The sequence below is a fragment of the Amycolatopsis sp. NPDC058278 genome, assembly GCF_042881395.1.
Classification (GTDB): domain Bacteria; phylum Actinomycetota; class Actinomycetes; order Mycobacteriales; family Pseudonocardiaceae; genus Amycolatopsis.
Genome location: NZ_JBHVXZ010000034.1, coordinates 1 through 57,271, shown reverse-complemented (window position 1 = coordinate 57,271; position 57,271 = coordinate 1). Strand labels below are relative to the sequence as shown.

Below are 57,271 nucleotides of genomic sequence, written 5' to 3'. Positions count from 1 at the left end.
GCTGATGCGGGCGGCGGTCGAGCTCGTGTCCGAACGCGACTCCACGGCCGTCGCGGTCTCCGAGATCGCCGAGACGGCCGACGTCAGCCGCCAGGTGCTCTACCAGCAGTTCGGCGACCGCGACACGCTGCTGCTGGAGGCCGCCCTCGACCTCGTCCGGCGCGAACTGCTGGACAACCTGCCCGACGACCGGACGCCGGACGGTGAGCGGGCGTCGATGCTCGCCTTGGGTCGGCACTTCGCCGCCCACCGGCGGTTCTACCGCGCCCTGCTGACCAGCTCGTCCGCGTTCGCCCTCAACAAGGCACTGACCGGCCTGTTCCTGCCGATCAACCGGCAGCACACCGCCCGGCTGCTCGGCAGGCGGCTCGACGAGCGCGGGGTCGAAGACCTGGCCGCCTTCCTGACCGGCGGCGCCGCCGCGGTCGTCAACACGTGGGTCATCGAGGGGCCGGAGCCGCTCGACCCGGAAGAGTTCACCGGCCGGCTGATGCGGATCCGCGGAGTCGTGACGGCGATGATCACGAAGGAGCCCCGGTGAACCCGATCAGCCAGCTGCTCGAGCGGCTGCTGAAGCTGCCCGCCCCCGGCACGCGGAACCTCGTCGTCCAGCGGGACCTCCGCGTCCCGATGGCCGACGGCGTCGAGCTGCTCGCCGACCGGTGGGCACCCCGCACCGGCGATGCTGGACTGCCGACCGCGTTGGTGCGCAGTCCCTACGGCCGGCAGGGCGCCTTCGGCGCGATCCTGGCGCGTCCCCTGGCCGAGCGCGGTTTCCAGGTGCTGATGCAGAGCACCCGCGGCGGCTTCGGCTCCGGCGGCGTCTTCGACCCGCTGCGGCAGGAACGCGAAGACGGCCTCGCGACGCTCGACTGGGTCGTGAAGCAACCGTGGTTCGGCGACGCGATCGTGCTCACCGGCGCCAGCTACCTGGGCTACGTGCAGTGGGCCGTGGCCGACCGGCTGCCGCCGCAGGTCAAGGCGATGATCCCGCACATCACCGAGTCGCGGCTGACGCTGGAGTTCCTGCGGGAAGACGGCCTTTCGCTGGAGACACCGTTCGGCTGGGGCGTCCAGGTCGCGACCCAGGAGCGCCGCTTCGCGCTGCTCCGGCGGCGCAGCCAGGCGAAAAAGGTGCAGCAGGCGCTGAACACGCTGCCCCTCGCCCAGTCCGACGTCGTCGCCATCGGCCACCGCTCGGACTACATCCAGGACGTCCTCGCCCACCCGGAAACCAGCCCGCGCTGGGCGGCGGTCGACCACCGGGACCGCGTCGCCGACGTCACCGTGCCGGTCAGCTCGATCGGCGGCTGGTACGACATCTTCCTGCCCGGCCAGCTCCGCGACTTCCGGACGCTGCAGGACGCCGGACGGCGGCCGCGGCTCACGGTCGGGCCGTGGACCCACGCCGGCGAACTGCTCGTCGGCGCGAGCGTCTCCCTCCGGGAAACCCTCGACTTCGGGCTCGCGCACGCCCGCGGCGAGGAACCCCCGGAGCGGGCGCCGGTCCGGCTGTTCGTCATGGGCGAGGAAGCCTGGCGCGACTTCGCTTCGTGGCCGCCCGAAGGCTATGCGCCGCAACGGTTCCACCTGCAGGCGGGCGGCACGTTGGCGCCGGGCGCCCCCAGCGAGTCCGCGCCGGACCGCTATCGCTACGACCCGGCCGACCCGACTCCCGCGGCCGGCGGCGTGCGCATGGCGCCCGACGCGGGCCGGGTGGACAACGCGGCGCTCGAAGCCCGCGCCGACGTCCTCACCTACACCACCGACGCGCTCGGCGAAGACGTCGAAGTGATCGGGGACGTCAGCGCGGAGATCTGGTTCCGGTCGAGCCTGCGGTTCGCCGACGTCTTCGTCCGGCTCTGCGACGTCGGCCCGGACGGCCGCTCGGTCAACGTCTGCGACGGCCTCACCAGCCTGCGTGACGCGACCGAACTGGCCGCCGTCACGGTCCGGCTGTGGCCGACGGCGCACCGGTTCCGGCGCGGGCACCGCATCCGGGTCCAGGTCTCCAGCGGCGCTTTCCCGCGCTACGCCCGGAATCCCGGCACCGGTGAACCCCACGCCACCGCGGTGACGCTGCGCCCCGCGGACCAGGAGGTCCACCACGATCCCACGCACGCGTCGGCGATCGTGCTTCCGGTGCGTGATTTTCGACAATAGCCTTCATCGCGCGAAAAAACGGCGAAGTGGCGTGAAAAAGAATTCCCGGCGACTCGCCGGGAATCGTGTAACGCACCCTCCGGTCGCGCGACTAACGCGGTGTTTCCGCCCCGCCCGCCGGGAGGCATCGTGGACGTCAAGACAGACCGGCAGTCCGAACAGGAGCAGGCCGCGGCCGCCCGGGCCGCCGAGCGCACCGGGCAGCGGCAGGCCAAGATCGCGTTGCTGCGCAAGCCCGGCGGGATCGCCGAGGCCGACGAGCCGAGCCGGGTCGCCACCCGGATCGACCGGCTCGGCCGCTACTACCCCGACGTCCGGCCGGTGAGCCCGGCGGCGATCGCGGCCGGGGACCCGGAAGCGATGACGGCCGCCGGCGCGATCCTCGAACGCATCGTGCTCACGAACGACCTGCTCGGCGTGGGCTACCTCGAAGGCGGCGTCACGGCGTCGGCCGCCGTCGGCCGGGTGAACATCCGCACCGGCCAGGGCCGCCTGATCGGCTACGGCACGGGATCGCTGGTGTCGCCGGAGCTGCTGCTGACCAACCACCACGTGCTGCCGGACGCCGAGGCCGCCGGGTTCAGCGTCATCGAGTTCGACTACCAGGACGGCATCGACGGCCTGCCCCGGCCGGTGCGGGCCTTCGCCCTCGACCCGGACCGCTTCTTCGCCGCCGACCGGGAGCTGGATTTCGCGCTGGTCGCGGTGAAGGCGTCCGCCGACGAATTGCGCCGCTTCGGGTTCAACCGGCTGATCGGCAGTGAAGGCAAGGCGATCGTCGGTGACTTCGTCACCATCGTGCAGCACCCCGGTGGCGGCAAGAAACAGATCGCGCTGCGGGAAAACCGGGTCGTCGACGTCCTCGAGGAATTCCTGCACTACGAAACCGACACCGAACCCGGGTCGTCCGGCTCGCCGGTGTTCAACGACCAGTGGGAGATCGTGGCGCTGCACCACGCGAGCGTCCCGGCGGCGGGCCACGCCGAGTACGGCGGATTCCTCAACGAAGGCATCCGGGTCAGCAAGCTGCTGAAGTTCCTGCGGGACCGGAAGTTCACGCCGGCGCAGCAAGCGCTGCTCGACCGGCTGGCCACCCGCCCCGAGCGTGCGCAGCCGGCCGCCGACGGCGCCGCACCGGTCCTGTCGCTCTCGATGCCGTTCGACATCCGGCTGCGCGCCGAACCGGCCGCCGGGCGGATCGATCCCGACTATTCGAACCGCGAAGGGTACGACCCGGCCTTCCTGCCCGGGCACACCGTGCCGCTGCCGGGCCTGTCCGACGCGCTCGTCCCGCTGGCCGCGCTCAACCGGCAGGCCACCGGCGAGCCGAAGTACGTGCTGCCGTACCACCACTTCAGCGTCGTCATGCACAAGGAACGGCGCCTGGCGATGTTCACCGCGGTCAACATCGACGGGCGCACCAGCCGGGCGCTGCGGCGCGAAGCCGACCACTGGTCGCTCGACCCGCGCGTGGCCGTGACCGAGCAGGTCGGCGAGGAGATCTACCGGGACAACCCCCTGGATCGCGGGCACCTGGTCCGCCGCCTCGACCCGGCGTGGGGCGCGACGGAACCGATCGCGCAGCTGGGCAACGACGACACCTTCCACTTCACGAACTGCTCGCCGCAGCACAAGGACTTCAACGAGAACAAGACGACCTGGGCCGGGCTCGAGGACTACGTGCTGACCAACGCGGACAACTTCGACCTGAAGGTCAGCGTGGTGACCGGCCCGGTCCTGGCCACCGACGACGACCGGTACCGCGGCGTGCAGCTGCCGCGCCAGTTCTGGAAGGTCGTCGCGATGGTCAAATCCGGCGGCGCCCTCTCGGCGACGGCGTACCTGCTGAGCCAGGAGGAGCTCATCCACGGGCTGGAGGCGGCGGTCGAGTTCGATTACGGCGCCTACCGCACCTATCAGGTGCCGGTCCGCCGGATCGCCGAGCTGACCGGCCTGTCGTTCGGCGACCTCGAGGCCGCCGATCCCCTCGGCGGCCTGGAGTCGACGAGCGAAGCCCAGGAGATCAGGACGGCGGCGGACCTGGTGCTCTGACGCCCGCGGGCGTCCGTCCACTGAGGATTTCGAAGGCGTGGCGGCGGTGTTCGGCGAACAGCGCGAGCGCCGTCTCGCGGTCGCGGGCACGCAGGGCCGCCACGAGCTCGCGGTGTTCCGCCGGGATGCCCGCGAGGTAGCCGTCGGTGGCGACGCCGATCCGGGTCAGCAGGAACAGGTGCACCTGCGAGCGGATCGCGTGCCAGGCTTCGAGCAGCCGCCGGTGGCCGGCGGCCGCGTAGACGGCGTCGTGGAATTCGAGGTCGCACCGGACCATTTCGTGCTCGCCGGCCGCCCGTTCCATGCGCCGCACCACGGCGTCGATCGCGGCCAGGGCGTCGTCGCCGGCGCGCTCGACGACCAGCTCGACGGCCAGGTGCTCGAGAGCCGCCCGCAGGCTGTCCAGCTCGGCGACGTCCTCGCCGGACAGCGTGGTCACCGTGGCGCCGCGGTGCCACTCGCTGCGGACGAGACCTTCGCGCTCCAGCCTGAGCAGCGCCTCCCGCACCGGCCCACGGCTGACGCCCAGCGCTTCCGCCAGCTCCACCTCGCGCAGCTGGCTGCCGGGGGCGTAGCCGCCGTCGAAGATCGCGTCACGGATCCGGTCGGCGACCTCGTCGGCCAGCCCACGGCGCCGGGCGGGAACCAACGAACCACTCATGTCTTAATGTTAACATTCAGACAAGAGCTTCGGCGAAGGGAGACCGATGACCCCGTCCATCCCCCGGTTCCACCTGGCGATGCCGGTGGACGACCTGGCCGCCGCCCGGCGGTTCTACGGCGAGGTCCTCGGCCTCGCGCAGGGCCGCAGCGCGGACACCTGGGTCGACTGGAACCTGCACGGCCACCAGTTCGTCACGCACCTGGCTCCGGCGGGCCCGCAGCGCGTCCACAACCCGGTCGACGGGCACGACGTGCCGGTGCCGCACTTCGGGCTGATCCTCACCGTCCCGCAGTTCCAGGCCCTCGCCGACCGGCTGCGGGCGGCGGGAACGGAATTCGTGATCGAGCCGTACGTCCGCTTCGCCGGCCAGGCCGGTGAGCAGTGGACGATGTTCCTGCTCGACCCGGCCGGCAACGCCCTGGAGTTCAAGGCCTTCGCCGACGACGCCCAGGTGTTCGCGGTCTGACGGGCCGAGTTCAACCACTCGATCGGGCCGACCGACGGTGACGGACACGACTGTGCCGTTCACTTTGGGTACCCCCGGGTCACGGAGCGTGCCTGACCCGGGGAGACCGCCATGGAACCAGCCGACGACGAGCCGGACTCCGTGCTGCTCGCCGCCCTGCGGGCCGGGGACCTCGATGCCGCCGGGCGGCTCTTCCGCCGGCACGCCGAGCCGCTCCGGCGGACCGCCGGGGCCTGGGCGCGGCAGCCCGCGGAGCGGGACGATCTCGTGGCCGAGACGTTCGCCCGGGTGCTGACCGTCGTGCGCGCCGGCGGCGGGCCGCACGGGGACCTGCGGCCCTACCTGGTCGTGACCCTGCGCAACCTGGTGTCGCGGTGGAGCAAGCAGCGCAGCCGGGTGGAGCTGCGGGCCACGGTCCCGGAAGCCCCCGCCGGAGGCGCCGACGAACTCGCCCTCCGCCGGTCGAACGCCCGGCTCGTGTGGTCGGCCTACTGCACGCTGCCCGGCCGGTGGCGGACGGTGCTGTGGCGTACCGAGGCCGAGGGCGGCACCCCGACGGAGGTGGCGCCCTCGCTCGGGCTGTCGCCGAACAGCGTCGCGGCGCTGGCCATGCGGGCGCGGGAAGGGCTGCGGCAGGCCTACCTGCAGGTCCAGGTGCCCGAGCCGGCCGAGCCGGGCTGCCGCGAACCCCGCCGCCGGATGGGCGCCTGGGTCCGCGGCGCGCTGCCGCCGCGCCGGGCGAACGCGGTCGCCGAGCACGTCGCCGGCTGCCGGGCCTGTTGGCTGGTCACCCGCGGCCTGGCCGAGGCGAACCGCGAACTACCCGGCGCCACCCGCGGCCTGACCGAAGCCGACCGCGAACGACCCGGCGCCAGCCGCGACCTGACCGAAGCCAACCCCGAACTACCCGGCTCGGCCGCCCGGCTCACCGGCTGATCCGCGGGCCGGGGAAGCCCGCCGGTTCGCCGAAGAGCAGGGCGGTCCCGTGCGCCCGCTTGAAGTACAGGTGGGCGTCGTGTTCCCAGGTGATCGCGATGCCGCCGTGGAGCTGGATCATCTCCGCGGCCGCGTGGGCGAAGGCCTCGCCGCACACCACCTTCGCGGTCGCGACCGCTTCGGCGTCGCCGTCCACCAGGGCCGCGTAGAGCGCCGAGCGGGCCGCTTCGACGTGGACGTGCACGTCGGCCATCCGGTGCTTCAGCGCCTGGAACGACCCGATCGGGCGGCCGAACTGGCGGCGTTGCTTCGTGTACTCGACCGTCAGCTCCAACGCCCGCGCGGCCGCGCCGGCCTGCTCCGCGGCGACGGCGACCGTCGCCGTGTCGCGCAGCTGCCGCAGCGGCTCGGCGTACCCGCCCACGTCGAGGCGGCGGGCGGGCGTCGAAGCGCATTCGACGACCGCGAGGCGCCGGCCCGGGTCCAGGCTCGTGGCCCGTTCCCGGCGGACCTCCGCCACCGGCACCTCGAAGAGGCCGGACCCGTCGTCCGTGCGGGCCACGGCGAGGAGGACGTCGGCGATGTCGCCGTCCAGGACGTAGCAGGCGCGGCCGTCGAGCCCGCTGTCCGACGCGCTCAGGGCCGGGGTCCACCGGCCGTCCGCGCCGGACCAGGCCAGCGCCGCCAGGGTGGTGCCCGCGGCGATGCCCGGCAGCAGGCGCTCGCACGCTTCGTCGTTCCCGGTGCGAAGCAGCGCTTCGCCGCACAGCACCGCCGAGCCCAGCATCGGCGCGGGGGTGAGCGTCCGGCCGAGCTCCGCGAGCACGACGCACGCCTCGGCGAGCCCGGCACCCGCGCCGCCGTAGTGCTCCGGGATCGCCAGGGCGGCGACGCCGATCTGTTCGCAGAGCGTCGACCACAGCTTGTCGTCGTAGCCCAGCGGCGACTCCAGCGCGGCCCGCACCGCCTCCGGACCCGATCGGCGCGTCAGCAGGGCCCGGACGGCGTCCCGCAGCGCCCGGGCTTCCTCGGTCTCCATCGGGTCCGTCATCGGAGGACCCGCGCGCGGTGGAACGACCCGGTCCCCCAGGCCCCGGCGAGGGCCCGCACCTTCGTCAGCCGGAGCCCGAGGTCGTGCTCGGCCGTGTAGCCGATGGCGCCGTGCACCTGCAGGGCGGTCCGCGCCGCGAGGAGCGCGGCGTCCCCGGCCATGACCTTCGCCGCCGAGACGTCGCGGGCGAAGGTCTCCCCGGCGACGGCCGCGCCGTAGAGCAGCGGCCGGGCCAGTTCCAGCCGGGTGACGACGTCGGCGAGGAGGTGCTTGATCGCCTGGTACTCGCCGATGGCCCGGCCGTACTGCCTGCGTTGTTTCGCGTACGCCACCGAGCTGTCGAGGAGCCACTGCCCCGCCCCCAGGAGCTGGGCGGCCACGGCCAGGACGCCGCGGTCGAACGCGGTGCCGCCCGATCTCCCGGCCGCGGCCGGGACCCGGAACAACCGCCGCGGCGGATCGATCGAGCGGACGGGCCCGGCATCGGCGCCGGTGAGGTGCGCACCGGTGAGGTCGAGGACCAGCCCCGCGATGTCGGCGTCGAGGGCCAAGGGGACCTCCGGCGGCGCGACGACGGTGGCCACGAGGTCGCCCTCGGCGAGAGAGGTGAGCCGGTGCCCGGTCAGCAGCGCCGGGGCGACCGCGGCCGACTCGACGAGCGGGCCCGGGACGGCGTGGTAGCCCAGGGCCTCGAAGGCGACCACCAGATCGGCCGGGCCGGCGCCGAGACCGCCGTGGTCCTGGGGCACCAGCAGGGCGAAGACCCCGACGTCGGCGAGCCCGCGCCAGAGCTTGAGGCCGCGGGCGTGCTCCCCCGCCGCCCAGGCGCGGGCGGCGGCCGCGGTGTCCGCCCCGCCCAGCAGCTCGTGCAGCGTCGCGGCGAACTGCCGTTGCTCCGGCGAGAGCAGGAACCTCATCGGCGGGCCTCCCTCGGAAGCGTCAGCAGCCGTTCGGCGATCGTGTTGCGCTGGATCTGGTCGGTGCCGCCGTAGATCGGCCCGGCGAGGGAGAACAGGTAGCCATCGACCCAGGCCTGGTCGGTTTCGGCGGCGGGACCCAGCACATCGAGGGCGGTCTCGTGCAGCTCGACGTCGAGGTGCGACCAGAACAGCTTGTTCACACTCGACTCCGGCCCCAGCTCGCCGCCCTCGGCCAAGCGGCTCACGGTGCCGAAGGTGTACAGCTGGTACGCCCGGGCGCCGATCCAGGCGTCGGCCACCCTGTCCTGTGTGGACGGTGAGGCACCGTTGTCCCGCCAGAGGTCGACCAGCCGGTCGGCCGCGGCGAGGAACCGGCCCGGGCTGCGCAACGACAGCCCGCGCTCGTTGTTCGCCGTCGTCATCGCGACCCGCCACCCCTGGCCCACTTCGCCGATCACGTCCTCGTCCGGCACGAACACGTCGTCGAAGAAGATCTCCGCGAACCCGGGCTCGCCGTCCAGCTGCGGGATCGGCCGGACCGTCACCCCCTCGGCACGCAGATCGGCCATGAAGTACGTCAGGCCGCGGTGCCGCTCGGCGCCGGAGTCGGTGCGGAACAGCCCGAACGCCCGATCGGCGAAACTGGCGCGTGAACTCCACGTCTTCTGGCCCGACAGCAGCCAGCCGCCGTCGGTGCGGACCGCCGTGCTGCGCAACGCGGCGATGTCGCTGCCCGCCTCCGGCTCCGACCACGCCTGCGCCCACACCTGCGCACCGGTCGCCATGGCGGGCAGGATCCGGTCGCGCTGCTCCTGCGTGCCGTGGGCGAACAACGTCGGGGCGAGCATGAAGATGCCGTTCTGCGACACCCGCCCCGGCGCGCCCGAGGCGTAGTACTCCTCCTCGAACAACAGCCACTGCAGCATCGACGCGTCCCGGCCGTGGTATTCGGTCGGCCACGACACGACCGACCAGCGCGCCTCGGCGAGTTCGGCTTCCCACCCGCGGTGGGCTTCGAAGCCTTCCGCGGTGTCCATCGACGGCAGCGGACGGACGTGCGAGGCGAGCCATTCGCGGGCTTCGTCGCGGAAGGCGGCCGAAGCCTCGTCGATGTCGAGGTCCATCACGCCTCCTTGTTCGCGTCGCGCATCGACCGTGCGGACTGCCCGCCCAGGGCGTCTTCGGAGGTCTCCGCGTTGTGGGCGTGCGCGAAGTGGTGCAGCCCGAACACCGAGTCCATTCCGGACCGCAACCCCATCAGGTCTTCGGCCTGGTTGACCGCCTTCTTCGCCAGCGCCAGCCCGAACGACGGCATCCCGGCGATCTTCCCGGCGAGTTCCAGGGTGCGCTCTTCCAGTTCGGCCCGCGGCACGATCCGGGTGACCATGCCCCATTCCTTGGCCTGCTGGACGGTGAACCGCTCCCCGGTGAACAGGACCTCCTTCGCCGCGCGGGGCCCGAGCACCCACGGATGCGCGAAGTACTCCACCCCCGGGATGCCCATCCGCACCACGGGATCGGCGAAGAACGCGTCATCCGAGGCGACGATCAGATCGCACACCCAGGCCAGCATCAGCCCGCCCGCGATGCAGGCGCCCTGCACGCTGGCGATCATCGGCTTCGGGATCTCCCGCCACCGGCGGCACATCCCGAGGTAGACCTCGGACTCGCGGGCGAACCGCTGATCGCCGCCGGCCCGGTCGGTGTGGTCCCACCACAGCACCGCCCGCCGGTCGAACGACTGATCCGCGTCCCGCCCGGGACTGCCGATGTCGTGCCCCGCCGAGAAGTGCTTCCCCTCCCCCGCGAGCACGATCACCTTGACCTCGGGATCGTTCACCGCGTCCGTGAAGGCGTCGTCGAGCGCGTAGGTCATGGCCGAGTTCTGGGCGTTGCGGTACTCCGGCCGGTTCATCGTCACCACCGCGACCGGCCCCCGCCGCTGCGACCGGACCACCGATTCACTCATGCCTTCTCCTCGGTCAGCAGCCGCTTCAGCACCTTGCCGGAAGCGTTGCGGGGCAGTTCGTCCAGGAACTCCACGAACCGCGGGGTCTTGTAGTTGGCGAGCCGCTCGCGGCAGAAGGCGATGACCGCCTCCTCCGTCAGCCCGGCTCCGACGACGAACGCCTTGCCCACCTCGCCGAGCCGCTCGTCCGGGACGCCGACCACGGCGACGTCGCGGACGCCGGCCAGCTCGGTCAGGGCGTGTTCGACCTCGGCCGGGTAGACGTTGAAACCGCCGCAGATGTACATGTCCTTGAGCCGGCCGGTGATGGTGAGGTTGCCGGCGGCGTCGAGCTCGCCGACGTCACCGGTGTGCAGCCAGCCCCGCTCGTCGACCGCCTTCGCCGTCGCCGCCGGGTCGTCGAGGTACCCGAGCATCACGTTCGGCCCGCGCACCACGATCTCGCCGGGCGAACCCTGGATCGCCACTTCGAAGCCCGCGGTCGCCCGGCCCGACGTGCTCGCCACGAGCTCCGCGGGGTCGCCGGGGCGGCACATCGTCACCACGACGGCTTCGGTGAGACCGTAGGCGGTCAGCACGGTCTCGAACCCGAGTTCGGACCGCATCCGGCGCACGAGCGACGCGGGCACGGTGGCCGCGCCGGTGACCGCGAGCCGCAGCGACGACAGATCGCCCTTGCGCGGCTCGTGCAGCAGCGACTGGAAGACCGTCGGCGCGCCCGGCACCACGGAGATCCGCTCCCGCTCGATCGCCTTCAGCGCCTCGCGGACGTCGAACACCGGCTGCGGGACGATCGTCGCGCCGGTCAGCAGGCCCACCACGATGCCGGCCTTGTAGCCGAAGCTGTGGAAGAACGGGTTGATCACCAGGTACCGGTCGTCCGCGGTGACCTGGCCGCAGTCCGCCCACGCCGCGGCGACCTCGACCGTCTGGCGGTGGGCCGACAGCACGCCCTTGGAGCGGCCGCTGGTACCGGAGGTGAAGAGGATGTCGCTGACGTCGTCCGGGCCGACGGCGTCCGCCCGTGCTTCGGCCTCGGCCGGTGACACCCGCTCGGCCAGGGCCAGGAACTCGTCCCAGCCCAGCGTCCCCTCGACCGGCCGGTGCGGCTCCTGCAGCGGCACCCGGACGACCGTGCCGAGGTCCGGCAGCGCGGCACCGGTCTCCCGGATCGCGGCGTGGCGGTCGGTGCCGAGGAAGTCGGCGGCCACGACGAGCGCCTTGGCCCGGCCGCGGACGAGCAGGTCGACCGTTTCGGTGGCGGTGAAGCGGGTGTTGACCGGGATCAGGGCCGCGCCCGCGTAGAGGGCGCCGAGCGCCGCGAAGACCCAGTGGTGGGTGTTGGGCAGGGCGACCGCGACCCGGTCGCCCGCCTGGACACCGCACGCGGCGAACGCCCGCGCGACCGTTTGAACACGTTCCAGAAGCTGGTCGTAGCCGAGCCGCACCGAGCCGTCGACCAGTGCCTCCGCGGATCCGAACTTCGCGGCGGCGTCACGGACGACGGCCGGGATCGTGGTCTGTCCCACCACAGCCTCCTCTGGACCAACAAAGTAGAACGTGTTCTCATTACCCTAGGTGCCGGACCGGCCCGGCAGCAAGGAGGCGTGCGTGGAACCGTCGCGATTCCGCCGCGAGGTCGCGGACTGGCTCGCCGGCAACCTGACCGGCGAGTTCGCCCGGCTGCGCGGTCTCGGCGGCCCGGGGCGGGAGCACGAGGAGTTCGACCTGCGCCTCGCCTGGGAACGCCACCTGGCCGCGGCGGGCTGGACCTGCGTGGGCTGGCCGGCCGAGCACGGCGGCCGGGGCTTGTCCCTGGCCGAGCAGGTCGCCTTCCACGAGGAATACGCCGCCTCCGGCGCGCCCGCCCGGGTCAACCACATCGGCGAACAGCTGCTCGGCCCCACGCTCATCGCGTTCGGCACCCCCGAGCAGCAGGCCCGCTTCCTCCCCAAGATCGTCGCGGTCGAGGAGCTGTGGTGCCAGGGCTACTCCGAACCCGGCGCCGGCTCCGACCTCGCCGCCGTTTCGACCACCGCGGTCCTGCGGGACGGCGAGTGGGTGATCAACGGCCAGAAGATCTGGACCTCCCTCGCCCACGTGGCCGACTGGTGCTTCGTGGTGGCTCGCACCGAACCCGGTTCCCAGCGCCACCACGGCCTCTCCTACCTGCTGGTCCCGCTGCGCCAGGACGGCGTCACCATCCGCCCGATCCAGCAGCTCACCGGCACTTCGGAGTTCAACGAAGTCTTCTTCGACGACGCCCGCACCCCGGCCGGCCACGTCGTGGGCGAACCGGGCCAGGGGTGGAAGATCGCGATGGCCACCCTCGGCTTCGAACGCGGCGTCTCCACCCTCGGCCAGCAGATCGGCTTCCGCCGCGAACTCGACGACATCACCGCCGAAGCGAAACGGCTCGGCACCTACGACGACCCGCTGTTGCGCGCCGACCTCGCGCGCGCCCGCATCGGCCTGCGCGTTCTCCGCGCCCACGCCCTGCGGACGCTCGGGCAGGCCGCCGGGCCGGAGGTCGCGGTCGGCAAACTGCTGTGGGCCCAATGGCACCGCGGCCTCGGCGAACTCGCCGTGCGCGCCCGCGGCACCCGGTCCCTCACCTCCGCCGGGGACGAACTCGACGAGTGGCAGCGGCTGTTCCTGTTCACCCGCGCCGACACCATCTACGGCGGCTCCGACGAAATCGAACGCACCATCATCGCCGAGCGCATCCTCGGCCTGCCCCGGGAGGCCCGCCCGTGATCCCCCAGTACCCACCCGGCCACGACCTGCTGCGGGGCAAGATCGTCGTCGTCACCGCCGCGGCGGGCACCGGGATCGGCTCCGCCGTCGCGAAACGCTGCCTCGAAGAGGGCGCGAGCGTCGTCATCAGCGACTGGCACGAACGCCGTCTCGCCGCCAAGGCGGCCGAGCTGGCCGAACTGGGCAAGGTCCACGCCATCACCTGCGACGTCACCCGCGAAGACCACGTCCAAGCCCTGATCGACGGCGCCGTGAGCCACTTCGGGCGCCTCGACGTCATGGTGAACAACGCCGGGCTCGGCGGCACGAAGTCGGTGCTGGAGATGACCGACGAGGAATGGTCGAAAGTCCTCGACATCACCCTCACCGGCACCTTCCGCTGCACCCGCGCGGCCTTGAAGCAGTTCGTCGCCCAGGGCGGCGGTGGATCCATCGTCAACAACGCGTCCGTGATCGGCTGGCGCGCCCAAGCCGGGCAGGCGCACTACGCCGCCGCCAAGGCCGGCGTCATGGCGCTGACTCGCTGTTCGGCGTTGGACGCCGCCGCGCACGGTGTCCGGATCAACGCCGTCGCGCCGAGCCTGGCGATGCACCCGTTCCTCGCCAAGGTCACCAGCGACGAGCTCCTGGCCGACCTGACCAAGCAGGAAGCGTTCGGCCGCGCCGCCGAACCCTGGGAAGTCGCCAACGTCATGGTCTTCCTCGCCAGCGACTACGCGAGCTACCTCACCGGCGAAGTCGTCTCCGTCAGCAGCCAGCACCCCTAGGAGCCCCCGTGCCCGAAGCCTTCCTCCTCGACGCGGTCCGCACGCCCGTCGGCCGGCGCGGCGGCGCACTGGCCGGGTGGCACCCGGCCGACCTCGGCGCGCACGTCATCAAAGCCGCCGTCGAACGCGCCGGCGTCGACCCCGACCTGGTCGACGACGTCATCCTCGGCTGCACCGACACCCTCGGCCCGCAGTCGGGCAACATCGCCCGCACCGCGTGGCTCGCCGCCGGGTTCGCCGACCACGTGCCCGGGGTGACGATCGACCGGCAGTGCGGGTCGAGCCAGCAGGCCGTGCACTTCGCCGCGCAGGCCGTCATGTCCGGCACCCAGGACCTGGTGCTGGCCGGGGGCGTGCAGAACATGAGCCGCATCCCGATCAGCGCGGCGATGCTGGCCGGGCGCGAGTACGGCTTCGACGACCCGTTCTCCGGCTCGAAGGGCTGGCAGGAGCGCTACGGCAGTGCCGAGGTCTCGCAGTTCCGCAGCGCCGACATGATCGCCGAGCACTGGGACATCAGCCGCGCGGACATGGAGGAGTACGCGCTGCGCAGCCACCGGCGGGCGCTGTCCGCGATCGACGAAGGCCGGTTCGACGCCGAGATCGCCCCGGTCGACGGCTTCCGGCACGACGAGGGACCACGCCGGGACACGTCACTGGAGCGGATGCGCGGCCTGAAGCCGCTGAGCGAGGGTTCGCGGCTGACGGCGGCGGTGGCCAGCCAGATCTCCGACGCCGCGAGCGCGGCCGTCCTGGCGTCGGAGACGTTCGTCAAGGAGCACGGCCTGACGCCGCGGGCCCGCATCCACCACCTGTCGGTGCGCGCCGCGGACCCGGTGTGGATGCTGACCGGCCCGATCCCGGCGACGGCGCACGCGCTGCGCAACGCCGGGCTGAAGATCGACGACATCGATCTGTTCGAGGTCAACGAGGCCTTCGCGAGCGTCGTCCTGGCCTGGCTGGACGAAACCGGCGCGGACCCCGAGCGGGTCAACGTGAACGGGGGCGGGATCGCCCTCGGCCACCCGATCGGGGCCACCGGCACCAAGCTCCTCGCCACGCTCCTGCACGAGCTGGAGCGCCGAGGCGGACGTTACGGCCTGCAGACGATGTGCGAAGGCGGCGGCACCGCCAACGTCACCATCATCGAACGCCTCTGAAGCGATCGCCGGCCGGTCAGCCGAGGGCGTGCAGCTTCGGCAGGACGTCCTCGGAGAACTGGGTCAGGAACCGTTCCTGGTCGTGGCCCGGGCCGTGGAAGACGAGGTGGTTGAGGCCCGCGTCGAGGTACGGCTTGATCTGCGCCACGGCCTCGTCCGGGTCCGACGCCACGATCCACCGCTTGGCGACCTGCTCGATCGGCAGCTCGTCGGCCAGCCGTTCCATCTCCTCGGCCGAGGAGACGCTGTGCTTCTGCTCCGCCGACAGCGACAGCGGCGCCCAGAACCGCGTGTTCTCCAGCGCCTTCTCGTGGTCGCGGTCGTAGGACAGCTTGATCTCGATCGTCCGGTCGACGTCCTCGACAGCCTTCCCGGCCGCCTCCGCGCCTTCCTTGACGGCCGGCATCAGCTTGTCGGTGTAGAGCTCCATGCCCTTGCCGGACGTGCAGATGAACCCGTCCCCGGCCCGGCCCGCGTACTTGGCGACCACCGGGCCACCGGCGGCGACGTAGACCGGCACGGGCTGCTCCGGCCGGTCGTAGATCTTGGCGTCCACCAGCTCGTAGTAGTCGCCCTTGAAGTTGACGTTGTCGCTGGTCCACAGCTCACGGATCAGCTTGATCGACTCGCGCAGCCGGGCGAAGCGCTCCTTGAACTCCGGCCACTCCCGCCCCGAGACGGCGATCTCGTTCAGCGCCTCGCCGGACCCGACACCGAGGATGACGCGGCCGTTCGACAGCAGCGACATCGTCGCGAACGCCTGGGCGATCACCGCCGGGTTGTACCGGAACGTCGGGGTCAGCACGCTCGTGCCGATCTGCACCCGCTCGGTGCGCTCGGCGACCGCCGGCATCCAGGCCAGCGCCCACGGAGCGTGGCCGCCTTCGTGCCGCCACGGCAGGAAGTGGTCGGACACCCAGACCGAGTCCAACCCGACCTCTTCGGCGCGGACGGCGTACTCGACCAGGTCCCGCGGCCCGAACTGCTCCGCCGACGCCTTGTATCCGACCTTCAACGCCACGCTCTCTCATCCTCCCGTTTGCCGGCCGAGCCGCCGCAGGATCTCACCCGCCTCGGCCACTGCGCCTTCGACGATCTGTGCCACCGTGGGCAGGTCGTGAATCATGCCCACCACCTGTCCCGACGCTAGCACTCCCGCGTCCGTCCGGCCTTCGACCAGTCCCGCCCGCAGCAGCATCGGGGTGTTGGCCGCCATGACCAGCTGGCTCCACGTCAGATCGTTGCCGTGCTTCATCGCGAAGCCTTCTCGGAGCATCGCAACCGGGGACAGGCCGGTGATATTCCGGAAGCGCAGCGCGTTGCGGGCCGCTTGCGCCAGGCCGCGGATCCGGCCGGTGCGTTCGAGCTTCTCGACGAGGTCGGTGCGCAGCACCCGGTGCGGGAGGCCGTCGACCCGCTTGGTGACGACCGTCCCGGTGAGCCCCTGCTCGAGGTAGAGGCGCTTGACCTCGTCGGGGACCGTGCTCTCCTTGCTCAGCAGGAACCGGGTGCCCATCGCGACGCCGGCCGCGCCGTAGGCGAGCGCGGCGGCGAGCCCGCGGCCGTCGAAGAAGCCGCCGGCGGCGACGACCGGGATGTCGACGGTGTCCAGCACCGAGGGCAGCAGCAGGGTGGTGGCCACGCCCCCGGTGTGCCCGCCGCCTTCGCCGCCCTGGACGATGACGGCGTCCGCTCCCCAGGCGGCGACCTTCTCGGCGTGCCGGGCGGCGCCGACCGACGGGATCACGACGATCCCGTGGTCACGCAGTTTCGCGATCATTTCCTTCCGCGGGGCGAGCGCGAAGGAGGCGACCTTCACGCCTTCGCGGATCAGCAGGTCGACGCGTTCGCCGGCGTCCGCCGCGTCGGCGCGGAGGTTCACGCCGAACGGCTTGTCCGTCCGCTTCTTGACCTCGGCGATCGCCGCTTCCAGCTCGCCGTGCGTCATCGTGGCGGACGCGAGGATGCCGAGGGCCCCGGCTTCCGCGGTGGCCGAGACCAGCCGCGGCCCGGCGACCCAGCCCATCCCGGTCTGCACGACCGGGTGCTCGACCCCCACCAGCCGGGTCAAAGCCGTCTTCACGCCGGGACTTCCTTGTCCCGCAGGCTCTTCGGGTCCAGGACCTCGCGGATCAGCCGCAGCTCCTCCTCGGCCGGTTCACGGCTGGTCCCGGTGCCGGTGAAATCGATCTCGAACGTCGTCGCCGCCACGACCTCCTCGCGGGTGACGCCCGGGTGCAGCGAAACCGCCCGCATGGCGTGGTCCGGGCCGCCGAAGTCGAACACGCCGAGGTTGGTCACCACCCGGTGCACGTCGTGGTACTTCTGGGCGGAGGCACCGGCCTTGGCCGCGTTGTCGTAACCGACCCCCGACACGACGTCCACCGCGTCCACGAACACGCGCGTGGAGTGCCGGGGCACCCAGTAACTCGTGCGGTGGTTGATGGTGTTGCCCGGCGCGCCCCGCACGCCGAGCAGCTGCTTCTTCGGACGGGCGTGGTCGCCGATGGCGGAGATGTTCTGGTTGCCGTACCGGTCGATCTGGTTGGCACCCATCACGACGTGGCGGCGTCCGTGCGGGACGATGGTGTCCAGCATCTTGCGGAAGGGCTGCCAGCCTTCGACGACGCCGCCGGTGGTCATCAGGTAGGCCTCGCCGTCGGACATCAGCAGATCCGGCTCGAACGTCAGCCGCGCGAGCTTCGCCCCCAGCTGGGGGATGAAGCCCATCGGGCTGGCCACGATCTCGCCGTCGCCGCGGAACACCTCGGCCATGGCCACCACGACGATTTCGGCCCGGGTCGCGCTCATGCCGCCTCCGCCTCGAATTTGTCCACTTCGGACAGATAGTGCCGGTCGTCACCGGAAAGGAACCGGTCCACGAACCCGGGCCACGCGTCGAGATCCTTGGCGCAGGCCGCGTAATGACGCTGGAACCGCTCGTCCCGGCCGTAGTCCGGCACCGCCGTGGTGAAGTGCGCCCCGCGCGGCGCCTCGACGACGCCGGCCACGCTGCCGCGGGTGAGCAGCAGCGACTGCACCGGCCCGGCCGCGGTCAGCTCGGCCGTCTCGACGACTTTCTCCACCGACACGAAGCACCTTTCCGCGGCCAGGCCGAACAGCTCGTCGAAGTACGGGTCCGGGCCGAGGTACTGGGCGTTGCCGCGGGCGTCCGCGCGATTCAGGTGCACCAGCGCCACGTCCAGGTGCTGCGCCGGGACCGCCACCAGCTCTTCGCCGTCGTCGTACGGTGAGCGCACGGTGCGCAGGTGCGGGTTGGCGCGCATGACTTCGGAGCCGAGCCCCGCCCGCGTCGGCAGGAACGGGAGCCGCTGCATCGCCGCCGACAGCGCGGTGCCGAACATGCCCTCGTCGTACTCGGTCACCTCGATCGCGCCGGTCTCGCGGGCGCGGCCGAACCACGGGTCGAACGGGATCGAATCCAGGGTGACGAACCCGAACACGACCCGCTTCACCTTGCCGGCGGCGCACAGCAGGCCGACGTCCGGGCCGCCGTAGGAAACGACGGTGAGGTCCTTGACCGGGGTGCGCAGGATCGCCCGGACCAGTGCCATCGGCTTGCGCCGGGAGCCCCAGCCGCCGATCCCGATGGTCATGCCGTCCTTCAGCTCGGCCGCCACGTCGTCGGCGGTCGTGCGCTTATCGGCCATTCAAGAACTCCTCGCGGGCTTCGTCGGACGCGCCGAGCAGGTTCAGTTCGAAGGTGAAGCCCTGCTCGAAGCGGTAGCTGCGGTGCACCTGCTGGGTGTCGATGCCGTTCAAGGCCTCTTTCGCCGCGCGGATCACCCGCGGGTCCTTCTTCGCGATGTCCCGGGCGACTTCGAGCGCCGCATCGTCGAGGTCCGCGCGTGGCACGACCTGGTACACCGAACCGTGGGCGTGCAGTTCGGCCGCGGTGATCTTGCGGGCGGTGAAGTACAGCGTGCGCATGAGGTGCTGGGGCACCAGCCGCGCCAGGTGCGTGGCCGCGCCGAGCGCACCCCGTTCCACCTCCGGCACCCCGAACGTCGCATCCTCGGAAGCCACGATCACGTCGGCGTTGCCGACCAGGCCGATCCCCCCGCCCAGGCAGAAGCCGTGCACCGCCGCGATCACCGGCACCGCGCAGTCGTAGACCGCGCCGAAAGCCGCGTAGCACCCCCGGTTGGCGCCGACCAGGGCGTCGTATCCGGCGCTGCGCTGGATCTCCTTGATGTCCACCCCCGCGTTGAACCCGCGGCCTTCCGCGCGGAGGACCACGACGTGCACCTCGGGGTCCCGGCCGGCCTGCGTGATCGCGTCGGCGAGGTCGAACCAGCCCTGCACGGGCAGCGCGTTCACCGGCGGGAAGTCGACCGTGACGACCTCGATGTGGCCGTCACGCTTGGTCAGGATGCCCATCAGCTCGCTCCGTACACCGGTTCAGGCCCGGGCGCGCGCTCGAGCAGTTCCTTCACCACCGGACCGAGTTCGGCCGGGTCCCAGCGCTCGCCCTTGTCCACGGCCGGGCCGTGCCGCCAGGCCTGCGCCAGGGAGACCTTGCCGCCCTCGACTTCGAACACCCGGCCGGTGACGTGCGCGGACTCCTCGCTGCCCAGCCACACCACCAGCGGCGAGACGTTCTCCGGCGCCATCGCGTCGAAACCGGTCTCCGGACGCGCCATCGACGCGAACACCGCCTCGGTCATCCGGGTCCGCGCGGCCGGCGCGATCGCGTTGACGGTGACGCCGTAGCGGGCGAGCTCCGCGGCCGCCACCACGGTCAGCCCCGCGATCCCCGCCTTCGCCGCCGAGTAGTTGCCCTGCCCCACACTGCCCAGCAGACCGGCGCCCGAGCTCGTGTTGATCACCCGGGCCTGCGGGGTCCGTCCGGCCTTGGCCTCGGCCCGCCAATGTTCCGCAGCGTGCCGCAATGGCGCGAAATGCCCTTTGAGGTGCACGCGGATCACCGCGTCCCACTCGTCCTCGGCGAGATTGACCAGCATCCGGTCCCGGAGGAACCCCGCGTTGTTGACCAGCACGTCCAAGCGCCCGAAGTTCTCGACCGCGGTGCCGATCAGCTCGCGGGCCCCGGCCCAGTCGGCCACGTCCGAGGTGTTCGCCACCGCCTTCCCGCCGAGTTCCCCGATCTCGGCGACGACCGCGGCGGTCGCGTCCCCGTCCACGTCGTTCACCACCACCGGCGCGCCCTCGGCCGCGAACGCCAGCGCGTGCGCCCGTCCGATGCCGCGGCCGGCGCCGGTCACCACGACCACGCGGTCCTGGCACAACCCGCTCACGAATCCTCCCGATGGTTGACGTCGGCCGCGGCGAGGAACGCCGGGACCTCACCTCCGCCGTGCACGCGCAAGGTCGCGCCGGAAACGTAGGAAGCCAGGCCGGAGGCGAGGAACGCGGCGCAGTGCCCGACTTCCGCCGGCTCGGCGAGCCGCCCGAGCGGCACGGTCTTCCCGACCGCCTCGACCGCCGCCTCGCTGCCGTAGTGCAGGTGCGCCTGTTCGGTCCGCACCATCCCGACGTCCAGGGCGTTCACGCGCACCTTCGGCGCCCACTCGACCGCCAGGCTCGCGGTCAGGTTGTCCAGCCCGGCCTTCGCGGCGCCGTAGGCCGCCGTTCCGGGCGACGGGCGTGTCCCGCTCACGCTGGAGATCATCACGATGGCACCGCCGGCGTCCTGGCGCTGCATCACCGCGTTCGCGTGCTGCGCGACCAGCAGCGGGGCCAGCAGGTTCAGCTGCACGATCTTTTCGTGCAGTCTCGGCGACGCCGCCGCGGCCGACACGTACGGCGCCCCGCCGGCGTTGTTCACCACCACGTCCAGGCGGCCGTGCCGCTCGACGATCCCCTCGACCAACGCGGCCACCTGCGCCTCGTCGCGGACGTCGCACGCGACGAACTCCGCCTCGGTCGGCGCCTCCCGCCGCGCACAGACCACGACCCGGGCGCCGTGGGCGCGGAACACGTCGGCGATCCCCCGGCCCACGCCGCGGACGCCCCCGGTGACCAGTACCACGGTCCCGGCCAAGCCCAGCTCCGTCTTCACCGGCACACCACCTTCCGTCCCCAAAACTAGAACATGTTCTCGCTGGGGACAAGGTCGGGAGGTGAGCCGGGAAGCCTGCTACTCCTCGGGAGGGGAGAACTCGTTCCGGGTGATCCGCAGCCCCGACGCGCGCAGCGCGGCCTGCATGGCGAACCGCGCGTCGGGATCGTCGAGGCGATCGCCGAAGGCCTGCTTGAGCTGACGCACGCGGTAGCGGACCGTCTGCGGGTGCACCGAAAGGTCGACCGCGATCTTCTCGGAGTTGCCGCCGTTCTGCAGCCAGGACAGCAGGGTCTCACCCAGCCGGCGGCGCGTCCGCTCCGGGAACTGTTCGAGCGGGGCCAGCTCCTGCCGCGCGACCTGCTCGGCCAGCGGCGAGTCCGAGAGCAGCCACAACTCCGTCAGGTGGTCGGTGCACCAGGTGACGGGCGTGTCCGGGAGCGCGCCGTCGGCCACCAGCCGCAGCGCGGCGCGCGCCCAACGCAGGGAGTGCGCCGCCGCGCCGAGGTCCGTCGGCGGCCCGACCGCGACGCGGGTGCCGAGCCGCGTCAGGGTCCGCGCGTCCACCGGGGCGGGCAGCAAGAGGTACGGCTGTGGTGAATCGAGGTCGGCGAGGACGTCGGGCCCCCACGCAGTGCCCACGGTCGTTTCGGCGGCGACCGCCGCCACGGCGCGGGGGACGGGCCAGCCCGCCGCGGCCGCCAGTTCGGCGAGGACCGCGTCCGGGATCGTGCCCGGACCGGTCAGCAGCCGCAGCAGCCGTCGCCGCAGGCCCGCCCGGGTGCCCTCGATCTCCACCCACGTCTCGCGGTGGCCCCGGCTCGACATCCGGGCGAGCTCGTCCGCGTAGCCGAACAGCATCTCGGCCAGCTGCGCCATCGCCGCGGAGGAAAGCCGGTGGCGCCGGCCGAGCCGCATGATCCAGCGCCAGCCGACGCGGGTGCCCACGCGGTAGGCCGCCTGCAGGTCGTCCAGGGTGCGGCCCTCGCGGGCCTCGCCCACGCCGAGCTGGCGGCACGTCTCGTACAGCCGTTCCCGCGAGGCCAGTGGATCCTCGACCAGGTCCACGAAGAGCTCGACCGCGCACTCGACGGCGTGCCGGGTCACCCGGCCGTAGGAGCCGTCGCCCGGCCGCGCGTAGACGGGGACCGCCCGCAGAACCTCCCGGACGATCCAGTCCGCCAGCGCCGGCAGCGCCGGACGCATGAGCGCGGCCAGCTCTCTTCGCCGGAGAATCTCTTCGCCGGCGACCGGAGGAGCGGGGACGGGTTGCCGGGCACTGTCGCGGGACACCAGGGTTCCTCCACCGGGGACGGCGATCGCAACTCTTTCGGGGGTCCGGGTGGCGGAGCCCCCGGCCCGGGGCGAAGCCCCGGATATCACGGAGCGCGCTTTACCGGACAGTAAAGCCAGGAGACCGTACAGTACACCTCCATGAGCCGGCAGAGTCCTCCTGATCGATCCAGCGCTCGCCGCAGCCCGGCCGCCCGGCCCACCGACGACCAGCTGCTCGACGCCGCCCGCGGCGTGTTCGCCGAGCGCGGCTACGCCCAGGCCACGATGGGCCTGATCGCGGACCGCGCCGATTCCACCAAGCCCACCCTCTACGCGCATTTCGGTGACAAGGCGGCCCTTTTCCGCACCACCGTCCGGCGCGAGGTCGCCGCGTTGCGCGCGTGGGTGATCACCGCGTACGAAACGGCGAACGGCCGCCCGCTGGAGGAGCGGGTGCGGCTCTCGGTGATGGCCATGTTCGGCTACGCCGGCACCCACCCGGAGAGTTTCCGGCTGCTGTTCGATTCGGCCGTCGACGAGATGTCGAACGAGCGCCGCGCGCTGGCCGATTCCATCGCCACCCACGTGGTCGGCCAGGTGCGCGAGCACCTGCTCGCGCACGGCCGCCCGGCCGGCCCCGGCGCGGACCTGCTCGGGGCCATGATGGTCGGCCTGGTGGGACGGGCCGCGATGCACGTCTCCCACTCGCCGGGGGTCGACCCGATCGCCGCGGGCGAGCTGGCCGCCGGGTTCGTCATGGCCGCGCTGCGCGGGCTGGACCCCGCGCTGCTGGAGCGCCTCGACCGTCCCGCGGGGGCTCCGCACCCGGCCGGGCAGTGCACCACCTGAGCGTCCACACCGGACTGTTTGTCACCGGCTGAACAATTACCGACGCTTCGGGAAATCACCTCTTGCCGGGCCCGGCAAGCACTGCGACGCTGCGTTCACCGCAAGCGACGCACGTATTTCCGTCCCCGCGGAAAGCGCTTGCCGACCCCCTTTTCCCACAACGAGGTGTGATCAGCCATGATTCGCTTCCCCCAGAAACGCCTTCTTTCCGCCGCGGCCGCCGTCGGCTTCGCCGTCGCCGGGCTCACCGTGGCCGCCGCGCCGGTGGCCTCGGCCGCGCCGTGCACCGACATCGACGTCCCGGTGGCCCGCGGCACGGGCGAACCCGGCACGCTGGGCCTCATCGTCGGCGACCCGGTCTTCTCGGCCGTCCAGAACCGGCTGCGGCCGCGATCGGTGAGCAGCTACCGCGTCGACTACCCCGCCGACCTCGGCCAGCCCGCCTCGGTGCAGCGGGGCAACACCGACCTGGTCAACCACGTCCGGACGCAGGCCGCGGCCTGTCCGTCGCAGCGGTTCGTCCTGGTCGGCTACTCCCAGGGCGCCAACGTCGTCGACAACTCGATCGGAATCAGCAGCGCCGGCGCGGTCGTCGGTGGCCCGATCGTCGCGACCATCCCGGCCGACCTGGCGCCGCGGATCGCGGCGATCCTGTTGTTCGGCAACCCGATCCGCGCGATCGGCCGCTCGGTGACCGGCACCTACCAGAGCCGCACCAAGGACTACTGCGCCTTCGGCGACCCGGTCTGCCAGGCGGGCGGCCTCAACATCCTGGCCCACCTGAGCTACGGCGGCGAAGCCAACGACGCGGCCGGGTTCGTCGCGGGCAAGGTCTGATTCCCGCGAAACGCCCGGGAAGGCCACCTCGGAAATCCGAAGTGGCCTTCCCGGATTCCCCTCAGCAGTTCGAAGGCGCGGTTTCGCCGTTGAACCGCTTGACGATCCACTGGTGCGCGTCGGCGTTGCCGGCGAGGATCCCGGTCGCGTGTTCGGCCAGGTAAGTGGTCCACTGCTCCCGCATCCCGGCCGCGCAGTACGCCCGGTGCAGCGTTTCCGCCTGCGGGGTGTTGACGATTTCGTCGGTGCTCGCGTGGTACTGGAACACCGGGACCCGCGGCGGGTGGGCGCCCAGCTTGTTCTGCGCCAGCCGCGCCTGCCACTGCGGCGTGCCCAGCGGGTTCGACGTCGTGAAATCACTGATCTTCTTGAAGGAGTAGTTCAGCAGCAGTTCGGCGGTGCACGCGTTCTTCTTCGCGTCGGTCAGCTGCTGACGACCGGTCTCGTTGAGGAAGGAATCCAGCTTCAGGTCCGGGTACGCGGCGTCGAGCCCGACCGCGGCGAAGGCCAGGAACCCGAACCCGATATAGCCGTCGAGCCCCTTGGCGACTTCGGTCAGGTCGGCGGGCACGCCGCCCGCGACGACACCGACGACGTTCAGCTCCGGCGCGTACGCGGGCTGCTTTTCGCCGGCCCACATCGATCCACCGCCGCCCTGCGAATAACCCTGGAAGATCACCTTGGCGCTCTTCGCCAGCCGGGCGGCCGGCAGGTCCTGCGCCGCCCGCACCGAGTCGATCACCGCGGGCCCCATCGACTGCCCGGTGATGTAGGTCGGCACGGTCGCCGGCGAATAGCCCTCGTAGTCGGTCACCGCGACCGCGTAGCCGCTGGAGAGCGAGTCGTTGACGGCGGGCTGGTCGTACAGCGTGCCCCGCTCCATCGCCTTGGACGCCGTGCACTTGAAGGCCGGGCCCTGCGTGCCGACCGCGTAGCCGACGATCGGCGCCTTGGCCGGATCCACGCCCTTCGGCACGAGGATCGTCCCGGTGACCGCGTTCCGGTTCCCCAGCGCGTTGGTCGACAGGTACATGACCTGCCAGGCGTCGGCGTTGAGGGCGTTCAGCAGCGGAACCGCAGGACGCCAGCGGATGACGTCACCCGGTTTGCCGGCCGGCAGCGGGGACGGCGGGGTGTAGAACGAGTCGTCGAACGGCCCGGGCAGCAAGGGCGCCGCACCGGCGGGCGGGCTCGCGGCCGCGACCCCCAGCGCCACCAGGCAACAGGTCAGCAGCGCCGAAAGCACGGCGCGACGACGAGCATGCTTCACCACAACCTCCATCGGGGAAAGGGATTGCGCTCAGGCCGGGAGGCCCAGCGCGCCGGCCAGGACCGGCCAGGACTGGTGCAGGGCCCGCTGCCAGTACGGCCAGCTGTGGGTGCCGGGCCCGTAGTAGTCGACGGTCGCCGGGATGCCGGCGGTCCGCAGGCGGTCGGTGAAGCTGCGGGACGACATCTCCGCCGTCGACTCCAGGAAGTCCGCCTGCCCCGGCGGGTCGAGCGGCCCGGTCTGCCCGTTGCCGCAGGAGACGTAGAGCGCGGTGCCGCGCAGCTGGTCGACGTGGTCGTACGGGTTGTTCGCCGTCCAGATCGAGCGCATGCCGAACGCGTCACCCCAGAGGTCGAGGTAGTTGAAGAACCCGCCGCGCGCCAGGATCCCGATGATCCAGACCGGCAGGCCCGGGTAGAGCGTGTTCGGCACCCCGCTGTAGGACGCGGCCGCGCCGAACATCCCCGGGTGCTTGAACGCGTACGCCATCGCGCCGTACCCGCCGATCGACAGCCCGGCGACCGCGCGGCGGGTGCCACCGCGGTAGCCGCGCTCGACGATCTGGCGCACCTCGGCGGTGTGGAAGGTGTCCCAGTCGGGGGTGTTCCGGAGGCCGAAGTTCCACCACTTCGTGTACATCCCCGCCGCCCCGTCCGTCGGCATCACGACCAGGGCGTCCTTGGCCGCGGTGAACGCCTTGACGTCGGTGAACTGGTCCCACGAGCGGTAGTCGACCGGTTCGCAGCAGCCGTGCAGCAGGTACAGCACCGGCCAGGTCCGCGTGGGCTGCGCCGCCCAGCCGGACGGCACGATCAGCCGCACCATCCCGGTGGTGCCCAGGGCCGGCGAGCTGATCTGCAGGTCGACGGTCCGGGCGTCCAGCCACGTCTCCTGGACGACCTTCGCGCCGTCGTCGGCCACGGCCGGGCTCGCCTGGGCGGGCGCCACACCGGCACCGGCGATCAGGAGGGCGACGGACAGCGCCAGCAAGGCGATCCGTTTCATGAGGACTCCTCAGAGGGGGATGTTCCCGTGTTTCCGGGCCGGCAGGCTCTGGCGTTTGGTGCGCAGCATCCGCAGGGCCCGCGCCACCTGGAGGCGGGTCTGCGACGGCGTGACGACTTGATCGACGTAACCGCGTTCGGCGGCCAGGTACGGGCCGCCGTGGCGCTTGCGGTACTCGTCGGTGAGCCGCCGGCGGGCCGGCTCGCGTTCTTCCGGCGGCAGCCCGGCCAGCTCGCGCCGGTAGAGCACCCGGACCGCGCCTTCGGCGCCCATCACCGCGATCTCCGCGGTGGGCCAGGCCAGCACGACGTCGGCGCCGAGGTGCTTCGAGCCCATCACCGCGTAGCCGCCGCCGTAGGCCTTGCGGACCACGACGGTCACCTTCGGCACGGTCGCCTCGGAATAGGCGTAGATCAGCTTGGCGCCGCGGCGGATGATCCCGCCGCGTTCCTGATCGGTGCCCGGCAGGTAGCCGGGGACGTCGGCCAGGGTGAGGAGCGGGATCGAGAACGCGTCGCAGAAGCGCACGAACCGCGCGGCCTTCTCCGACGCGTCGATGTCCAGCACACCGGCCTGGTGCCGCGGCTGGTTGGCCACGACGCCGACCGTGTGGCCCTGCACCCGCGCGAAGGCGCAGATCATGTTGGGCGCGAAGGCGCTGTGCACCTCGGTGAACTCGCCGTCGTCGACCAGCGCGGCGATCAGCTCGGTCATGTCGTAGGTCCGGTGCGGCGAGTCGGGCACCAGCCGGTCGAGCTCGAGGTCGGCGGCGGTGAGCCCGGGATCGGTGTCGTCGGCGTACGCGGGCCCGGGGTCGAGGTTGTTCGCGGGCAGGTAGCCGAGCAGCGTCTGCACCCAGTCGACGGCGTCCTGTTCGCCGGCGGCCCGGTGGTGGGCGTTGCCGGCGACCTCGCTCTGCACGACCGCGCCGCCGAGTTCCTGCGCGGTGACGTGTTCGCCGGTGACGGCGTGCACGACGTCCGGGCCGGTGACGAACATGTGCGAGGTTTCGTCGACCATCACGGTGAAGTCGGTCATCGCCGGTGCGTAGACCGCGCCGCCGGCGCACGGTCCCATGATCATCGAGATCTGCGGGATGACCCCGGAAGCGTGTGCGGTGCGGCGGCCCAGCTCGGCGTAGTAGGCCAGCGAGACGACGCCTTCCTGGATCCGGGCGCCGCCGGAGTCGTTGATCCCGACGACCGGGCAGCCGATGGTCATGGCCAGGTCCATCAGCTTGAGGACCTTTTCGCCGGAGACCTCGCCGAGGCTGCCGCCGAAGACGCTGAAGTCCTGGGAGAACACGCAGATCTGCCGCCCGTCGACGGTGCCGTGCCCGGTGACGACGCCGTCACCCCACGGCCGGTTCGCGTCCATCCCGAACTCCGCGCACCGGTGCCGCGCGAACTGGTCGGTCTCCACGAAGGACCCGGGGTCCAGCAGCAGCCCGATCCGTTCGCGCGCGGTCAACTTCCCCTTGGCGTGCTGCCGGTCGACGGCCCGCTTCTCGGCGATGCGGACGGCTTCGTCCTGCCGGGCGGCGAGATCGGCGATCCGGAACGCGGTGGTCGGGGTGAGTTCGTCCATCACCGCACCACCGCCCCGAGCCGTTCGGCCAGCACCGCCACGTGCGGTGGATCGATCATCGACACGTGATCGCCGGGCACCCGCACGACTTCGAGGGCCGCGCAGTGGGCGTCCCACCCGAGGGCGTCGTCGGTGCGCAGGTACCGCGGGTCCAGCGCGGTGGTGAGCGGGTGCGGTTCCCGGGCGCGCAGCAGGACCACCCGCCCGTCGTAGCTTTCCGGCGTGTACCGCTCGGCCACCCGGGCGTCCACATAGGACTCGTACTGGTGCTTGAGGACGCCCGCGCCCAGGTCCGGCACCTGCTCGGCGAGCTGGGCCATGACCCAGTGGATCTGGGCGTCTTCGTCCAGCGTCGCCAGCTCGTCGCGCGGCACCTCGAACGGGACCCTGTAGGTCCGGGAGATGTGGCCGGCGAACCGGTCGAAGCGGTCGAGTAGTTCGTCGGCCGGTGTGCGGGTGCCGGGCAGCGGCAGGATGGTGTCGATGAGGAAGACGAGTTCGGCGTTGTTCAGCTGCCGCGCGGTCTCGTAGGCGAGGCAGCCGCCGAACGACCAGCCGCCCAGCCGGTAGGGGCCGGCGGGCTGGATGTCCCGGATCAGCTCGGCGTACCGGGCCGCCTTGCCTTCGACGGTGTGCTCCTCGTCGAGGCGTTCGAACCCGTAGACCGGTGGACCTTCGGGGAGCAGCCGGGCGAGTTCGCGGTAGACGCTCGCGGTGCCCCCGGCCGGGTGGAAGAGGAAGACGGGCCGCCCGCCGACGCCATCGCGCAGGAGCCGCACGGGCCCGCCACCGTGCCCTTCGAGCTCGCCCCGCAGGAGGTCGGCCATCCCGGCAACGGTGGGGGTGGCGAAGAGCCGGTCCATGCCGGGGACGGTGGTGAGGTGCGCGGCGAAGGTTTCTCGTAGCTGCCGGGCCTGGGCCGGGTCGCCGCCGAAGCGGTCGTGGACGCCGGGTTCGGCGCCGCCGAGGACGGTCCGCCAGTGCCGGGCCACCCACCGCTCGGCGGGATCCCGCGGCCCGGTGACGACCGGCGCAGCAGGCTCGGCCCGCCCGGCGAGGTCCCGGGGCCCGGCATCCGCCGGCGACGCGGGCCCGGCGGAATCCACCAACCCGGCTTCGGTCGGCGATGCAGACCCGGCGGACTCCGCCAACCCCGCCCCCACCGGCGCAGCACGCCCGAAGCCCGCCTGCTCGGCCAGGTTCCCGGCAAGCTCCGCCAAGCTGGCTCCCCGCAGCAGCAGCGGAATCGGCAACGGCAGCCCGAAGTCGCGTTCCACCGCGCCGCGCGCCCGCATCGCCGACAGGGAATCGAGCCCCAACCGGGTGAGCGGCACCGTCCGGTCGATCTCCGGCACCCCGAGCAGGTCCGCGACCAGCCCCGCCAGGTGGTCGGCGATCGCCGCGCGGGCGGCCTCCGGTGCGCCGCCGCGCAGCGCTTCCATACCGTCCCATGTGGACGATTCAGCCCGCGGCCCGAAGAGCGCGAAGAACGGCCGCTCCCCCAGCCGGGGAAAGAGCTCCAGCACGGTCGCCGGGTCCACCCGGGCCACCCCGGTCGCCGGAAGGTCGCGTGCCAGCACGAAGTCCAGCGCCGACAACGCTTCCTCGGTGCCGAGCGGCTCGAGCACCGGGTTGGCCGAGCCGGCCGCCGCGCCCACCTCGCCCCACGCGCCCCAGCCGATCGTCGCGGCCGGGAGGCCTCGGGCCCGGCGCCACGCGACCAGCGCGTCGGCCCACGCGTTCGCCGTGGCGTACGCGGCCTGGCCCGGCGATCCGAACAGCGCGGCCGCCGACGAGTACACCAGCCACCAGTCGAGGTCGTGCCCGGCCGTAGCTTCGTGCAGGCGCCACGCGCCCAGCGCCTTCGGCCGCCAGACCGCCTCGAGCGCGTCGCCGTCGAGGCTGATCGCGGCGCCGTCGGCCAGGACGCCGGCGGCGTGCAGCACCCCGCGAAGCGGCACACCCCCTTCGACGGCCGCCGCGACCAGGGTCTCGGCCGTGCCCGGGGCGGCGATGTCACCCGGCACCACCCGGACGTCGATGTCCAGCCCGGGATCGGCGGCGTGCCGGCTGTTCAGCACCAGCCGTGTCGCGCCCCGCGCGGCCAGCCACTTCGCGGCGGCCAGCCCCAGGCCGCCGAGGCCGCCGGTGACGATGTACGCGCCGTCGCGGACCGGCTCGCGCGCCGGGTCACCGAGGGTGGGCCGGACCAGGCGCCGCGTGTACCGCACGCCGCCGCGCCAGGCGATTTCGTCGTCCGGGCCGTCCGCGCGGATCTCGTCCCGCAGCCGGTCCGCTCCGCCGTCGACCTGGCTCACCCGCAGTTCGGGGTGTTCGAAGGCCAGCACGCGCACGAGTCCGCGCAGCGCCGCCGCCCCGGGGTCGCCCCGCTCGCCGGGCTCGATGGCGTGCGCTCCGGCGGTCACCAGCCACAACCTCGGCGCCACGGGCAGTTCGGCCAGTTCGGCGACGACACCGGCCAGGGTCTCGACCAGCCACGACCCACGCGCCGGATCCGGCTCGGCCGCGTCGCCGAGCAGGGCGAGGACGGCGGCCGGTTCGCCGTCACGCAGCAGTTTCGCCAGCTCGGGCCGGTCGCCGAGGCGGGCGGTGCGGACGTCCTCGCCCGCGAACTGCTCGCCGAGATCGTCGTCGGACAGCACGATCCAGCGGTGCGCCGGCTTCGGCCCGCGGGGGCGCCCCCCGTTTTCCACACTACCGGCGGGCACCGACAATTCCGGCGCGGCGGGCAGCGGCGCCGGGTGCCAAGCCGCCTCGAACAGCAGCCGCGTCAGCGCCGCGTCGCGGTGGCGGCGGCAGTAGACGTCGCGGAATTCGACCAGGACGACTTCGTCGGCGTCGACCAGCTGAACGCTGCCGAGCACGCCGTCGCCGGACTCCTGGAGAACGGCGTCCACCCGCACGCCTCGGCGCGGGTCGCCGGCGACCACCACCTCGCCCACGCTGAGCGGCAGGTACAGGGCGTCCGCGTCGCCGACCGCCGCGGCCAGCGCGTGCAGGCAGGCGTCGGCGAGCGCCGGGTGCAGCACGTACGCGGGGTGGTCGGCTTCCGGTTGCGCGATCGACGCCGACGCGCGCCCGGGCGCGGCGGTCACCCGGCGCAGGCCGCGGAAGGCCGGGCCGTAGGACTGTCCCAGCTCGGCCAGCGCCCGGTAGACGTCGACCGGCTCCCCGGCGGCCGCCCCGAACGGCGCCGACGGTGTGCCGCCGGTGCCGATCCGCGCGGTGGCGTGCCGGACCCACCGCCCGGGTCTCGTGTGGACACTCAGCTCGGTGCCGCGGAGCGTCGTGGTCACCTCGGTGTGCTCGCCGAGCGGCAGGACTTCGCTCAGTTCGAGGTCGTGGACGCGGCCGCCCGGGCCGGCGGCGGCGAGCGCGAGCTCCAGGAAACCGGTGGCCGGGAACACCGGGACGTCCCGGACGGTGTGGCCGGCCAGCCACGGCAGCGCCGCGGTGCCGACGTCGCCCCGCCACAGGTGGCCGCCGCCGGGGTCTTCGATGTGCACGCCGAGCAGGGGGTGGGCCCCGCCGGTGCGGACGGTCCGGCGCGGCCAGAAGCGTTCGTGCCGCCAGACCGGGCCGGGCAGCTCGACCGGCGGCGTCTGCGGCCGGGCGGCCAGCACGCCGGGATGGCAGGTCTTGCGGGGGTCCGGGTGGCGGAGCCCCCGGCCCGGAGCGGCGCTCCGGTTGTCACCGCCGAGCACGTGCAGCCGGGCGAGGCTGGTCAGGAACGCCGTCCGCTCGTCGATCCGGCGGCTCGCCGAGGGCAGGCCGAGCCCGCCGGACTGCTCGATCGCGGCCAGCGCGACGGGGTGCGGTGAGATTTCGACGAAGACGGTGTGCCCGTCGGCGGCGGCCGCGGCCAGCGCCTGGCCGAACCGCACGGGACGGCGCAGGTTCGCTGCCCAGTACTCGACGTCGAACGCGGGCTGCTCGTGCGGATCCTCGAGAACGCTGCTGTACCAAGGGATTCCGGGTGTTCGCGGCGCCAAGCCCGGCACCGCGGCGCGGAACGGGCCGAGCAGTGGCTCGACGGCGGCGGAGTGCCCGGCGCCCCCGACCGGCAGCCGCCGGGCGAGCCTGCCGAGGTGCTCGGCGTGCGCGACCACGGCTTCGACGCGGTCCGCGGCCCCGCTGACGGTGCACTGGGTCGGCGAGGCGTACACCGCGATGGTGACGTCGGGGAATTCCGCGAGCTCGGCCGGCGAGAGCTCGACGACGGCCATCGCCCCGCCACCGCGTTCGTCGAGCTCGGCGAGCAGCCGCGCCCGGGCCGCCATGATCCGCAGGCCATCGGCGACGTCGAGGGCCCCGGCCACGACGGCGGCGGCGACCTCGCCCATCGAATGCCCGAGCACGGCGGCGGGGGTCACCGCGTGCGCCCGCCAGAGAGCGGCCAGGGCGAGCTGCACCCCGAACAGGGTGAGCTGGGTCGCGGCGAGGTCGGGAAGCTCGTGTTCGAGGGCTTCACGCAGGGAAAACCCGGCTTCGGCCCGGAAGACGGGATCGAGGGCCTCGATTTCGGCCCGGAAGGCGGGTTCGGAGCGCAGCAGCAGGCGGCCCATGCCGGACCACTGCGAGCCATAGCCGGAGAAGACGAAGACGACACCACGCTCACCGCTCGCGCCACCGCTCCCGCGGGCCCCACTCGGGCCACCGGACAAGCCGCCGGCCCCACCGGCCGGGCAACCAGCCCCGCCTCCGATGCCGCGCCCTTCGGCCAGGCCTCGCAGCGCCTCGACCACGTCAGCCCGGCTCTCGGCGACCACCGCCCCGCGCACCGGCAGCTGCTCCCGCCGGTGCGCCAGCGTCGAGGCGACGGCGTCGAGCGGTACCGCACTCTCGGCCAGCCAGTCCGCCAGCTCCCCCGCCCGTGCCCGCAGCACCTCCGCCGACCGGGCCGAGAGTGCGAACACCTGTGGACCGCCGTCACCGGCACGGGGCGGGAACGACGCCGCGGGCCACTCCTCCACCACGACGTGCGCGTTCGTCCCGCCGAACCCGAACGCCGACACCCCGGCCCGCGCCGTGCCGGCGTAGCGCGGCCAGTCCGTCCCCGACGCGACCACCCGCAGCCCGGTGAAGTCGATGTGCGGGTTCGGCTCGCGGAAGTGCAGGCTCGGCGGCACCCGCCGGTGCGTCATCGCCAGCACCACCTTCACCAGCCCGGTGATGCCGGCCGCGCCTTCGAGGTGCCCCAGGTTGCTCTTCACCGAACCCAGCAGCAGCGGGCGCTCCGGAGCACGCCCCGTCCCGAGCACCGCCGCCAGCGCGCCCGCCTCCAGCGGATCGCCCAGCGGCGTCCCGGTCCCGTGCGCTTCGACGTAGTCCACAGAGGACGGATCGACGCCGGCCGTGGCGTACGCGTCGCGCAGCAACGCCGCTTGGGCGTCCGGGTTGGGCGCGGTCAGGCCGTTGGACCGGCCGTCGGAGTTCACCGCGCTGCCGCGGATCAGCGCCAGCACCCGGTCCCCGGCCCGCCGCGCCGCCCGCAGGGTCTTCAGCACGACCACGCCGCAGCCTTCGCCGCGGGCGATGCCGTCGGCGCCGGCGTCGAACGGCTTGCAGTGGCCGTCCGCGGCCAGCACCCCCGCCCGGTGGAAGCCGGCGGTGATGCCGGGCGAGAGCAGGACGTTCACCCCGGCGGCGAGCGCCGTCTCGCTCTCGCCGCGGCGCAGGCTCTGCACCGCCTGGTGCACCGCGACCAGCGACGACGAGCACGCGGTGTCCAGCGTGAGGCTGGGCCCGCGCAGGTCGAGCAGGTACGACAACCGGTTCGCCGCGATGCTCGCCGCCGCGCCGGTCCCGGACCAGACGTCGACGCCCGCGACGTCGGTCATCGTCAGCGAGCCGTACTCGGTGGCCGACAGCCCGACGAACACCCCGGTCCGGCTGCCCCGCAACGTCGACGGCGGGATCCCCGCGTGCTCCAGCGCCGCCCAGACGACCTCGAGGAGGATCCGCTGCTGCGGGTCCATCGCCTCGGCTTCGCGCGGCGTGATGCCGAAGAACTCCGCGTCGAACCCAGCGACGTCGTCGAGGAACCCGCCGCGCGACGGCACACCGGCGAGGTCTTCCGCCGGGGCGAACGTCTCCCAGCGGCCCTCGGGGACGTCGCCGATGCCGTCGCCGCCCGCGTCGAGGAAGCGCCAGAAAGCTTCCGGGGACTCGATCCCGCCGGGTAGCCGGCAGCCGAGGCCGACGACCGCGATCGGCTCGCTGTCCTCCGGCAGCGGCGCGTACGCCACCTCGGAATCCACAGTGGACAGGTGGCCGGCCAGCGCGGTGATCGTCGGGTACTGCCACACCAGGGTCGGGGACAGCGACCGGCCGGCGAACTCGCCAAGGTCGGCCGCCAGGCTCGCCGCGTCCCTCGAGGACAGCCCGGTTTCGTGCAGCGGCCGGTCGACGTCCACGTCGCCGAGGCGCGCGAGCAGCCAGGCGCGGATCGCCGCGGCGTCCGGCGCGCTCATCCGAGCCGCCGGGCGGTGAGCGAACCGTCCAGGTAGGACACCCGGCACCGGGCCCGGCTGATCTTGCCGCTGGAGGTACGGGGCACCTCGCCCGGCGCCAGGAAGACGACGTCGTGCAGGCGCAGGCCGTGCCCGGCCGACACCGCCGCCCGCAGCGCCGAAGCCGCCTCGGCGACGTCGGCTTCGGTGTCCTTCGCGCGTTCCAGGACGACGACCGCGGCTTCCCCGCCGTCGCCGTCGATCGCGAAGGCCGCGGCCGAGTGCGGCCGGACGGCCGGGTGTTCCTCGACGGTCTGCTCGATGTCCTGCGGGTAGTGGTTGCGGCCGTCGACGACGACCAGGTCCTTCAGCCGGCCCGTCACGAACAGCTCGCCGTCGAACACCACGCCGAGGTCGCCGGTCGCCAGCCAGCCCTCGCCGGTGTCCGGATCGAGCGGGGGCAGGCCGAAGGTGGCCACCGACGCTTCGGCCCGGCCCCAGTAGCCGCGGCCGACGTTCGGGCCGCTGATCCGGATTTCGCCGACCTCGCCCGGCTCGGCGGGTTCCCCGGTCGTCCGGTCGGCGATCCGCACCCGCTGGCCGACCGGGCGGCCGCACGAGACGAGCGTCGTGGCGGCCGCGCTCGCGGCGGCCGGCACCGCGTACCCGGCGGCGAGCAGGGCCCGGTCGAACGTGACCTGCCGGGGCGGTTTTCCCGCGTCCGTCACGGAAACCAGCACGGTGGCCTCAGCCAGGCCGTAGGAGGAGCGGTGCACCTCCGGCCGCAGCCCGCAGCCGGCGAAGGCCTCGTGGAACTTGGCGATCGTGGCCGGCAGCACCGGTTCGCTGCCGTTGATCAGCGAGACGACCCGGCTGAGCTCCAGGTAGATCTTGTCGTCCTCGGTGACGCGGGAAGCGCAGTAGGCGTAGGCGAAGTTGGGGGCCGCGCTGATCGCGCCGGGACTGGCCGAGAGCGCGCGCAGCCAGCGCGCGGGCCGTTCGAGGAACGCCAGCGGGTCCATCAGGACCGACTCCAGGCCGCCGGCCATCGGCGCGCCGATGCCGAGGATCAGCCCCATGTCGTGGAACAGCGGCAGCCAGCTGACCGCCGACGTGGTGCCGCTCTCGGCGCCGTAGGCCGCGCAGGCCTGACGGGCGTTGGCGAGCACGTTGCGGTGGGTCAGCACGACTCCGGCGGGCGAGCGCGTCGAGCCGGACGTGTACTGCAGGTAGGCCGGGGCGTCGGGATCGGGCTCGGGCCAGTCGTGCGTCCCGGCCGCGACCGGCGGCACGGCGTCGACGTCGACCACCGCCGGCCCGACCGGGGAACCGGCGAGGAACCGGGTGACCGCCTCGCACTCCGCGGCCGTGGTCAGCACGACCCGCGGGCCGCAGTCGGCGAGCGCCGCGGCCAGCCGGCCCGCGTGCCCGGGCAGGCCGGGCGCGAACAGCGGCACGGCGACCATTCCCGCCCGCAGCGCGCCGAGGAACGCGACGACGTAGCCGGCGGATTGCCCGGCCAGCACCGCCGCCCGCTCTCCCGGACCGGCCACTTCGGACAGCCGGGCCGCGACTGCCTCGACCCGCTCGTCGAGCTCGCGCCAGGTGAGCGTGACCGCCCGGCCGTCGCCGCCGTCGCGGTGGTCCAGGTGGGTCACGGCGATCCGGTCGCCGAGGCGGCGCGCCCAGTGACCCAGCAGGGTCGCGAAGGACTCGCCGCCGTCGACGGGGGCACCGGTGCCGGGAACCGGCCGGGAAATGGTTTCCATGCATCCTCGCAGAGAGCGTTTACCGGCGCAGTGAATAACCGCACCGGCGCGGTTGTCAACGATTCAATCTCGGATACTCATGGGGAAACGGGTTACGGGACAGCACGTTTGTCACGCGGCGACGAGGTCTCGGCGGACCGGGTTCCCGGCACGCGCACGGCCAGCAGCGCGCCGGCGAACGTCAGCCCGGCCGCGGCGAGCAGGCCCGCGGTGTACCCGCCGGCCAGTGCCGCCCCGGCGGGGACGCCCGCCTCGAGCCGCGCCGCGCGCACCGACGTGAGCACCGCGCCGATCAGCGCGACGCCGAGCGCGCTCGACAATTCCCGGGCCGCGGTGAGCAATCCCGACGCCGTCCCGGAATACCGCTCGGCCACCACGTCGAGCGCGTGCGACGTCATCGGGACGGTGAAGGCGGAGCCCGCGCCGATCAGGACCAGGCCGGGCACCCGCGGCCACAGCGCGGGGACGTGGTTCACCGCGGCGAGGGCGAGCAGTCCCGCCCCCACCACGGCCAGCCCCATCGCCACCGTCCGAAGGGGACCGTGGCGGGCGACGGCCGCCGGCACCAGCGGCGTCGCGGCCACGACCGCCACCGCGACCAGCACCAGGGGCAGTCCGGCGCCGGCCGGGCCGAGTCCCAGGAACTCCTGGTGCAGCAACGGCGTGAAGAAGAAGATCCCGGAGATGCCCAGTCCCCACAGCAGCTGCAGGCCGAGCGAGCCCAGGAACACCCGGTTGCCGGTCAGGGCCGGCGGGACCAGCCGGTCGGCCGCCCGGCGTTCCCGCACGAGGAACGCCACCCCGAACGCGGTCCCCGCGGCGAGCAGCGGGATCCGGAGCCGGGGTTCGGCGAGCGCGGTGGTGAGCAGCACCAGGCTCGCCGTCACCAGGATCATCGCCGACGGCGGTGGCGCGCGGGTCCCGCCCCCGCGGCCGGGCGGCACGGTCCCCGGCAGCAGGCCCAGCATCGCGGCCACGAACGGGAGGTTGACGAAGAAGATCCAGGCCCAGCCGCAGTATTCGCTCAGGACACCGCCGAGCGCGGGGCCGAGGGCCAGCGCGGCCGCCAGGCAGGCCGTCCAGACCGCCGCACCGAGCGTCCGGCCGCGCGCGTCGAGGTTGGTCCGCAGCAGGCTCAGCAGGCCCGGCACCAGGAACGCGGCCGCGAGCCCCTGGAGCACCCGGGCGGCGACCAGCAGCCACGCCGAACCCGCCAGGCCGCCCGCCGCCGCGCCGAACCCGAACGCGAGGAGGGCGCCGGTCAGGGCCGGGCGCCGCCCCCAGCGATCGATCAGCGCGCCCGCCACCGGCAGCAGCCCCGCGAACGGGAGCATGTACCCCAGCGCGATCCACTGCAGGGCGCGGACGTCCAGGGCGAGGTCGCGGGCGATGGACGGCGCGCCCGCGGCGACGATCGTGTTGTCCAGCGTCGTGACGAACGCGCCGAGCGCGAGCACGACCAGGGTTCGCCGGGTCATCGCGCGCTCCCCACCAGCTCGCCGGTGCCCACGGCCTTCCGGCGCGGGAACCACCAGTTCGCCGCACCGAGCCAGGCCATCACCGCGGGGACGAGCACGCACCGGACCACGACGGCGTCCAGGAGCACGGCGACGGTCAGCCCGACGCCCGCCTCGCGCACCACTCGCGCGTCCACGAAGGCGAAGGAGACGAACACCAGCGCCATGATCAGCGCGGCCGCGGTGATGGTCCGGCCGGTCGCCGCGACGCCGTCGACGATGGCCGCGCGGGTGTCGCCGTGGCGGCGCCACGCCTCCTGGATGCGGGCGATGAGGAAGACCTCGTAGTCCATCGACAGCCCGAACAGCCCGGCGAACAGGAACACGGGCAGGTAGGGCTCGATCGGGGCGCCGAAGGCGAACACCACCGCGCCGGTCGTCGCGGCCGCGGTCAGCAGGTTCATCACCGCCGCGGTGAGCGGGATCAGCACGCTGCGGAACACCCACGCCAGCAGCAGGACCGAAATCCCGACGACGGCGGCGAGGAACAGCGGCAGCCGGGCGGTGATCGCCGCGGAGAAGTCGGCCCGCGCCGCGACGACCCCGCCGACGTGCGCGTCCGGGCCGGCGATGACCTTGGCCATCACCCGCGTCGACGCGAGCAGTTCGCCGGTCGCCGGATCGCCGGGGCCCGTACGCGGGAGCACCGTCAGCAGCCACACTCCCCCGGGCAGCGCGGTGGGCGGGCCGACGTCGGCGCTCGCGAGCAGCGCTTCCCGCAGCGCGCCCACCGCGTCCCCGCCGCCGGTCCCGACCACCGCCAACGCCGCGTCGGCCCCCGGCCCGAAGCCCTCGTCGAGCAGCTCGGCCGCGGTCCGCGTGACGCTGCCGGGCGGGTCGAGCGCGGCGTCCGGCACGCCGAGCCGCAGGCCGGTCATCGGCAGCGCGAGCACGGCCACGACCAGCAGGGCCGCCAGGGTGTACGGGCCGGGACGCGCGGTCACCGACCGCGCGAGCCGGGCCCACCGGCCGTCGCCGCCGTCCGGGCGCAGGCTCATCCGGCGGGCGAGGAGCCGCAGCAGCGCCGGCAGCAGGGTGAGCGCGGCGAACGCGGTCAGCAGCACCGAGACCGCGGCGGCGGCCGCGATCCCGTCCAGGAACGGCAGTCCGACGGTGACCATCCCGGCGAGCGAGACGCACACGGTGACGCCGGCGAAGACCACGCTGCGGCCGGAGGTCGCGGCCGCGACGGCCAGCGCCGCCGCCGGCTCGGCACCGTCCCGGCGGCCCTGCCGGTAGCGGGTCAGCACGAACAGCGCGTAGTCGACGCCGACGCCGAGCCCGAGCAGCGCGGCGATCTCGGTGCTGATCTTCGGCATGGTCATGACGTGCGACAACAGCGTCACCGCCGCCAGGGCGCAGCCGACCGAAACCGCCGCGGTGAGGACCGGCAGCAGGACGCAGGCCGGCGAGCCGAAGGCCACCAGCAGCACGACGGCCGCGGCGAGCAGGCCGATCCCGGCGTTGCCCAGGTCGGGCGCGGCGGCCGTCATCGCGGCGAGCTCTCCGGAAGCGCCGGCGGTGAGGCCCCCGGCGTCGCGGACGGTGGCGGCCAGCGCGTCGGCCGTCCCCTGCCCGAGGTCGGCGGCGGGGGCGTTGAAGCGCACGGTCAGCACCGCGATCCGCCGGTCGGCGGACACCTCGCCGGGCGGCGGATCGACGGACACGACGTGCGGCACCGCCACCAGCCGGGCGGCGAGCGCGTCGAGCCGGGCGCGGCCCGTGCCGCTGTCGACCGGGCCGTCCTCCGAGCGGACGACGACGCGTTCCCCGGCGCCACCGGCCCCGGCGGCGCGCAGCAGGTTCGCCGCCGCCGTGCTGTCCGCGGCCGGCAGGTCCACCGTGTCGCGGAAGGCCGAGCCGGTGTGCAGCGCGGCGGAACCCAGCCCGCCCAGCGCCAGCAGCCACAGCACGATCACGACGCCGGCCCGGCGGAAACACCAGGAAACGAGCGCCGTCATCGGTGTCTCCTCCCGCGTGCCGGTTGATCACGCTAACAACGGGAAGGCGCGCGAAGATACCGCCCGAGTTCACAAATCGAATTCCGGAAACCTTTGCCGCGGTTAGTGTTACGGGGTTTGTCCGGCAGGTGACAAACTCCGGTGCGGCCGTTGACCTCCGCGTGACAGAACCCGCTCCGGACGCAGGGGCGGCGGTTGCCAAGTCCGATCCCGTGTGAGTACATGACGTCCGCGCCGAGCCCGGCGCGGACTCCACGAAGCGCGGCAAGGGGTGTGAACCATGACCCGGACGATCACGCAGGCGGCGATTCCGCACCCGCGGGGCACCGGCCGCGCCCGGCAGCTGTGGTGCTCGCTGCCGACGGAACTCGCGCAGCGGTTCCGGCCGCACGCCGACCCGCTCGCCCGGCGGATCCTCGAAGAGGTCCAGCGGGCCGTCCCCGAGTACGCCAAGCCGCTCGAAGGCGAGTTCGGCAAGATGATCGTGCTGGCGATCGAGCAGGCGGTGCTCAGCTGCATCGACAGCATCGAAGACCTCGCGTCCACACAGGACACTTGGGCGAAGCTGTTCATGGAGGTGGGGAAGCGCGTCCACCACGACGGCGGCAGCCTCAACTCCCTGCAGGCCGCCTACCGCGCGGGCGGCCGCGCGGCGTGGCGCTACATAGCCGAGCTGGGGCAGGCGCACCGGTTCCCGGCGGCCGTGCTGTGCGTCGGCGCGGAAGCCGTTTTCGCTTACGTGGACGAGATTTCCTCGTACTCGGTCGAGGGGTACACCTTGGCGCAGGCGATGGCGAGCGGCACGCTCGAACGACGGCGGCGCCGGCTGTTCGAACTGCTGCTGGCCACCCCGCCCTCGTCGCCGGCCACGCTGGCGACCATGGCCAAGGCGGCGCAGTGGACGATGCCGGAGTGGGTCACGGTCGTCGCGCTCGACCCGCGGACCGAGCAGCACCCCCCGCCGACACCGCGGCTCGCCGACGACGTGCTGCTGGACCTCGACGGCCCCGAGCCGTGCTTGCTGACCCCGAACCCGGACCGCGACCTGCGGGGCCTCGAAGGCCGCCTCCCGGGCTGGCGCGCCGCGGTCGGCCCCCGGGTCCGGCCGGCCGACGCGGCGACGTCGCTGCTGTGGGCCCGCCGCACGCTCGACCTCCTCCGCCGCGGCCTGGCCGGCGACGGCCCGGTCACCCGCACGGCCGACCACCTGGCGACGCACTGGCTGCTGCTCGACCGCTTCCTGCTGGACGAGCTGTCGGCGACGGCGCTCGCCCCCTTCGCGGGCCTGACGGTGAAGCAGCGGACCCGGCTGGCCGAGACGTTGCTGAGCTGGCTGGAGCACAACGGGAACACCCCGGAGATCGCCCAGGCCCTGCGGATCCACCCCCAGACGGTCCGCTACCGCGTGAGCCAGCTGAGCGAGCTGTTCGGCGACCGGCTGGCGGACCCGGCGAAGCGCCTGGAGATCCAGATGGCACTGTGCGCCCACCGGCTGCTGGGCACCCGCCCGCCGGCGGGCGGCCGCGACCACGGCTGACCGGCTGCCCGTCCCTGCACCCCACCCGGCACTCCAGTCGGGTGTATTCGAGCCGGTCCCGGCCGCCGGCGCGCAGGCCGTCCTTGACCGTGCGCGGCCGCGAATCTAAGGTCGTCCCAGGCTGTTAGCGCTAACAGTCGGTTGGAGGGGACCCACCGATGACCGCACCGGAACTCACCCGGGAGTTGTTCGGCCAGGCCGGCGGCACCGACGTCCACCGGTACACGCTGGGGCGGCCCGGCGGGCCGGTCGTGCGCGTGCTCGACTACGGCGGCGTCATCCAGTCGCTGGAGGCGCCGGACCGCGACGGCCGCCCCGGCAACGTCGTCCTCGGCTTCGCGGACCTCGGCTCCTACGTCGCCAACAACCGGCCCGGGGCGGACCGGGTCTTCCTGGGCGCGGCGATCGGCCGGTTCGCCAACCGGATCGCCGGGGGCACCTTCACCCTCGACGGCGTCCAGTACCGGGTGCCGCTGAACAACGGCAAGAACAGCCTGCACGGTGGCCCCGCCGGGTTCGACACGCGGGTCTGGTCGGCGACCGAACTCCGGGACGGCGACGGCGTCGCCGTCCGGCTCACGCTGGTCAGCCCGGACGGCGACCAGGGCTACCCCGGCCGGCTCACCGCCGAGGTCACCTACCGCGTCGACGCGCGCGACCGGCTGCGCATCACCTACCGCGCGACGACCGACGCGCCGACGGTGGTCAACCTGACCAACCACACCTACTGGAACCTGGCCGGCGAAGGGGCGGGCGAGGTCCACGAGCACCGCCTGGAGATCGCCGCGAGCCGGTTCTGCCCGACCGGGGAGGACCTGATCCCGGCCGGCGACCCGGTCCCGGTCGAGGGCACGCCCTTCGACTTCCGCCGGCCGGCGCCGATCGGCGCCCGCATCGGCGAACCCGACCCCCAGCTGGTGATCGGCCAGGGCTACGACCACAACTGGGTGCTCGACGACGGCGCGCCGTTCGCCGCCCGCGCGTGGGACCCGGCGTCCGGGCGCCTGCTCACCATGTGGACGACCGAGCCGGGCCTGCAGTTCTACTCGGGCAACTACCTCACCGCGGCCCTCACCGGCACCGGCGGCCGCCCGTACCACCGCGGCGCCGGCTTCGCGCTGGAAGCGCAGCACTTCCCGGACTCCCCCAACCGCCCGGACTTCCCCAGCACGGTGCTGCGCCCCGGCGAGGTCTACCACCAGGAGACGGTGTTCGCCCTGACCACCGCGGACGAGCCGCCGGTGGCGTGAGCGACAATCGCGGGGCGCGCGCGGAGTCCCGCCGCTAGCCTCGCCGGGCATGGGAGATCTTTCCGCCGTCGCCCGGGACCTCGCGCCCACCGGCCCGCTGCGCGCCGCGATCAACCTCGGCAATCCCGTGCTCGCGCACGGCACGCCGGCCGAACCGGGCGGGGTCACGGTCGACCTCGCCCGCGAGGTGGCGGCGCGGCTGGCCGTCCCGGTGGAGTTCGCCTGCTTCGACGCGGCCCGCAAGTCGTTCGAGGCGCTGACCTCGGGCGCGGCCGACCTGGGCTTCCTGGCGATCGAGCCCGCCCGCGCGGCCGAGGTGGCGTTCACCGCACCGTACGTCCTCATCGAAGGCGTGTACGTCGTCCCGGACGGCTCGCCCTTCACCACGCCGGCCGACGTAGACCGGCCGGACGTCCGGATCGGGGTGAAGCAGGGCTCCGCGTACGACCTCTACCTGACCCGGACCCTCCAGCACGCCACCATCGTGCGCGGCGAGGACGGTGTCACGGCGTTCGAGGACCTCGGCCTGGAGGTCGCCGCCGGCATCCGCCGGCCGATGACCGCCTACGCCGCCGCCCACCCCGGGACCCGGGTGCTGCCCGGACGCTTCATGGAGATCCGGCAGGCGGTCGGCACCACCCCTGACCGCCGCCCGGAAACGGTCGCGTTCCTGCACGACCTGGTCGAAGAGCTGAAGGCCACCGGGTTCGTCGCCGAAGCGCTGCGCCGCGCCGGCCAGGACGCCACCGTCGCCCCACCCGCCTGAGTCGCTATCTGCCGGTCAGGCCGTCGATCAGTTCGCGGCCGACGTCCACGTGCCCGGCGTGCCGGGCGAAGCTCTGCACCAGGTGGCACAGGATCCACGCGAACGTGGGGTGCTCTTCGGCGCCGCCGCGGCGGGTCGTGCGCACGGCCCGGCCGTCCAGCGGGGTGACCGCGGCCAGCCGGGCACAGTTTTCGCGCTCCGCCAGGAAGAACGCGGTGATGTCCGCCGACGGTTCCTCCGGCGCGACGAACCACTCCTGTTCGGCGGTGCGCGGCCAGGAGAAGTCGACGTCCTCGCCGGCGAACAGGTACCGGATCCAGAAGCGTTCGGTGCAAGCGAGGTGCTTGACCATGCCCAGCGGCGTCCAGCCCGAAGGCAGCACGCTCCGGCGCAGCTCCCGTTCGGAGAGGCCGTCGAGCTTGCGCAGGATGGCGGCGGCGTTGTGGTCGAGGTAGCCCAGCAGCAGCGCGCGCGGATCAGCCAGCGTGGGCGGGGGTTCGGGCGTCTCGACCATGATCGAAAAGCTACTGGCCGGCACCCCGCGACACCGTGTTCCCGCGCGCCCACGACGGGGTGACTCGCGGCGTCAAACCGACGGCCGCCCAGCGCCCCGGCCGGAACTCCCGCGCGCGGTAGAGCCTCGGCACCGGCGGTTACCGACCCCGTGCATGGCTTCCCGGTTGCCATCGTCATCGGTACGACATTGCGTCTTCTCGACGGTCGCAACGAGTGCTACCTTCCTGGGGGCGGGCAGGTCGAGACCGAGGAGCTGCGATGAGGCTTTCTCCCAGCGCTCACACCGACTCGTTCTGCCGCGACCGGCTGCCACCCGGCGACCAATGGCCGCGGCTCGTGTTCGACCTGCCGGAGCTGCACTACCCCGACCGCCTCAACGCCGCGACCGCGCTGCTCGACGAGACCGCCGCCCGCCTCGGGCCGGACCGCCCCTGCCTGCGTTCGCCGCACGAGACGTGGACCTACGGCGACGTCCTGGCCCGCGCCAACCGGATCGCGCACGTCCTCACCGCCGAGCTCGGTGTCGTGCCGGGCAACCGCGTGCTGCTGCGCGGCACCAACACGCCGTGGCTCGCGGCGTGCTGGCTCGGCGTCCTGAAGGCCGGCGCCGTCGCCGTCACGACCATGCCGATGCTCCGCCGCGGCGAGCTCGACAAGATCGCCGACCGGGCGCAGCCCACGGTGGCCCTGTGCGACGAGCGCCTGCTCGACGAGCTGCCACCCACACTGCCCGTGGTGCCCTACCGCACAGCACCCGACAGCGCAGCGTCCGACGGCACAGCATCCGACACCCCAGCGTCCGACAGCACTGGGCGCGCCGGCCTGGCCGAACGCTGCGCCCGGCACCCGGCGACCTTCGCCGACGTGCCGACGGCCGCCGACGACGTCGCCCTGCTCGCCTTCACCTCCGGCACGACCGGGACGCCGAAGGCCACCATGCACTTCCACCGCGACCTGCTCGCCATCGCCGACACGTTCTCCCGGCACGTCGTCCGGCCCACCCCGGACGACGTCTTCTGCGGCACCCCGCCACTGGCCTTCACCTTCGGCCTGGGCGGCCTTCTGGTGTTCCCGCTGCACGCCGGCGCGTCGGTGCTCCTGCTGGAGCGCGCGACACCCAAGGAGCTGGCGTCGATCGTCGCCGAGCAGGCGGTGACGGTGCTGTTCACCGCCCCGACCGCCTACCGCGCGATCCTGGGCTCCGGCGACGGGCCCCTGCTGGCCGGGGTCCGCCGCGCCGTCTCCGCCGGGGAAGCGCTGCCCGCCGCCGTGGCCGAGCGGTACCGCGAGGTCGTCGGATCGCCGTTGATCGACGGCATCGGCAGCACGGAGATGCTGCACGTGTTCATCTCCGCCGCCGGCGACGACGTCCGCCCCGGCCGGACGGGCAAGGTCGTCCCCGGCTTCCGCGCCGCCGTCCTGGACGCCGACGGCCGGCCGGTCCCGGACGGCACACCCGGGCTGCTCGCCGTCCAGGGCCCCACCGGCTGCCGCTACCTCGGCGACCCCCGCCAGACCGACTACGTCCGTGACGGCTGGAACATCACCGGCGACACCTACGTCCGCGAGCCGGACGGCTACTTCCGCTTCGTGGCACGCAGCGACGACATGATCGTCTCGTCCGGTTACAACATCGCGGCTCCCGAGGTCGAAGAGGTGCTCCTGACGCATCCGGACGTCGAAGAGTGCGCCGTCGTCGGCACACCCGACCCGGACCGGGGCGCGGTCGTGACGGCTTTCGTCGTGCTCCGGCCCGGCGTCGCCCCGGGCCCGGACGTCGCGCACGCCCTGCAGGAGCACGCCAAAGCCGTTGCCGCGCCGTACAAGTACCCGCGCCGGGTGCGCTTCCTCGACGCCCTGCCGCGCAATGCCGGCGGCAAGCTGCAGCGGTACCTGCTGCGCGAGCGCTGACGGGGGTGACGGGCCCGCTGCCGAGGTGGGGTGGCGGTGGGCCCGTCACGTCTGAGGGAGGTCGAGGACATGCCTCAAGACTAGCCGAGGATTCGAACACATGTTCACGGCCATTCGAGTGGATTCCGACTACGAAAAGTCACCGCGGAGCGGCCTTTCCCGGGCGCGGCAACACTTCCGAGTGACAATGAGTCCTCAATGGACATTGCGTGACCACGGAAGACGAAGACGCCGCCGCCATGCGGGACACCGTCACCGGACCCGCCGGCCGTGCCACGCCGGAGCGGCCGTTTCCGGGCCGTCACCGGCAAAACCGCTCACACCGCCCTGACCTGCGCCGAGGACAATCACTCCGGCGCGCCGCCGAGGCGGTGACAGGCCCCGCGACCGGACCCCATAAAGTCTTCGCGCAGCCATCGGAGGTGACCACCCGCGTGCCCGACGTCGACTACTACGAGGTGCTCGGCCTCCGCCGCGACGCCACGGCGGCCGACGTCAAGGCGGCCTACCGCCGGCTGGCCAAGACCATGCACCCGGACGGCGGCGGCACGGTCGGCACGTTCCGGCTGCTGCGCGAGGCCTACGACGTCCTGGGCGATCCGGTGGCCCGCGCGCGCTACGACTCCGGCGGCGCGACCGTGGTGCCGGTGCCGGTCCGGCCGCGTCCCCGGCGGCGCTTCGGCGACGAGCCCGGCTTCGTCCCCGACCTGCCCGAGCTGGACGCCGAGGACCTGAGCTGGTGGCACTTCGCCGGGGAGGACACCCGGATGCGCCACGGCCGCCACCGCGGGCCCGGGCACACGCCGGTGGTGGTCGCGGTCGCCGGGATGGTGCTGGTGCTCCTGCCGCTGGTCACCGGCGTCGGGTTCAGCACGCCGGTGCTCATCGTCTGGCTGCTGCTGACGGCCGGGACGGCGCTGCTCGTCCAGCGGCTGGCGCGCGGGTACCTTCGGGCCGCGAAGGCGCGCGAGGCGTACGCCGAGGAGTTCGGCGGCCGCACGGTGTTCGGCACGCCCGGCACCGAGCGCGACGAGCTGGCCGAGCGGCTCACCGCCGACCTGCTCGAGGGGTACCTGACCCGGCTGCCGGGCGCCCGCATCTTCCACGGGCTCGCCTGGCCGGGCTCGGTGTTCGCCGACGTCGACCACGCGGTTCTGTGCGGGAAGCGGCTGGTGCTCATCGAGTCGAAGCTGTGGCTGCCGGGCCACTACGAGACGGCGGAGGACGGCAGGCTGCTGCGCAACGGCCGCCCGTTCCGCGGCGGCGGCAGCCGGCTCGCGGAGAGCCTGGCGGCCTACCGCGAACTGCTGCCGGGGGTGGCGCTGCGGGGCGCGATGATCGTGTACCCGAGCCGCAGCGGCGACCTGACCACGGCGGACCCGGGCGAGCTGGCGGTCGCGCCGATGACACCGGATGAGTTCCTGCACGAGATCGGCGAGTGGCTGGCCGCGGATCCGTCCACAGTGGACCACGAGACGCTGCGGACGATGCGCGACCAGGTGGTCGGCGGCGGCCGCGCGGCATGAGCAGCCCCCGATTTCCACGCTACCCCGGCGCACCGGCAGTTCCGGGGTCTGCGCGTGCTCACCTTCGGCTCGGCGTCGGCGACGGCGGCCCCGCGGCGTGAGTCCCGCCGCCACCCTCGGCACGGTCCTCCTGGCCTACCTCCCGGCCGCGATCACCCCCGGCCCCAACTTCGTCCTCATCGCGCACACGGCCGCCACCGGGACGCGCCGGACCGCGGTGGCGATCGCGCTCGGGGTGGTCGCCGCCGGTGGGCTGCTGGCCGCGGTCGCGGTCTTCGGACTGGGCGGCGTGCTCGCCCGCACGCCGTGGCTGGCGACGGCGCTGCGCGTGGCGTGCGGCGGCTACCTGGCGTGGCTGGGTGTGCGGCTGTGGTGGCAGGCCCGCACGCCCGGCGATCCCGTGCCACCGCCGGACCAGGACGAGGTGGTGGCCCGGCGCGGCACCGCCTTCCGCCGCGGTGTCGTCAGCAACGTCACCAACCCCAAGGCCGCCGCGTTCTTCGGCAGCGTCCTCACCGCGACCCTGCCGCCCACCGAACCCACCGCCGTGCGAGCCGCCGCCGTCGCCCTGATCGTCGCCACTTCGGCCGCCTGGCACCTGAGCGTGGCCCTGCTGTTCTCCTCCCCCGCCACCCAGCGGTGGTACGCCCGCGCCGAACCGGCCCTCAACCGCGTCGTGGGCACCGTTCTCGTCGTCCTCGGCGTCACCCTCGCCTCAACGCCGTGAAGGCCTCCCCGCACGAGCGAGGAGGCCTTCACGAACGAACGCACTGCTACCGGACGCCGCCCGAAGCGCGCTGCTTCTGCGCGTGCGCGGAGCGGGTGCAGACCTCGCCGACGTCGACCGTCTGGCCGCGGTCGGCGAAGACGTCCGCCACGCCGACGAGCTTGCCGTTCGGGGCCGAGCAGGTCAGCTGGTAGGCCTCCTTCGTCCCGTAGGTCGGCGGGATCGGCGACGAGAACGACACGTCGCCTGCCCAGTCGTCGACCGCGGCCGGGTTCGTCTGGTCGTAGTTGACCACCACGGCCCGGTAGTCGCCCGCCGGCGGGTCGAACAGCACGGCGTGCTCGGACGTCGTGCCGCCGTTCGCCGACGAGCTGACCAGGTTGCCCGCCGAGTCGTAGACGTACAGGTCCCAGTCGGTCGTGGTGTTCGCCCAGTTGATGTTCACGCTGAACTTCCCGTTGTCGACCTTCGGCAGGCCGTCGACGTGGAAGGTGAACGAGTCACCCGCCGGGTCGACCGGGTAGTTCTGGTTGATCGGCGGCACCCCGGCCGGGTTGGCGACCGCGAAGCCCTGCTGCGCCGGGCCCTGCGGGTCGCGCCCGTACCGGCCGGCCACGTACGGCCGCGTCGACGGGTTGACCGACCACGCGAAGCGCCCGCCGGTGGCGGTGAACTTCGAGTTCAGGTCGTCGGTGATGTAGATCGGCGGCTTGGTGGAGCCGTCGGGCTGGATCACCGGCGACGTCGGCGTCTGGAACGTCTTGTGCAGCTTGAGCTGGTAGTTCTTCGGCGCCGAGCCGATCAGCGTCGAGTGCTGCTGCGGGTCGGCCGCGTTGCCCAGCATGTCCAGGAACGCCTGGCGGTTGCCGCCCTTGCCGGCGCCTGCCGCGGGAGCCAGGCCCTCGTACTCGGCCACGACGCTGTCGGCGTAGGGGCCGTGGAAGCCGTTGCCGCCGACCTCGATGGTGAAGCCCCAGCCGCCGGTGGCCCAGTACGACCAGTCCTCGGTGGTGCCGGTCGTGTCGTAGAGCGCCCAGCTCGGCTCGCTCGTGTAGCCGTTGCGCGAGGCCAGCTTGTCGCCGAGGGCCTTGTACTGCGGCTCCTCCAGCGGCGGGCGGACGTCCGCCACGCCCGGCGGGCGCAGCACCAGCGCGGCGACGGTGTGCATCGTGATCAGGTTCGTCACCTGGCGCGAGGACACGATGGAGCGCACGTTCCGCACCTCGGGCTCGCTGAACGGCGCGGACCCGCGGAAGGTGTCGCCGCTCCAGGCCACCTCGGCGCCGTTGCCGCCCCAGAAGCCCGCGTAGTTGCGGTTCGGGTCGGTGCCGCGCAGGCGGCCGCCCGGGTTCGCCTTGCAGACGCCGGTCGCGAACTGCGGCGGCGAGTCGTTGACGTTGCAGTTCTTCCGCTTCATCTCGTAATCGAACCGGGTGAAGTCACCCTTGGGCTCGGCTTCGCGGGAGATCTCGAAGCCGTCCGGGTTGATGATCGGCACGACGATGTTGCGCGTCTTGCCGACCAGCGACCGGATGGCAACGTCGTGCGAGTAGCCGTTGACCAGCTCGTACGCCCACTCCATGACGTGCTCGCCGGCCGGCCACTCCCGGGCGTGGTGCACGCCCATGGTGAAGTTCACCGGCTTGCCGTCGGTCAGGTTCTTGACGTCCGTGGCGATTTCGACGCCGACGACGTCCCGGCCTTCCCAGGTCGACTCCGGCATGGTGAACGCCGAAACCAGGTTCGGGTTCTTGCGGGCGAGTTCCTTCATCTCGAAGTTGTACTCGTAGAGGTGCCGGTAGCTGGTGCGCCCGGACGGCAGCGCCGAAGCGTCGGTCTTCGCGGCGTACTGGCGATCGGTCTTCGCGTCCTGGACGGACTTGGCCGACAGGTCCGCCTCGATGACCTTCGACTTGAAGCCGCTGTCCTTCAGCGTCTTGCGGTCGGCGTCGCCGGCGAGGACGACCTCGACCCCGGTCGCGTCACCCTTCTCCGTGACGTCGAGGCCGAGCGCGTTCAGCTTGTTCTTGTCGGCGCGCGTCGGCGTCTCGACGCGGACGAGCTCCGCGCGCTGGGCCGCCGGGGCCGTCCCGGTCGGCGTGCCCTGCGGCGTCAGTGCCAGGAAGTCGACACCCAGCTGGGCCTGACCGGCCGAGCCGCCGTAGCGGCAGCCCTGGACGACGAGCTCCTGCCCCTTCTTCACGAAGCTTTCGGCGAGTTCGTGGGTGCGCAACGCCGCCGAAGCGGCGACCACCGCACCGGTGGCCTTGTCGAAGACGGCGACGTCCCAGTCACCCTCGGCGCCCTGCGCCGGCTTGAGCCGCGCCTGGACGAGACCGTCCACGGTGGACGTCAGCTCGCGGCGATCGGCGCCCGACGTGCCCTTGGGCAGCACCTTCGCGAAGCACGAGCGGGCCACCGACTTGTCGGCGCGCAGGATGTTCTGCGCCGCACCGGCGGTGCCGGCCGGCAGCGCGACGAACGTTCCGGCCAGTGCGACGGCCGAAGCCAGCATCACCAGCCGTCTTGGTGAATTCCCCACAGGAAGCGACCTCCTTGACCGAGGCCGGCACGCACGGACGTACCGGTAGCGGAGGACCATAATGGAGGAAATCCGGCCGCGGACACCGCCGTAAGTCGTACAGCGTTCAACGCGGGGGCGCCTTTCACCGGGAGTTCAACCACCGGTCGGCTACTGTGCGTTCATGGTCACCGTCCCTGCGCGACGAGTGTCGGTCGCGGTCTCGCTGACGGGCATCGCGGCCTTGGTGCTCGGCGCCGGCCTGGTGCTGCTGCTGCAGGTCATCCCGCCCACCGACCGGATCAGCGTCACCCGCCGCACGATCAGCGAATACGGGTTGTCCGATCACAAGTGGGTCTTCGACCTCGCGGTGCTCCTGGTCGCCCTCGGCTCGGCGGCGGGCCTCGCGGTCCTGCGCGGCCAGCGGCGGCTTCCCGTGCCCGCGGCCATCCTGGGGACACTGTGGACAGTCGGGCTGCTGGTCATCGTGGCGTTCCCCAAGCCGGACTGGGCCACGGTCTCCCGCGCGGACTTCGGCGGCACGCTGCACCGGATCGCCAGCGTGGTGGCGTTCGTGGCCCTGCCGCTGGCGGTCCTGGTCGCCGCGCGCACGGCGTTCCCGTCGTCGCCGGTCCGCCGCCGGCTGGCGTGCGTGCTGGCGATCGGGTCACTGGGCTGGTTCGCGGTGATCCTGGGCGCGGTCGTGGTCGCCGCGGCGGAAGACGGCCGCTGGTGGACGCTCATCCCGCTCGGCCTGGTGGAACGCGGGATGGCGCTGACGGAACTGCTCGCGCTGGGCGTGCTCCTGGCGCCGGTCGGGGAACGGTCCGGACAGGCGCGATGACCCCTCGCGCGGCCGGCCATAACCTACACTGTAGGCACGCCGACCGAAGGGGGAAGCCGTGCTCGAAGGAGCCCTGGCCCGCGCGAAACCCGTCGTCCGCTGGGGCCTCGGCCACGCGCTCCCCCGGACCGTGCTGCGCCGCGAGGCCCGGCGCGGGGACCTCCAGGGGCGGATGGTGGTCGACGCGGCCGACGGCCGCGACCTGACCGGCCTGTTCGAGGAGATCCGCGACACCGGCCCGCTCGCCCGCACCCGCTTCGGCTGGATGACCACCACGCACGCCGCGGTCCGGGAGGTGCTCGCCGGCGAGGACTTCCGGGTCGGCGTCATCGGGTCGGACGGCTCGGCGCTCGGCCGCCTGGTCGAGTGGTCGGCCGGCGAGCACCTGCACCCGGTGCGGCCGCCTTCGCTGCTCGCCGTCAACCCGCCCGAGCACACCCGCTACCGCAAGCTGGTCACCGGCGTGTTCACCGTGCGCGCGGTCGAGCAGCTGCGCGGCCGGGTGCAGGAGATCGCGGACGGCCTGCTCGACACGCTCGACCCCGGCACCCCGCTCGACCTCGTCGAGTCCTACTGCGGCCTGCTGCCGGTGACGGTCATCAGCGAAATCCTCGGCGTGCCCCCTGCCGACCTCGGCAAGGTGCTGTCCCTGGGCGCGGCCGCGGCGCCCAGCCTCGACCTCGGGCTCGGCTGGCGCACGTTCCGCCACGTCGAAACCGCGCTGGCCGAGTTCGACACCTGGCTCGGCGAGCACCTCGATCACCTGCGCCGGAACCCGGGGAACGACCTGTTCAGCAAGCTCGTCGCGGCTCGCGACGGCGGTGTCGGCCTCACCGAGACGGAGCTGAAGTCCACCGCGGGCCTGGTGCTGGCGGCCGGCTTCGAAACGACCGTCAACCTGCTCGGCAGCGGCATCGCGCTGCTCGCGGGTGATCCCGGGCAGCTCGCCGTGCTGCGCGAACGGCCGGAGCTGTGGGGCAACGCCGTCGAGGAGGTGCTGCGGTACGACCCGCCGGTCCTGCTGACCGGCCGGCTGGCCACGCGCGCGACCGAGGTCGCCGGCGTGCCGCTGCCCCGCGGCGCGCTGGTCACGACCGTGCTGGCGGGCGCCAACCGCGACCCCGGCGTGTTCGCCGATCCGGCCGTCTTCGACGTCACCCGGGCCGGCGCGCGCGACCACGTGTCGTTCGGTGCCGGCCGCCACCACTGCCTGGGTGCGTCACTGGCGCGGATGGAGGGCGAGATCGGCCTGCGCACGATCTTCGACCGGTTCCCCGGCCTGCGCGTGCTGCCCGGCGGCCGCCGGCGGTCGACGCGCATCCTGCGTGGCTACGAGCACCTGCCCGCGGTGCTCGTCCCGTGACCGGCCGGCGTGGCCGGCCGTCCCGAAGTGTCTTGACGCGCGAACGGATCCTGCTCGCCGGGCTCGCCCTCGTCGACGAAGCGGGGTTGGAAGCTGTGAGCATGCGCAAGCTGGCTCATCGGCTCGGCGTCGACCCGATGAGCCTGTACAACCACGTCGACGGCAAGGACGCGCTGCTGGACGGGATCGCCGAGATCCTGCTCGCCGCGATCCCCGCGCCGCCACCGGATGCGGACCTGCGGGGGACGATGTCGGCGCTGGCGCACGGGTTCCGCGCCGCGATGCTCGACCACCCGCGGGCGGCGCCGCTCGTCCTGACCCGCCGGCTGGCGTCGATGACGGCGCTGGCCCCGGTGGAGGCGGTGCTCGGCCCACTGCTCGCGGCGGGCTATCCGCCGGAGCGCGCGGTGCACGGGCTGCGGGCGGTGCTGGCGTTCCTCATCGGCACGCTGATGCGCGAGGTCGAGGCCGCGCCGACGTTCGGCGGCAGCGTCCAGCGGCTCGCGGACCTTTCGGCGTCCGGGCTGCCCGCGGTGTCCGTGGCCGCGCCCTACCTGGCCGTGTGCGACCACGAAGCGGAGTTCGAATTCGGGCTGCGGATCATGCTCGACGCCCTGGCCGAGCCCTAGCGGATCCGCTCGTGCAGCGCGGCCATCCGGCTGTCGAGGTCGGCCGCGGTCCGGGCCGCCGCGGCCAGCTCACCCGCGAAGTCGGGCGGGACGCTGTCGCGGTACTTGTAAGAGAGCTTGTGTTCGACCGCCGCCCAGAAGTCCATGGCGATGGTGCGCAGCTGCACCTCGACCTTGACCTTTTCCACCCGGTCGGACAGGAAGACCGGGATGCGGACGATGAGGTGCAGGCTGCGGTAGCCGTTCGCCTTCGGGCTGGTGATGTAGTCCTTGGTGCGCAGCAGTTCGACGTCGTCCTGCGCGGTGAGCATGCGCGCCACCTCGTAGACATCGGAGACGAACGGGCAGACCACCCGGATCCCGGCGATGTCATCGAGCGCGGCGGCGGCGGAAACCCAGTCGCCGGTCAGCCCCCGGCGGCGCACCTTTTCCTTGATGGCCTCCGGTCGCTTCACCCGGCTCGTGATGTGCTCGATCGGGTCGTGCTGGTGGACGAAGTCGAACTCCTCGCTGAGGATCCGCAGCTTCGTCATCAGCTCTTCGATGGCGAACTTGTACATCAGGAGGAACCGCGGGAGCTGCCCGGCGACGGCGAGCTCGTCGGCCGCCTCGCGCAGGTCCTCGGCCGCCGGATCGGTGGTCACTGAAGCCTCGTGCTGTCGTCGGTCGTTTTCCGAGCGCCAGAGTACTGCGCTCCGCTTGGTCAACGAACGGCGACGGACCGGAGTTCCCGCCGGTCACCGGTTCGGGTGCTTCGCCGGACGGGCGCTTCGCGGGGCTGGGGGTGCTTGGCGAGCTGGAGGTGCTTGGCGGACTGGGGGGCCTTCGCCGGGCCTCGGGTGTTTGGCGGGGCCGGGCCCGGACCGGGGCGTGGGGCCGCCGGTCCGGGTCCCGGTGCTGCTCAGTGTCCCGCGGGCGCCTTTCCGGCCGCGGCCACCGCGGCGGCGACGCACTGGGTCGCGGCCGCGCCGGCGGCTTCGGCCTTTTCGGCGGCCTTTTCGTCGGCCGCCTTCTTGCCGGCCTTGTCGTTCTTGGCCTTCTGCTTGTCCTGGGCCTTCTGATCCTGGGCCTTCTGATCCTCGGCCTTCTGGTTCTCGGCCTTCTGATCCTGCGCCTTCTGCTTCTCCTCGGCGGCCATCCCCTGCTGCTGCGCCGCGGCAGCGGGATCGGCGGCCTGGGCAACGCAGTTCAGGATGCCCGCGCAATCCTGCGCGGAGAGCACGATCCGGCCGGCGTCCTGCTGCTCACCGGCCATGCCGTTCTGCTTCGCCGCATCCTTCTGACCGGCGGCTTCCTTCTTGGCGGCCTTGCCGTTGCCGTCGGCACCGTTTTCCGCCGCCATACCGTTCTGGTCGGCCGAGCTGTCGTCCGCGGCCATGCCCTTCTGGGCGGCCGCACCCTGCTGAGCGCCCATGCCCTTCTGGTCGGCCATGCCGCTCTCGCCCGCCATGCCGTTCTGATCGGCCATGCCGTTCTCGCCCGCCATGCCGTTCTGATCGGCCATGCCGTTCTGGGCGGCTGCGCCGTTTTCGTCGGCCTTGCCGTTCTGGTTCGCCATGGCGTTGGCGTCGGCCACACCGGCGGCCTGCGCCAGGCACTTCTGGACCACCTCGCAGGCTTGGACGGCAGCGGCATCCTGACCGGCGGCGTCCTGCCCGGCCATGCCGTTCTCGTCGGCTGCGCCCTTCTTGCCCGCGCCCTTCTTGCCGGCCGCGCCGTTCTCGGCTGCCGCGCCCTTCTGCGCCGCCATGCCGTTCTGGTCGGCCATACCGTTGCCGGCCGCCATGCCGTTCTGGTCGGCCATGCCGTTCTCGGCCGCCATCCCGTTCTCATCAGCGGCGCCGTTCCCGGCCGCCATGCCCTTCTGCTGGGCTTTACCGCTTCCGGCTTCGTCCTGGCCGGCCGCCTTCTTGCGGGCCGCCGCGGCCTTCTCCTCCGCCTTGCCGTCCTGGCCCGCCGCCGCTATTGCCGCGCACTGGGCGGCCACCTCGTTCGCCGCCACCTGGTTTGCGCAGCCCGCTGCCTTGCGCTGCTGGTCGAGCCGGTCGACCGCCGCCTGGGTGTCGGCGATCCGGGCTTTCGACTGGTCGTCCGGGGCGGTGCGCTGGCTCGCGATGTACGTCAGGTTGTTCTGCAACGCCGTGTCCAGGCCGCCGCACTGCTCCGTCGCCGCGTTGCTCGCCGGGCTGGTCAACGCGATCGCCGCCGCCGTTGCGCCTGCTACGCCCACCAGTGCCGCTAGTCCGATCGTCGCGGGTTTGCGGTGTCGTCCTGTCGTGCGCACGTGGGGCATCAGCCCCTCCTCTCGGGTCGCCACCTCACCAGGGCACACGGACAAACCGGCGAAGCGGTTCACCGGGAGTTTCACTGTCCACTATGGACTAAACGCACACGGGCGCGGTGTGTTACCGTGTCCGGACCATGAAACCTGGGGAGGGTTCATGATCGGCAGCTTCAAGAACGCCCGCAGCGAAGAGCGATATCTGGCCGCCTACGACGAAATCGCCGCGCACTGGCCCGTTCCGGTGCGGGATCTGGACATCGGCACGCGTTACGGGCCGACCCGCGTCCGGGCGAGCGGTGCGGCCGGGCCACCGATCGTGCTGCTGTCCGGCGTCATGGGGACGTCGCTGTCCTGGTACCCGCACGTCGCGGAGCTGGCCGAGCGGCACCGCGTGTTCGCCGTCGACACACTCGGCGAACCCGGGCGCTCACGCCAGACGCGGCCGATGCCCACCGCCGGGGAGTGCGCGGACTGGCTGGCCGACGTCCTCGACGGTCTCGGGCCCGGAAAATTCCTGCTGGCCGGGGTTTCGCGGGGCGCGTGGCTCGCGCTCACCCTGGCCGCCCGCACACCCGGCCGGATCGCCGGCGTGGTCGCCATCGAGCCGCCCGGCTTCGCGCCGATCGGCCGGCGCTTCCTCTGGTGGAGCGTGCGGGAGGTCGCGACCTGGTTCGACCCCCGCCCGCGCGCGGCGGTGCGGCGCACCCTCCGGCCGCTGCTGTTCGGCGGCCTGAAGTACCGCGCGCACCACCCGCCGCAGTACCTGTTCACCGACGACCAGCTGCGCGCGGTGACCGTCCCCGTCCGGCTGGTGCTGGGCGAGCGCAGCGTGATCCACTCCGCGCGCGAGGTCGAACAGCGGGTGAACGCGCTCAACCCGCTGTTCGACGTCGAAATCGTGCCGGGCGCGACGCACGCCTTGCCGCTGCAGCGACCGGAGCTGGTCACCGCGCGGATCCTGACCGGCTAGCCGAGCTCCGCCAGCTGCGGCACCGCCGGGGCCATTCCCTCGATCCACGCGGCGGGCGAACCCGTCGTCGGGGTGACGATCGCCGTCTGCACACCGAGTTTCGCGTAACCCGCCATCGAGCGGACGAACTCGTCGCGGGTTTCCGGCGCCGGGCGCGGGTTGTTGGCCAGGACCGTCTTGCGGATCGCGTCGTAGTCGCGCCCGACGTCGTCGCAGTGGCGGCGCAGCACGTCGAGCTTGTGCGCGACGTCGTCGGGCGAGGAGCCGAAGAGGTTGCACGCGTCGCCGTACTGGGCGACCAGCCGCAGCGTCTTGCGCTCCCCGCCGCCGCCGACGAGGACCTTCGGGCGGTTGATCGGCTGCGGCGAGCACAGCGTCTCGGCCAGCCGGTAGTGCTTGCCCTCGAACGGGCCGTTGTCCGCCGGGTCCCACATCTGCGCGCAGATGCGCAGCGTCTCCTCCAGCCGCTCGAACCGTTCGGCGATCGGCGGGAACGGCACGCCCATCCCCCGGTGCTCGCGCTCGAACCAGGCGGCCCCGATGCCGAGGACGGCCCGGCCGCCCGAAAGGACGTCGAGCGTGGTGACGATCTTCGCCAGCAGCCCGGGGTGCCGGTAGGTCACGCCGGTGACCAGCAGGCCGAGGTCGATCCGGGACGTGTGCGCGGCGAGGTAGCCGAGCGTGGTGTAGCCCTCCAGCATGTTCGACTCGGCGGGCAGGCCGGTCGGCTCGATCTGGAAGTAGTGGTCCATGAAGGACAGCCAGGTCGCCCCCGCTTCCTCCGCCGCGGCGCCCACCCGGGCGAGCTCGCCGGCGATGGCGGACGTCCCGCCGTCGATGTCGAAGATGGGCAGGTGGAAGCCGAGTTCCATGAAACGCGCTCCTGATGTGGTCGGTGTGGGCCCCACGCTAGGCCCTGGAGCGCGCTCCAGGGCC

The 57,271-nt window shown here is 72.9% G+C and carries 46 protein-coding genes (1 of these 46 cut by a window edge); 20 read left to right on the top strand and 26 right to left on the bottom strand.

Features of this window, described 5'->3' with window-relative positions:
* From ACFVYA_RS19605 to ACFVYA_RS19595, 3 genes are all read left to right on the top strand, one after another.
* Positions 1 to 541, top strand: the 3' portion of a protein-coding gene (locus ACFVYA_RS19605; RefSeq protein ID WP_387046690.1) for a TetR/AcrR family transcriptional regulator. 65 nt of this gene lie to the left of the window's left edge; the window shows 541 of its 606 coding nt (coding positions 66-606); the start codon falls outside the window, past its left edge; it ends in the stop codon at positions 539 to 541.
* Positions 538 to 2,163: a CocE/NonD family hydrolase gene (locus ACFVYA_RS19600; RefSeq protein ID WP_387046688.1), complete on the top strand. Its 1,626-nt coding sequence runs from the start codon at positions 538 to 540 to the stop codon at positions 2,161 to 2,163. The genes ACFVYA_RS19605 and ACFVYA_RS19600 overlap by 4 nt, the downstream gene beginning before the upstream one ends.
* Positions 2,164 to 2,292: 129 nt before the next feature.
* Positions 2,293 to 4,215 (top strand): DNA/RNA non-specific endonuclease, encoded by a 1,923-nt coding sequence (locus ACFVYA_RS19595; RefSeq protein ID WP_387046686.1) that lies wholly within the window; start codon positions 2,293 to 2,295, stop codon positions 4,213 to 4,215.
* Here the strand turns inward: ACFVYA_RS19595 and ACFVYA_RS19590 are convergent.
* Entirely contained in the window at positions 4,187 to 4,876 is a 690-nt protein-coding gene (locus tag ACFVYA_RS19590) for a GntR family transcriptional regulator (protein WP_387046685.1), read from the bottom strand. The two genes, ACFVYA_RS19595 and ACFVYA_RS19590, sit on opposite strands and share 29 nt — an antisense overlap.
* A 46-nt stretch (positions 4,877 to 4,922) precedes the next feature.
* On the opposite strand from ACFVYA_RS19590, the gene ACFVYA_RS19585 reads away from it, so the two are divergent.
* Both ACFVYA_RS19585 and ACFVYA_RS19580 read left to right on the top strand, forming a co-directional pair.
* Positions 4,923 to 5,345 carry a VOC family protein gene (locus tag ACFVYA_RS19585; protein ID WP_387046683.1) on the top strand — a complete coding sequence of 141 codons (423 nt, stop codon included), beginning with the start codon at positions 4,923 to 4,925 and terminating at the stop codon, positions 5,343 to 5,345.
* Positions 5,346 to 5,456: 111 nt separating this feature from the next.
* Positions 5,457 to 6,281, top strand: a complete 825-nt coding sequence (locus ACFVYA_RS19580) for a sigma-70 family RNA polymerase sigma factor (protein WP_387046681.1) — start codon at positions 5,457 to 5,459, stop codon at positions 6,279 to 6,281.
* On the opposite strand, the gene ACFVYA_RS19575 is transcribed toward ACFVYA_RS19580, so the two are convergent.
* From ACFVYA_RS19575 to ACFVYA_RS19555, 5 genes are read right to left on the bottom strand one after another with little or no spacing between them, the layout of a single operon-like run.
* Positions 6,271 to 7,332 (bottom strand): acyl-CoA dehydrogenase family protein, encoded by a 1,062-nt coding sequence (locus ACFVYA_RS19575; RefSeq protein ID WP_387046678.1) that lies wholly within the window; start codon positions 7,330 to 7,332, stop codon positions 6,271 to 6,273. The two genes, ACFVYA_RS19580 and ACFVYA_RS19575, sit on opposite strands and share 11 nt — an antisense overlap.
* The gene (locus tag ACFVYA_RS19570; RefSeq protein ID WP_387046676.1) at positions 7,329 to 8,249 is read right to left on the bottom strand and encodes an acyl-CoA dehydrogenase family protein; all 921 of its coding nucleotides are present in this window, start codon (positions 8,247 to 8,249) and stop codon (positions 7,329 to 7,331) included. Before ACFVYA_RS19570 ends, ACFVYA_RS19575 begins: the two co-directional genes overlap by 4 nt.
* Positions 8,246 to 9,376 (bottom strand): acyl-CoA dehydrogenase family protein, encoded by a 1,131-nt coding sequence (locus ACFVYA_RS19565; RefSeq protein ID WP_387046674.1) that lies wholly within the window; start codon positions 9,374 to 9,376, stop codon positions 8,246 to 8,248. The genes ACFVYA_RS19570 and ACFVYA_RS19565 overlap by 4 nt, the downstream gene beginning before the upstream one ends.
* Positions 9,376 to 10,221 (bottom strand): enoyl-CoA hydratase, encoded by an 846-nt coding sequence (locus ACFVYA_RS19560; RefSeq protein ID WP_285990653.1) that lies wholly within the window; start codon positions 10,219 to 10,221, stop codon positions 9,376 to 9,378. The genes ACFVYA_RS19565 and ACFVYA_RS19560 overlap by 1 nt, the downstream gene beginning before the upstream one ends.
* Positions 10,218 to 11,750: a FadD3 family acyl-CoA ligase gene (locus ACFVYA_RS19555; RefSeq protein ID WP_387046672.1), complete on the bottom strand. Its 1,533-nt coding sequence runs from the start codon at positions 11,748 to 11,750 to the stop codon at positions 10,218 to 10,220. The genes ACFVYA_RS19560 and ACFVYA_RS19555 overlap by 4 nt, the downstream gene beginning before the upstream one ends.
* 82 nt (positions 11,751 to 11,832) lie before the next feature.
* Here ACFVYA_RS19555 and ACFVYA_RS19550 point away from each other — a divergent pair, with 82 nt between their 5' ends.
* From ACFVYA_RS19550 to ACFVYA_RS19540, 3 genes are read left to right on the top strand one after another with little or no spacing between them, the layout of a single operon-like run.
* Positions 11,833 to 12,978 carry an acyl-CoA dehydrogenase family protein gene (locus ACFVYA_RS19550; protein ID WP_387046669.1) on the top strand — a complete coding sequence of 382 codons (1,146 nt, stop codon included), beginning with the start codon at positions 11,833 to 11,835 and terminating at the stop codon, positions 12,976 to 12,978.
* Positions 12,975 to 13,745, top strand: a complete 771-nt coding sequence (locus tag ACFVYA_RS19545; RefSeq protein ID WP_387046667.1) for an SDR family oxidoreductase — start codon at positions 12,975 to 12,977, stop codon at positions 13,743 to 13,745. Before ACFVYA_RS19550 ends, ACFVYA_RS19545 begins: the two co-directional genes overlap by 4 nt.
* Positions 13,746 to 13,753: 8 nt before the next feature.
* Positions 13,754 to 14,905, top strand: a complete 1,152-nt coding sequence (locus ACFVYA_RS19540; protein ID WP_285990649.1) for an acetyl-CoA C-acetyltransferase — start codon at positions 13,754 to 13,756, stop codon at positions 14,903 to 14,905.
* Between the two features lie 16 nt (positions 14,906 to 14,921).
* Here ACFVYA_RS19540 and fgd read toward each other — a convergent pair whose 3' ends face one another.
* The 8 genes from fgd to ACFVYA_RS19500 all read right to left on the bottom strand — a co-directional run bounded on the left by fgd (position 14,922) and on the right by ACFVYA_RS19500 (position 22,241).
* On the bottom strand, positions 14,922 to 15,926 hold the full coding sequence (fgd, locus tag ACFVYA_RS19535; RefSeq protein ID WP_285990648.1) for a glucose-6-phosphate dehydrogenase (coenzyme-F420): 1,005 nt from the start codon (positions 15,924 to 15,926) through the stop codon (positions 14,922 to 14,924).
* A gap of 6 nt (positions 15,927 to 15,932) precedes the next feature.
* Positions 15,933 to 16,988, bottom strand: coding sequence for a nitronate monooxygenase family protein (locus ACFVYA_RS19530; protein ID WP_285990647.1), 1,056 nt, complete (start codon positions 16,986 to 16,988; stop codon positions 15,933 to 15,935).
* Complete coding sequence (locus ACFVYA_RS19525) at positions 16,985 to 17,716, bottom strand: CoA-transferase subunit beta (RefSeq protein WP_387046665.1); 732 nt, start codon at positions 17,714 to 17,716, stop codon at positions 16,985 to 16,987. Before ACFVYA_RS19525 ends, ACFVYA_RS19530 begins: the two co-directional genes overlap by 4 nt.
* Complete coding sequence (locus ACFVYA_RS19520) at positions 17,713 to 18,576, bottom strand: CoA transferase subunit A (RefSeq protein WP_285990645.1); 864 nt, start codon at positions 18,574 to 18,576, stop codon at positions 17,713 to 17,715. Before ACFVYA_RS19520 ends, ACFVYA_RS19525 begins: the two co-directional genes overlap by 4 nt.
* The gene (locus ACFVYA_RS19515; RefSeq protein WP_387046663.1) at positions 18,566 to 19,306 is read right to left on the bottom strand and encodes an enoyl-CoA hydratase family protein; all 741 of its coding nucleotides are present in this window, start codon (positions 19,304 to 19,306) and stop codon (positions 18,566 to 18,568) included. The genes ACFVYA_RS19520 and ACFVYA_RS19515 overlap by 11 nt, the downstream gene beginning before the upstream one ends.
* Positions 19,306 to 20,184, bottom strand: a complete 879-nt coding sequence (locus ACFVYA_RS19510) for an SDR family oxidoreductase (RefSeq protein WP_387046661.1) — start codon at positions 20,182 to 20,184, stop codon at positions 19,306 to 19,308. Before ACFVYA_RS19510 ends, ACFVYA_RS19515 begins: the two co-directional genes overlap by 1 nt.
* Positions 20,181 to 20,948 carry an SDR family oxidoreductase gene (locus ACFVYA_RS19505; protein WP_387046659.1) on the bottom strand — a complete coding sequence of 256 codons (768 nt, stop codon included), beginning with the start codon at positions 20,946 to 20,948 and terminating at the stop codon, positions 20,181 to 20,183. The genes ACFVYA_RS19510 and ACFVYA_RS19505 overlap by 4 nt, the downstream gene beginning before the upstream one ends.
* A 78-nt stretch (positions 20,949 to 21,026) precedes the next feature.
* Entirely contained in the window at positions 21,027 to 22,241 is a 1,215-nt protein-coding gene (locus ACFVYA_RS19500) for a helix-turn-helix domain-containing protein (RefSeq protein ID WP_285990641.1), read from the bottom strand.
* Positions 22,242 to 22,382: 141 nt separating this feature from the next.
* Here ACFVYA_RS19500 and ACFVYA_RS19495 point away from each other — a divergent pair, with 141 nt between their 5' ends.
* Positions 22,383 to 23,072, top strand: a complete 690-nt coding sequence (locus tag ACFVYA_RS19495; protein ID WP_387046658.1) for a TetR/AcrR family transcriptional regulator — start codon at positions 22,383 to 22,385, stop codon at positions 23,070 to 23,072.
* Between the two features lie 177 nt (positions 23,073 to 23,249).
* Positions 23,250 to 23,909 (top strand): cutinase family protein, encoded by a 660-nt coding sequence (locus tag ACFVYA_RS19490; RefSeq protein ID WP_387046657.1) that lies wholly within the window; start codon positions 23,250 to 23,252, stop codon positions 23,907 to 23,909.
* A gap of 61 nt (positions 23,910 to 23,970) precedes the next feature.
* Here ACFVYA_RS19490 and ACFVYA_RS19485 read toward each other — a convergent pair whose 3' ends face one another.
* The 7 genes from ACFVYA_RS19485 to ACFVYA_RS19455 form a co-directional block, all read right to left on the bottom strand.
* The gene (locus ACFVYA_RS19485; protein ID WP_387046655.1) at positions 23,971 to 25,191 is read right to left on the bottom strand and encodes a lipase family protein; all 1,221 of its coding nucleotides are present in this window, start codon (positions 25,189 to 25,191) and stop codon (positions 23,971 to 23,973) included.
* Between the two features lie 18 nt (positions 25,192 to 25,209).
* Positions 25,210 to 26,184, bottom strand: coding sequence for an alpha/beta hydrolase (locus ACFVYA_RS19480; protein ID WP_387046652.1), 975 nt, complete (start codon positions 26,182 to 26,184; stop codon positions 25,210 to 25,212).
* Between the two features lie 9 nt (positions 26,185 to 26,193).
* Positions 26,194 to 27,771: an acyl-CoA carboxylase subunit beta gene (locus ACFVYA_RS19475; RefSeq protein ID WP_387046651.1), complete on the bottom strand. Its 1,578-nt coding sequence runs from the start codon at positions 27,769 to 27,771 to the stop codon at positions 26,194 to 26,196.
* Positions 27,771 to 34,265 carry a beta-ketoacyl synthase N-terminal-like domain-containing protein gene (locus ACFVYA_RS19470; RefSeq protein WP_387046649.1) on the bottom strand — a complete coding sequence of 2,165 codons (6,495 nt, stop codon included), beginning with the start codon at positions 34,263 to 34,265 and terminating at the stop codon, positions 27,771 to 27,773. The genes ACFVYA_RS19475 and ACFVYA_RS19470 overlap by 1 nt, the downstream gene beginning before the upstream one ends.
* Positions 34,262 to 36,013, bottom strand: a complete 1,752-nt coding sequence (locus tag ACFVYA_RS19465) for a fatty acyl-AMP ligase (RefSeq protein WP_387046648.1) — start codon at positions 36,011 to 36,013, stop codon at positions 34,262 to 34,264. The genes ACFVYA_RS19470 and ACFVYA_RS19465 overlap by 4 nt, the downstream gene beginning before the upstream one ends.
* Positions 36,014 to 36,105: 92 nt before the next feature.
* Complete coding sequence (locus tag ACFVYA_RS19460) at positions 36,106 to 37,491, bottom strand: MFS transporter (RefSeq protein ID WP_387046646.1); 1,386 nt, start codon at positions 37,489 to 37,491, stop codon at positions 36,106 to 36,108.
* Positions 37,488 to 39,491: an MMPL family transporter gene (locus ACFVYA_RS19455; RefSeq protein ID WP_387046643.1), complete on the bottom strand. Its 2,004-nt coding sequence runs from the start codon at positions 39,489 to 39,491 to the stop codon at positions 37,488 to 37,490. The genes ACFVYA_RS19460 and ACFVYA_RS19455 overlap by 4 nt, the downstream gene beginning before the upstream one ends.
* 280 nt (positions 39,492 to 39,771) lie before the next feature.
* On the opposite strand from ACFVYA_RS19455, the gene ACFVYA_RS19450 reads away from it, so the two are divergent.
* From ACFVYA_RS19450 to ACFVYA_RS19440, 3 genes are all read left to right on the top strand, one after another.
* Positions 39,772 to 41,028 carry a helix-turn-helix domain-containing protein gene (locus ACFVYA_RS19450; protein ID WP_387046641.1) on the top strand — a complete coding sequence of 419 codons (1,257 nt, stop codon included), beginning with the start codon at positions 39,772 to 39,774 and terminating at the stop codon, positions 41,026 to 41,028.
* A gap of 158 nt (positions 41,029 to 41,186) precedes the next feature.
* Positions 41,187 to 42,278, top strand: coding sequence for an aldose epimerase family protein (locus tag ACFVYA_RS19445; protein ID WP_387046639.1), 1,092 nt, complete (start codon positions 41,187 to 41,189; stop codon positions 42,276 to 42,278).
* Positions 42,279 to 42,327: 49 nt separating this feature from the next.
* Positions 42,328 to 43,044 carry a transporter substrate-binding domain-containing protein gene (locus tag ACFVYA_RS19440; protein ID WP_285990629.1) on the top strand — a complete coding sequence of 239 codons (717 nt, stop codon included), beginning with the start codon at positions 42,328 to 42,330 and terminating at the stop codon, positions 43,042 to 43,044.
* A 4-nt stretch (positions 43,045 to 43,048) separates the two neighbouring features.
* Here the strand turns inward: ACFVYA_RS19440 and ACFVYA_RS19435 are convergent, their stop codons facing one another.
* Positions 43,049 to 43,558 (bottom strand): DinB family protein, encoded by a 510-nt coding sequence (locus ACFVYA_RS19435; RefSeq protein WP_285990628.1) that lies wholly within the window; start codon positions 43,556 to 43,558, stop codon positions 43,049 to 43,051.
* Between the two features lie 260 nt (positions 43,559 to 43,818).
* Between ACFVYA_RS19435 and ACFVYA_RS19430 the strand changes: the two genes are divergently transcribed.
* The 3 genes from ACFVYA_RS19430 (at position 43,819) to ACFVYA_RS19420 (ending at position 47,724) form a co-directional block, all read left to right on the top strand.
* Complete coding sequence (locus ACFVYA_RS19430) at positions 43,819 to 45,471, top strand: AMP-binding protein (RefSeq protein ID WP_387046637.1); 1,653 nt, start codon at positions 43,819 to 43,821, stop codon at positions 45,469 to 45,471.
* A gap of 434 nt (positions 45,472 to 45,905) precedes the next feature.
* On the top strand, positions 45,906 to 46,997 hold the full coding sequence (locus ACFVYA_RS19425) for a DnaJ domain-containing protein (RefSeq protein ID WP_387046728.1): 1,092 nt from the start codon (positions 45,906 to 45,908) through the stop codon (positions 46,995 to 46,997).
* Between the two features lie 97 nt (positions 46,998 to 47,094).
* The gene (locus ACFVYA_RS19420; RefSeq protein WP_387046635.1) at positions 47,095 to 47,724 is read left to right on the top strand and encodes a LysE family translocator; all 630 of its coding nucleotides are present in this window, start codon (positions 47,095 to 47,097) and stop codon (positions 47,722 to 47,724) included.
* A 46-nt stretch (positions 47,725 to 47,770) separates the two neighbouring features.
* Here the strand turns inward: ACFVYA_RS19420 and ACFVYA_RS19415 are convergent, their stop codons facing one another.
* Positions 47,771 to 50,239: a M14 family zinc carboxypeptidase gene (locus ACFVYA_RS19415; RefSeq protein ID WP_387046726.1), complete on the bottom strand. Its 2,469-nt coding sequence runs from the start codon at positions 50,237 to 50,239 to the stop codon at positions 47,771 to 47,773.
* A gap of 190 nt (positions 50,240 to 50,429) precedes the next feature.
* Between ACFVYA_RS19415 and ACFVYA_RS19410 the strand changes: the two genes are divergently transcribed.
* From ACFVYA_RS19410 to ACFVYA_RS19400, 3 genes are read left to right on the top strand one after another with little or no spacing between them, the layout of a single operon-like run.
* On the top strand, positions 50,430 to 51,089 hold the full coding sequence (locus ACFVYA_RS19410) for a DUF998 domain-containing protein (RefSeq protein WP_387046634.1): 660 nt from the start codon (positions 50,430 to 50,432) through the stop codon (positions 51,087 to 51,089).
* Between the two features lie 58 nt (positions 51,090 to 51,147).
* Positions 51,148 to 52,452 carry a cytochrome P450 gene (locus tag ACFVYA_RS19405; RefSeq protein WP_387046632.1) on the top strand — a complete coding sequence of 435 codons (1,305 nt, stop codon included), beginning with the start codon at positions 51,148 to 51,150 and terminating at the stop codon, positions 52,450 to 52,452.
* A gap of 32 nt (positions 52,453 to 52,484) precedes the next feature.
* On the top strand, positions 52,485 to 53,081 hold the full coding sequence (locus ACFVYA_RS19400) for a TetR/AcrR family transcriptional regulator C-terminal domain-containing protein (RefSeq protein ID WP_285990623.1): 597 nt from the start codon (positions 52,485 to 52,487) through the stop codon (positions 53,079 to 53,081).
* Here the strand turns inward: ACFVYA_RS19400 and ACFVYA_RS19395 are convergent.
* Positions 53,078 to 53,725, bottom strand: a complete 648-nt coding sequence (locus ACFVYA_RS19395; protein WP_285990622.1) for a GTP pyrophosphokinase family protein — start codon at positions 53,723 to 53,725, stop codon at positions 53,078 to 53,080. The genes ACFVYA_RS19400 and ACFVYA_RS19395 overlap by 4 nt on opposite strands.
* Before the next feature lie 257 nt (positions 53,726 to 53,982).
* Positions 53,983 to 55,374, bottom strand: a complete 1,392-nt coding sequence (locus tag ACFVYA_RS19390) for a hypothetical protein (RefSeq protein ID WP_387046629.1) — start codon at positions 55,372 to 55,374, stop codon at positions 53,983 to 53,985.
* A gap of 148 nt (positions 55,375 to 55,522) precedes the next feature.
* Between ACFVYA_RS19390 and ACFVYA_RS19385 the strand changes: the two genes are divergently transcribed.
* A complete protein-coding gene (locus ACFVYA_RS19385; RefSeq protein ID WP_387046627.1) occupies positions 55,523 to 56,335 on the top strand; it encodes an alpha/beta fold hydrolase in 813 nt (270 codons plus the stop codon).
* Here ACFVYA_RS19385 and ACFVYA_RS19380 read toward each other — a convergent pair.
* Positions 56,332 to 57,207, bottom strand: coding sequence for an LLM class F420-dependent oxidoreductase (locus ACFVYA_RS19380; RefSeq protein WP_387046625.1), 876 nt, complete (start codon positions 57,205 to 57,207; stop codon positions 56,332 to 56,334). The genes ACFVYA_RS19385 and ACFVYA_RS19380 overlap by 4 nt on opposite strands.
* Between the last annotated feature and the right edge of the window lie 64 nt (positions 57,208 to 57,271).

Bases quoted from the DNA above. Each gene is read 5' to 3' on its own strand.
- ACFVYA_RS19590 (WP_387046685.1), bottom strand. From the start codon at position 4,876: ATGAGTGGTTCGTTGGTTCCCGCCCGGCGCCGTGGGCTGGCCGACGAG.
- ACFVYA_RS19585 (WP_387046683.1), top strand. From the start codon at position 4,923: ATGACCCCGTCCATCCCCCGGTTCCACCTGGCGATGCCGGTGGACGAC.
- ACFVYA_RS19580 (WP_387046681.1), top strand. From the start codon at position 5,457: ATGGAACCAGCCGACGACGAGCCGGACTCCGTGCTGCTCGCCGCCCTG.
- ACFVYA_RS19575 (WP_387046678.1), bottom strand. From the start codon at position 7,332: ATGACGGACCCGATGGAGACCGAGGAAGCCCGGGCGCTGCGGGACGCC.
- ACFVYA_RS19570 (WP_387046676.1), bottom strand. From the start codon at position 8,249: ATGAGGTTCCTGCTCTCGCCGGAGCAACGGCAGTTCGCCGCGACGCTG.
- ACFVYA_RS19565 (WP_387046674.1), bottom strand. From the start codon at position 9,376: ATGGACCTCGACATCGACGAGGCTTCGGCCGCCTTCCGCGACGAAGCC.
- ACFVYA_RS19560 (WP_285990653.1), bottom strand. From the start codon at position 10,221: ATGAGTGAATCGGTGGTCCGGTCGCAGCGGCGGGGGCCGGTCGCGGTG.
- ACFVYA_RS19525 (WP_387046665.1), bottom strand. From the start codon at position 17,716: ATGAGCGCGACCCGGGCCGAAATCGTCGTGGTGGCCATGGCCGAGGTG.
- ACFVYA_RS19520 (WP_285990645.1), bottom strand. From the start codon at position 18,576: ATGGCCGATAAGCGCACGACCGCCGACGACGTGGCGGCCGAGCTGAAG.
- ACFVYA_RS19515 (WP_387046663.1), bottom strand. From the start codon at position 19,306: ATGGGCATCCTGACCAAGCGTGACGGCCACATCGAGGTCGTCACGGTC.
- ACFVYA_RS19495 (WP_387046658.1), top strand. From the start codon at position 22,383: ATGAGCCGGCAGAGTCCTCCTGATCGATCCAGCGCTCGCCGCAGCCCG.
- ACFVYA_RS19490 (WP_387046657.1), top strand. From the start codon at position 23,250: ATGATTCGCTTCCCCCAGAAACGCCTTCTTTCCGCCGCGGCCGCCGTC.
- ACFVYA_RS19485 (WP_387046655.1), bottom strand. From the start codon at position 25,191: ATGGAGGTTGTGGTGAAGCATGCTCGTCGTCGCGCCGTGCTTTCGGCG.
- ACFVYA_RS19480 (WP_387046652.1), bottom strand. From the start codon at position 26,184: ATGAAACGGATCGCCTTGCTGGCGCTGTCCGTCGCCCTCCTGATCGCC.
- ACFVYA_RS19475 (WP_387046651.1), bottom strand. From the start codon at position 27,771: ATGGACGAACTCACCCCGACCACCGCGTTCCGGATCGCCGATCTCGCC.
- ACFVYA_RS19470 (WP_387046649.1), bottom strand. From the start codon at position 34,265: ATGAGCGCGCCGGACGCCGCGGCGATCCGCGCCTGGCTGCTCGCGCGC.
- ACFVYA_RS19465 (WP_387046648.1), bottom strand. From the start codon at position 36,013: ATGGAAACCATTTCCCGGCCGGTTCCCGGCACCGGTGCCCCCGTCGAC.
- ACFVYA_RS19460 (WP_387046646.1), bottom strand. From the start codon at position 37,491: ATGACCCGGCGAACCCTGGTCGTGCTCGCGCTCGGCGCGTTCGTCACG.
- ACFVYA_RS19455 (WP_387046643.1), bottom strand. From the start codon at position 39,491: ATGACGGCGCTCGTTTCCTGGTGTTTCCGCCGGGCCGGCGTCGTGATC.
- ACFVYA_RS19450 (WP_387046641.1), top strand. From the start codon at position 39,772: ATGACCCGGACGATCACGCAGGCGGCGATTCCGCACCCGCGGGGCACC.
- ACFVYA_RS19445 (WP_387046639.1), top strand. From the start codon at position 41,187: ATGACCGCACCGGAACTCACCCGGGAGTTGTTCGGCCAGGCCGGCGGC.
- ACFVYA_RS19440 (WP_285990629.1), top strand. From the start codon at position 42,328: ATGGGAGATCTTTCCGCCGTCGCCCGGGACCTCGCGCCCACCGGCCCG.
- ACFVYA_RS19435 (WP_285990628.1), bottom strand. From the start codon at position 43,558: ATGGTCGAGACGCCCGAACCCCCGCCCACGCTGGCTGATCCGCGCGCG.
- ACFVYA_RS19430 (WP_387046637.1), top strand. From the start codon at position 43,819: ATGAGGCTTTCTCCCAGCGCTCACACCGACTCGTTCTGCCGCGACCGG.
- ACFVYA_RS19415 (WP_387046726.1), bottom strand. From the start codon at position 50,239: ATGCTGGCTTCGGCCGTCGCACTGGCCGGAACGTTCGTCGCGCTGCCG.
- ACFVYA_RS19410 (WP_387046634.1), top strand. From the start codon at position 50,430: ATGGTCACCGTCCCTGCGCGACGAGTGTCGGTCGCGGTCTCGCTGACG.
- ACFVYA_RS19390 (WP_387046629.1), bottom strand. From the start codon at position 55,374: ATGCCCCACGTGCGCACGACAGGACGACACCGCAAACCCGCGACGATC.
- ACFVYA_RS19385 (WP_387046627.1), top strand. From the start codon at position 55,523: ATGATCGGCAGCTTCAAGAACGCCCGCAGCGAAGAGCGATATCTGGCC.
- ACFVYA_RS19380 (WP_387046625.1), bottom strand. From the start codon at position 57,207: ATGGAACTCGGCTTCCACCTGCCCATCTTCGACATCGACGGCGGGACG.